The organism is Rhodobacter ferrooxidans (assembly GCF_000176015.1).
GTDB lineage: Bacteria > Pseudomonadota > Alphaproteobacteria > Rhodobacterales > Rhodobacteraceae > Pseudorhodobacter_B > Pseudorhodobacter_B ferrooxidans.
In genome coordinates, this window is sequence record NZ_ACYY01000013.1 from 1 (window position 1) to 55,127 (window position 55,127).

The 55,127-nt window shown below is 63.5% G+C and carries 52 protein-coding genes and 1 pseudogene (1 of these 53 running past the window's edge); 21 read left to right on the plus strand and 32 right to left on the minus strand.

The window, feature by feature from the left end; all coding sequences use genetic code 11:
* Positions 1-19 precede the first annotated feature (19 nt).
* A pseudogene (gene secB / locus RSW2DRAFT_RS10415) lies at positions 20-415 on the plus strand (protein-export chaperone SecB); the annotation flags it as partial.
* 1 nt (position 416) lies between these two features.
* On the opposite strand, the gene dnaQ reads toward secB, so the two are convergent.
* Genes dnaQ through RSW2DRAFT_RS10435 form a run of 4 tightly spaced genes read right to left on the minus strand, consistent with a single transcriptional unit; the run spans position 417 to position 3,130 of the window.
* On the minus strand, positions 417-1,112 hold the full coding sequence (dnaQ, locus tag RSW2DRAFT_RS10420) for a DNA polymerase III subunit epsilon (protein WP_008030743.1): 696 nt from the start codon (positions 1,110-1,112) through the stop codon (positions 417-419).
* The gene (coaE, locus tag RSW2DRAFT_RS10425) at positions 1,105-1,698 is read right to left on the minus strand and encodes a dephospho-CoA kinase (protein ID WP_008030744.1); all 594 of its coding nucleotides are present in this window, start codon (positions 1,696-1,698) and stop codon (positions 1,105-1,107) included. Before coaE ends, dnaQ begins: the two co-directional genes overlap by 8 nt.
* Positions 1,695-2,534: a shikimate dehydrogenase gene (locus tag RSW2DRAFT_RS10430; RefSeq protein ID WP_008030746.1), complete on the minus strand. Its 840-nt coding sequence runs from the start codon at positions 2,532-2,534 to the stop codon at positions 1,695-1,697. Before RSW2DRAFT_RS10430 ends, coaE begins: the two co-directional genes overlap by 4 nt.
* On the minus strand, positions 2,531-3,130 hold the full coding sequence (locus RSW2DRAFT_RS10435) for a Maf family protein (RefSeq protein WP_008030747.1): 600 nt from the start codon (positions 3,128-3,130) through the stop codon (positions 2,531-2,533). Before RSW2DRAFT_RS10435 ends, RSW2DRAFT_RS10430 begins: the two co-directional genes overlap by 4 nt.
* Before the next feature lie 415 nt (positions 3,131-3,545).
* Between RSW2DRAFT_RS10435 and hemJ the strand changes: the two genes are divergently transcribed.
* From hemJ to RSW2DRAFT_RS10470, 7 genes are all read left to right on the plus strand, one after another.
* The gene (gene hemJ / locus RSW2DRAFT_RS10440) at positions 3,546-3,995 is read left to right on the plus strand and encodes a protoporphyrinogen oxidase HemJ (protein WP_008030748.1); all 450 of its coding nucleotides are present in this window, start codon (positions 3,546-3,548) and stop codon (positions 3,993-3,995) included.
* 134 nt (positions 3,996-4,129) lie between these two features.
* Positions 4,130-5,401: a transcription termination factor Rho gene (gene rho, locus RSW2DRAFT_RS10445; RefSeq protein WP_008030749.1), complete on the plus strand. Its 1,272-nt coding sequence runs from the start codon at positions 4,130-4,132 to the stop codon at positions 5,399-5,401.
* A 30-nt stretch (positions 5,402-5,431) separates the two neighbouring features.
* Positions 5,432-6,718 (plus strand): tRNA uridine-5-carboxymethylaminomethyl(34) synthesis GTPase MnmE, encoded by a 1,287-nt coding sequence (mnmE, locus tag RSW2DRAFT_RS10450; protein ID WP_008030750.1) that lies wholly within the window; start codon positions 5,432-5,434, stop codon positions 6,716-6,718.
* Between the two features lie 12 nt (positions 6,719-6,730).
* A complete protein-coding gene (gene mnmG / locus RSW2DRAFT_RS10455; protein ID WP_008030751.1) occupies positions 6,731-8,596 on the plus strand; it encodes a tRNA uridine-5-carboxymethylaminomethyl(34) synthesis enzyme MnmG in 1,866 nt (621 codons plus the stop codon).
* Complete coding sequence (gene rsmG, locus RSW2DRAFT_RS10460) at positions 8,596-9,219, plus strand: 16S rRNA (guanine(527)-N(7))-methyltransferase RsmG (RefSeq protein ID WP_040672027.1); 624 nt, start codon at positions 8,596-8,598, stop codon at positions 9,217-9,219. The genes mnmG and rsmG overlap by 1 nt, the downstream gene beginning before the upstream one ends.
* Complete coding sequence (locus RSW2DRAFT_RS10465) at positions 9,212-10,039, plus strand: ParA family protein (RefSeq protein ID WP_008030753.1); 828 nt, start codon at positions 9,212-9,214, stop codon at positions 10,037-10,039. Before rsmG ends, RSW2DRAFT_RS10465 begins: the two co-directional genes overlap by 8 nt.
* On the plus strand, positions 10,039-10,956 hold the full coding sequence (locus RSW2DRAFT_RS10470) for a ParB/RepB/Spo0J family partition protein (RefSeq protein ID WP_008030754.1): 918 nt from the start codon (positions 10,039-10,041) through the stop codon (positions 10,954-10,956). The genes RSW2DRAFT_RS10465 and RSW2DRAFT_RS10470 overlap by 1 nt, the downstream gene beginning before the upstream one ends.
* Positions 10,957-10,965: 9 nt before the next feature.
* On the opposite strand, the gene hemW is transcribed toward RSW2DRAFT_RS10470, so the two are convergent.
* The 4 genes from hemW to rph are packed head-to-tail and all read right to left on the minus strand — an operon-like array spanning position 10,966 to position 13,820.
* The gene (gene hemW / locus RSW2DRAFT_RS10475) at positions 10,966-12,123 is read right to left on the minus strand and encodes a radical SAM family heme chaperone HemW (protein WP_008030755.1); all 1,158 of its coding nucleotides are present in this window, start codon (positions 12,121-12,123) and stop codon (positions 10,966-10,968) included.
* 2 nt (positions 12,124-12,125) lie between these two features.
* Entirely contained in the window at positions 12,126-12,500 is a 375-nt protein-coding gene (locus RSW2DRAFT_RS10480) for a RidA family protein (protein WP_040672030.1), read from the minus strand.
* Positions 12,497-13,105 (minus strand): RdgB/HAM1 family non-canonical purine NTP pyrophosphatase, encoded by a 609-nt coding sequence (rdgB, locus tag RSW2DRAFT_RS10485; protein WP_008030757.1) that lies wholly within the window; start codon positions 13,103-13,105, stop codon positions 12,497-12,499. Before rdgB ends, RSW2DRAFT_RS10480 begins: the two co-directional genes overlap by 4 nt.
* Position 13,106: 1 nt before the next feature.
* Positions 13,107-13,820: a ribonuclease PH gene (rph, locus tag RSW2DRAFT_RS10490; RefSeq protein WP_008030758.1), complete on the minus strand. Its 714-nt coding sequence runs from the start codon at positions 13,818-13,820 to the stop codon at positions 13,107-13,109.
* Positions 13,821-13,937: 117 nt separating this feature from the next.
* Between rph and hrcA the strand changes: the two genes are divergently transcribed.
* Both hrcA and RSW2DRAFT_RS10500 read left to right on the plus strand, forming a co-directional pair.
* The gene (gene hrcA / locus RSW2DRAFT_RS10495; RefSeq protein ID WP_008030759.1) at positions 13,938-15,008 is read left to right on the plus strand and encodes a heat-inducible transcriptional repressor HrcA; all 1,071 of its coding nucleotides are present in this window, start codon (positions 13,938-13,940) and stop codon (positions 15,006-15,008) included.
* 2 nt (positions 15,009-15,010) lie between these two features.
* Entirely contained in the window at positions 15,011-15,571 is a 561-nt protein-coding gene (locus tag RSW2DRAFT_RS10500) for a nucleotide exchange factor GrpE (RefSeq protein ID WP_008030760.1), read from the plus strand.
* Between the two features lie 65 nt (positions 15,572-15,636).
* Here the strand turns inward: RSW2DRAFT_RS10500 and mutS are convergent, their stop codons facing one another.
* On the minus strand, positions 15,637-18,276 hold the full coding sequence (gene mutS / locus RSW2DRAFT_RS10505; RefSeq protein ID WP_008030761.1) for a DNA mismatch repair protein MutS: 2,640 nt from the start codon (positions 18,274-18,276) through the stop codon (positions 15,637-15,639).
* Positions 18,277-18,402: 126 nt separating this feature from the next.
* On the opposite strand from mutS, the gene RSW2DRAFT_RS10510 reads away from it, so the two are divergent.
* Together RSW2DRAFT_RS10510 and RSW2DRAFT_RS10515 are read left to right on the plus strand one after the other, a co-directional pair.
* Positions 18,403-20,658, plus strand: coding sequence for an NADP-dependent malic enzyme (locus RSW2DRAFT_RS10510; RefSeq protein WP_008030765.1), 2,256 nt, complete (start codon positions 18,403-18,405; stop codon positions 20,656-20,658).
* A complete protein-coding gene (locus RSW2DRAFT_RS10515) occupies positions 20,658-21,518 on the plus strand; it encodes a ribokinase (protein WP_008030767.1) in 861 nt (286 codons plus the stop codon). The genes RSW2DRAFT_RS10510 and RSW2DRAFT_RS10515 overlap by 1 nt, the downstream gene beginning before the upstream one ends.
* A 6-nt stretch (positions 21,519-21,524) precedes the next feature.
* On the opposite strand, the gene RSW2DRAFT_RS10520 is transcribed toward RSW2DRAFT_RS10515, so the two are convergent.
* Entirely contained in the window at positions 21,525-22,862 is a 1,338-nt protein-coding gene (locus tag RSW2DRAFT_RS10520; RefSeq protein WP_008030769.1) for a cytochrome-c peroxidase, read from the minus strand.
* Positions 22,863-23,006: 144 nt separating this feature from the next.
* On the opposite strand from RSW2DRAFT_RS10520, the gene RSW2DRAFT_RS10525 reads away from it, so the two are divergent.
* Together RSW2DRAFT_RS10525 and RSW2DRAFT_RS10530 are read left to right on the plus strand one after the other, a co-directional pair.
* The gene (locus tag RSW2DRAFT_RS10525) at positions 23,007-24,830 is read left to right on the plus strand and encodes an autotransporter assembly complex protein TamA (protein ID WP_008030771.1); all 1,824 of its coding nucleotides are present in this window, start codon (positions 23,007-23,009) and stop codon (positions 24,828-24,830) included.
* The gene (locus tag RSW2DRAFT_RS10530) at positions 24,830-28,333 is read left to right on the plus strand and encodes a translocation/assembly module TamB domain-containing protein (RefSeq protein ID WP_008030773.1); all 3,504 of its coding nucleotides are present in this window, start codon (positions 24,830-24,832) and stop codon (positions 28,331-28,333) included. Before RSW2DRAFT_RS10525 ends, RSW2DRAFT_RS10530 begins: the two co-directional genes overlap by 1 nt.
* A gap of 3 nt (positions 28,334-28,336) precedes the next feature.
* On the opposite strand, the gene RSW2DRAFT_RS10535 is transcribed toward RSW2DRAFT_RS10530, so the two are convergent.
* From RSW2DRAFT_RS10535 to RSW2DRAFT_RS10570, 8 genes are all read right to left on the minus strand, one after another.
* Complete coding sequence (locus tag RSW2DRAFT_RS10535; protein WP_008030775.1) at positions 28,337-28,648, minus strand: hypothetical protein; 312 nt, start codon at positions 28,646-28,648, stop codon at positions 28,337-28,339.
* 205 nt (positions 28,649-28,853) lie between these two features.
* Positions 28,854-29,072, minus strand: a complete 219-nt coding sequence (locus RSW2DRAFT_RS10540; protein WP_008030777.1) for a hypothetical protein — start codon at positions 29,070-29,072, stop codon at positions 28,854-28,856.
* Positions 29,073-29,144: 72 nt separating this feature from the next.
* Positions 29,145-29,846, minus strand: coding sequence for a YjbF family lipoprotein (locus RSW2DRAFT_RS10545; RefSeq protein WP_008030778.1), 702 nt, complete (start codon positions 29,844-29,846; stop codon positions 29,145-29,147).
* A complete protein-coding gene (locus tag RSW2DRAFT_RS10550) occupies positions 29,825-31,954 on the minus strand; it encodes a YjbH domain-containing protein (RefSeq protein ID WP_008030779.1) in 2,130 nt (709 codons plus the stop codon). Before RSW2DRAFT_RS10550 ends, RSW2DRAFT_RS10545 begins: the two co-directional genes overlap by 22 nt.
* 148 nt (positions 31,955-32,102) lie before the next feature.
* Positions 32,103-32,546 carry a MarR family winged helix-turn-helix transcriptional regulator gene (locus tag RSW2DRAFT_RS10555; protein ID WP_008030780.1) on the minus strand — a complete coding sequence of 148 codons (444 nt, stop codon included), beginning with the start codon at positions 32,544-32,546 and terminating at the stop codon, positions 32,103-32,105.
* Positions 32,546-33,376 (minus strand): carbon-nitrogen hydrolase family protein, encoded by an 831-nt coding sequence (locus RSW2DRAFT_RS10560; RefSeq protein ID WP_008030781.1) that lies wholly within the window; start codon positions 33,374-33,376, stop codon positions 32,546-32,548. Before RSW2DRAFT_RS10560 ends, RSW2DRAFT_RS10555 begins: the two co-directional genes overlap by 1 nt.
* 3 nt (positions 33,377-33,379) lie before the next feature.
* The gene (gene grxC / locus RSW2DRAFT_RS10565) at positions 33,380-33,637 is read right to left on the minus strand and encodes a glutaredoxin 3 (protein ID WP_008030782.1); all 258 of its coding nucleotides are present in this window, start codon (positions 33,635-33,637) and stop codon (positions 33,380-33,382) included.
* Between the two features lie 35 nt (positions 33,638-33,672).
* A complete protein-coding gene (locus RSW2DRAFT_RS10570; RefSeq protein WP_008030783.1) occupies positions 33,673-34,395 on the minus strand; it encodes a ComF family protein in 723 nt (240 codons plus the stop codon).
* A 29-nt stretch (positions 34,396-34,424) separates the two neighbouring features.
* On the opposite strand from RSW2DRAFT_RS10570, the gene RSW2DRAFT_RS10575 reads away from it, so the two are divergent.
* Both RSW2DRAFT_RS10575 and hemH read left to right on the plus strand, forming a co-directional pair.
* Positions 34,425-35,243 (plus strand): methyltransferase domain-containing protein, encoded by an 819-nt coding sequence (locus RSW2DRAFT_RS10575; protein WP_008030784.1) that lies wholly within the window; start codon positions 34,425-34,427, stop codon positions 35,241-35,243.
* Between the two features lie 52 nt (positions 35,244-35,295).
* The gene (gene hemH / locus RSW2DRAFT_RS10580; RefSeq protein ID WP_008030785.1) at positions 35,296-36,396 is read left to right on the plus strand and encodes a ferrochelatase; all 1,101 of its coding nucleotides are present in this window, start codon (positions 35,296-35,298) and stop codon (positions 36,394-36,396) included.
* Positions 36,397-36,435: 39 nt separating this feature from the next.
* Here hemH and RSW2DRAFT_RS10585 read toward each other — a convergent pair whose 3' ends face one another.
* Positions 36,436-37,032 carry a L,D-transpeptidase gene (locus RSW2DRAFT_RS10585; RefSeq protein WP_008030787.1) on the minus strand — a complete coding sequence of 199 codons (597 nt, stop codon included), beginning with the start codon at positions 37,030-37,032 and terminating at the stop codon, positions 36,436-36,438.
* 162 nt (positions 37,033-37,194) lie between these two features.
* Between RSW2DRAFT_RS10585 and RSW2DRAFT_RS10590 the strand changes: the two genes are divergently transcribed.
* Positions 37,195-37,791, plus strand: coding sequence for a CAP domain-containing protein (locus tag RSW2DRAFT_RS10590; protein WP_008030789.1), 597 nt, complete (start codon positions 37,195-37,197; stop codon positions 37,789-37,791).
* A gap of 6 nt (positions 37,792-37,797) precedes the next feature.
* Here the strand turns inward: RSW2DRAFT_RS10590 and RSW2DRAFT_RS10595 are convergent, their stop codons facing one another.
* The 7 genes from RSW2DRAFT_RS10595 to hslO form a co-directional block, all read right to left on the minus strand.
* Positions 37,798-38,295: a L,D-transpeptidase family protein gene (locus RSW2DRAFT_RS10595; protein ID WP_008030791.1), complete on the minus strand. Its 498-nt coding sequence runs from the start codon at positions 38,293-38,295 to the stop codon at positions 37,798-37,800.
* A gap of 109 nt (positions 38,296-38,404) precedes the next feature.
* Positions 38,405-39,643, minus strand: coding sequence for a class I SAM-dependent RNA methyltransferase (locus tag RSW2DRAFT_RS10600; protein WP_008030794.1), 1,239 nt, complete (start codon positions 39,641-39,643; stop codon positions 38,405-38,407).
* Complete coding sequence (locus RSW2DRAFT_RS10605) at positions 39,640-41,490, minus strand: ABC transporter ATP-binding protein (RefSeq protein WP_008030795.1); 1,851 nt, start codon at positions 41,488-41,490, stop codon at positions 39,640-39,642. The genes RSW2DRAFT_RS10600 and RSW2DRAFT_RS10605 overlap by 4 nt, the downstream gene beginning before the upstream one ends.
* The gene (locus RSW2DRAFT_RS10610; protein ID WP_008030797.1) at positions 41,487-43,328 is read right to left on the minus strand and encodes an ABC transporter ATP-binding protein; all 1,842 of its coding nucleotides are present in this window, start codon (positions 43,326-43,328) and stop codon (positions 41,487-41,489) included. Before RSW2DRAFT_RS10610 ends, RSW2DRAFT_RS10605 begins: the two co-directional genes overlap by 4 nt.
* A 64-nt stretch (positions 43,329-43,392) precedes the next feature.
* Positions 43,393-44,535 carry a CCA tRNA nucleotidyltransferase gene (locus RSW2DRAFT_RS10615; RefSeq protein ID WP_008030800.1) on the minus strand — a complete coding sequence of 381 codons (1,143 nt, stop codon included), beginning with the start codon at positions 44,533-44,535 and terminating at the stop codon, positions 43,393-43,395.
* Entirely contained in the window at positions 44,532-45,122 is a 591-nt protein-coding gene (locus tag RSW2DRAFT_RS10620) for a CoA pyrophosphatase (RefSeq protein ID WP_008030802.1), read from the minus strand. Before RSW2DRAFT_RS10620 ends, RSW2DRAFT_RS10615 begins: the two co-directional genes overlap by 4 nt.
* The gene (gene hslO / locus RSW2DRAFT_RS10625; RefSeq protein ID WP_008030803.1) at positions 45,112-46,113 is read right to left on the minus strand and encodes an Hsp33 family molecular chaperone HslO; all 1,002 of its coding nucleotides are present in this window, start codon (positions 46,111-46,113) and stop codon (positions 45,112-45,114) included. Before hslO ends, RSW2DRAFT_RS10620 begins: the two co-directional genes overlap by 11 nt.
* A 75-nt stretch (positions 46,114-46,188) precedes the next feature.
* On the opposite strand from hslO, the gene RSW2DRAFT_RS10630 reads away from it, so the two are divergent.
* A complete protein-coding gene (locus RSW2DRAFT_RS10630) occupies positions 46,189-46,635 on the plus strand; it encodes an NUDIX hydrolase (protein ID WP_008030805.1) in 447 nt (148 codons plus the stop codon).
* Here the strand turns inward: RSW2DRAFT_RS10630 and RSW2DRAFT_RS10635 are convergent.
* On the minus strand, positions 46,623-47,855 hold the full coding sequence (locus RSW2DRAFT_RS10635; protein WP_040672042.1) for a PP2C family protein-serine/threonine phosphatase: 1,233 nt from the start codon (positions 47,853-47,855) through the stop codon (positions 46,623-46,625). The genes RSW2DRAFT_RS10630 and RSW2DRAFT_RS10635 overlap by 13 nt on opposite strands.
* A 205-nt stretch (positions 47,856-48,060) precedes the next feature.
* On the opposite strand from RSW2DRAFT_RS10635, the gene RSW2DRAFT_RS10640 reads away from it, so the two are divergent.
* Entirely contained in the window at positions 48,061-48,393 is a 333-nt protein-coding gene (locus tag RSW2DRAFT_RS10640) for an Hpt domain-containing protein (RefSeq protein WP_040672044.1), read from the plus strand.
* 58 nt (positions 48,394-48,451) lie between these two features.
* On the opposite strand, the gene ilvA is transcribed toward RSW2DRAFT_RS10640, so the two are convergent.
* Positions 48,452-49,699 (minus strand): threonine ammonia-lyase IlvA, encoded by a 1,248-nt coding sequence (gene ilvA, locus RSW2DRAFT_RS10645; RefSeq protein ID WP_008030810.1) that lies wholly within the window; start codon positions 49,697-49,699, stop codon positions 48,452-48,454.
* A gap of 109 nt (positions 49,700-49,808) precedes the next feature.
* Here ilvA and RSW2DRAFT_RS10650 point away from each other — a divergent pair, with 109 nt between their 5' ends.
* Positions 49,809-51,038 carry an argininosuccinate synthase gene (locus RSW2DRAFT_RS10650; protein WP_008030812.1) on the plus strand — a complete coding sequence of 410 codons (1,230 nt, stop codon included), beginning with the start codon at positions 49,809-49,811 and terminating at the stop codon, positions 51,036-51,038.
* A 60-nt stretch (positions 51,039-51,098) separates the two neighbouring features.
* Here the strand turns inward: RSW2DRAFT_RS10650 and RSW2DRAFT_RS10655 are convergent, their stop codons facing one another.
* From RSW2DRAFT_RS10655 to RSW2DRAFT_RS10670, 4 genes are all read right to left on the minus strand, one after another.
* Positions 51,099-51,647, minus strand: a complete 549-nt coding sequence (locus tag RSW2DRAFT_RS10655) for a cytochrome b/b6 domain-containing protein (protein ID WP_008030814.1) — start codon at positions 51,645-51,647, stop codon at positions 51,099-51,101.
* Between the two features lie 21 nt (positions 51,648-51,668).
* Positions 51,669-51,926: a PepSY domain-containing protein gene (locus RSW2DRAFT_RS10660; RefSeq protein WP_008030816.1), complete on the minus strand. Its 258-nt coding sequence runs from the start codon at positions 51,924-51,926 to the stop codon at positions 51,669-51,671.
* 197 nt (positions 51,927-52,123) lie between these two features.
* Entirely contained in the window at positions 52,124-52,846 is a 723-nt protein-coding gene (locus tag RSW2DRAFT_RS10665) for a sulfotransferase-like domain-containing protein (RefSeq protein ID WP_156790698.1), read from the minus strand.
* Entirely contained in the window at positions 52,843-53,742 is a 900-nt protein-coding gene (locus tag RSW2DRAFT_RS10670) for a D-amino acid aminotransferase (RefSeq protein ID WP_008030820.1), read from the minus strand. Before RSW2DRAFT_RS10670 ends, RSW2DRAFT_RS10665 begins: the two co-directional genes overlap by 4 nt.
* A gap of 112 nt (positions 53,743-53,854) precedes the next feature.
* Here RSW2DRAFT_RS10670 and RSW2DRAFT_RS10675 point away from each other — a divergent pair, with 112 nt between their 5' ends.
* Positions 53,855-55,127 carry the 5' portion of a sensor histidine kinase gene (locus RSW2DRAFT_RS10675; RefSeq protein WP_008030822.1) on the plus strand. It continues 59 nt past the right edge of the window, so 1,273 of the gene's 1,332 nt are visible here — the first part of the coding sequence; its start codon is at positions 53,855-53,857; its stop codon lies beyond the right edge, outside the window.

A 55,127-nucleotide genomic window follows, 5' to 3' on the forward strand; every position in this document is an offset into this window, starting at 1 on the left:
CGTTTAGAAAACATGGTCGGCCCGACGAAGGGTTGACCGGGGCGAAGTGCAGCCCGACATTCAGGTGGCGGTCAGTCTGGATGCGCGCAAACGCCCGGCGGATCATCAGTATGAGGTGATCAACAAGTTCAAGGTCACCTCGAAGAACAAGGTCAACGGCGACACGCTGTTCCTGATGGAGCTGGAATACGGCGGCATCTTCCATGTCGAAGGCGTGGCCGACGAGCAGATGCATCCCTTCCTGCTGATCGAGTGCCCGCGGCTGCTGTTCCCGTTCATCCGCCGCATCATCTCGGATGTGACGCGCGATGGCGGCTTCCCGCCGCTGAACGTCGATACCGTCGATTTCCTGGCGCTGTATCGGCAGGAACTGGCGCGGCGCGCTGCCGAGACGCAACCGGCGCAGGTTTCGTAAGCTAACGCCGTTTCAGCCAGATCGCATCGTCGCCCAGCCTGGCCACAAAGGCCGTATGGGCGGCGGCTTCTTCCTGGGTCAGGCCGGGCGGCAATGGCACCGAGCGCGGACGCGGACGCCAATCGAAGGTTTCCAGCGTGTCACCTGATTTCGTGCTTTGGTGTTGCGCCAGCACCAGATCGGGTTGCCGACCACCGATAAGCTCCAGATAGACCTCGGCCAGAATTTCACTGTCCAGCAGCGCGCCGTGCTTTTCGCGGCCAGAATTGTCCACGCCAAAGCGGCGGCACAGCGCGTCCAGCGAGGCGGGCGAGCCGGGAAATTTCTTGCGCGCCATCAGCACCGTATCCAGCGCCCGCTCGAACGGCAGCAGCGGCAGGTTGGCGGCGGCCAGTTCGGCGTTCAGGAATTTCATGTCGAAACTGGCGTTGTGGATCACCAGTGTCGCGTCACCGATGAACTCCAGAAATTCGCGGGCCACAGCGCGGAACAGCGGCTTGCCGCGCAGGAAATCGTCGCCCAGGCCATGCACGTCGAACGCCTCTTTCGGCATGGACCGCTCGGGGTTCAGATATTTGTGAAAGGTGCGGCCGGTGGGCAGGTGGTTGAACAGTTCCAGCGCGCCGATCTCGACGATGCGGTGGCCTTCGGAAGGCTCAAATCCGGTGGTTTCGGTGTCCAGAACGATCTCACGCATGATGGCCCTCGCGGATATAGTCGATCAGGGCCACCACCGATTGGCGCGCGGCCTGCTGGCCCAGAGTTTCGATGATGTGGGTGGCAAGGCCGCGTTTCTGCGCGTCGGGCATCTGTCGGGCCAGAATGGTGGCGAGTTGCGCTTCGGTCATGCCGGGGCGGGCCAGAACGCGGGCGCGTTGCAGGGCGGCGGGGGCGGTGACCAGCAGGGTCGCGTCCATCGCGGCCTCGGCGCCGGTTTCGAACAGCAGCGGGATATCCAGCAGCACGATGTCGCCTTGGGCATTGGCAAGGAAGGTCGCGCGGTCGGCGGCGACCAGCGGGTGAACGAGGGATTCGATCTGCGCCAGTGCCGTGGCATCGCGGGCGATCCAGGCTTTCAGTGCGGCGCGGTTGATGCTGTTGCCCTGCAATGCCTCGGGGCACAGCGCGGCCAGTGGCAGAACCGCGGCCCCGCCCGGCGCATAAAGCCGGTGCACCGCGGCATCGGCATCCCAGACCGGAATACCGGCATCGGCGAACATCGCCGCGGTGGTGGATTTGCCCATGCCGATGGAGCCGGTCAGGCCAAGCCGGAACGCGGTCATGACGCCAGCACGGCCTGACGGGTGGCATCGTCCACTTCGGGGCGCTTGCCGAACCAGCGTTCAAAGCCGGGGGCGGCCTGATGCAGCAACATGCCAAGACCATCGACCACGGTGCAGCCGTTCTCTTCGGCCTCGATCAGGAAGGTGGTTTGCAGCGGGGTATAGACCAGATCGGTGACGGTGGCGCGCGGGCTGAGTGCCTCCAGCGGCACCCGGAAATCGGGCTTGCCGACCATGCCCAGCGAGGTGGTGTTGACCACGGTCATCGCGCCGTCCAGCATGTTGCCGGCCTTGACCCATTCGCTGACCACCACCTTGGCGCCGAAATCCGACCGCATGGCATCGGCGCGCGGCCGGGTGCGGTTGGCCAGCCGGATCTCGGGCACGCCGACCTCGATCAGCGCCGCCACCACGGCGCGGGCGGCCCCACCGGCACCGAACACCACCGCAGGCCCGGCATGCGGGTTCCAGTTCGGCGCGTTCTGCCGCAGGTTGGCGATGAAGCCCGAGCCATCGGTATTGTCGGCATGAACCTTGCCATCCTTGCGGAAAATCAAGGTGTTGGCCGCCCCGATCAGCGCCGCGCGGTCGGAAATGATATCCGCCAGCCCCAGAATGGTTTCCTTGTGCGGGATGGTGACGTTCAGCCCGACAAAGCCCAGCCGCGGCAGCACGGCCAGCATCTCTTTCAGGTCGGCGCGGGCGATATCCAGCGGCACATAATGGCCTTTGATACCATAGCGCCGCAACCAGTAATTGTGCAGCGCGGGCGAGCGGCTGTGCGCCACCGGCGAGCCGATCACACCAGCCAGAGGAACGCGCGGAAGATCGGTCATGTGGCGATGAACCCTCTTGTGCCAAGGTAGCCCAGCAAAGGCAGCAGCGGCAGCCCCAGAACGGTAAAGTAGTCGCCTTCGACCGCGTTGAACAAGCGGATACCCTCGGCCTCCAGCAGATAGCCGCCGACCGAATGGCGGATGCTGTCCCAATTGCGGGCAAGGTAGTCGTCCAGCCAGGTATCCGAGAAATCGCGCATGGTCAGCCGCGCCTCGCCCAGATGCCGCCAGATCGGTTTGCCAGCTTCGAACATGACGATGGCAGACAGCAGGTGATGGGTCTGACCACGCAGGGTGCGCAGTTGGTTGCGGGCAATCTCGGGGGTTTCGGCTTTTCCCCAGGCTTTGCCCTGATAGGCCAGCACCTGATCGCAGCCCAGCACCAGCGCGCTTGGCAGGTTGGTGGCAACCTTGCGGGCCTTCATTTCGGCCAGGGTGTCGGCGATGTCGCGGGGGGTGGCACCTTCGGCTTCCAGCGACGCGCGGAGGGATTCCTCGTCGATCCGCGGGGTTTGCGCGGTGACGGAAAGGCCCGCCGCGCGCAAAAGTTGCAGGCGGGTGGCGGAGCCGGAGGCGAGGATCAGCGGGGTTTGCATGTGGGTCAGGCTGTGGACAGTCTGGTTTTGTTCATGGCGACGGTTTTCCCTGAAATCGGGCGTTTTCCCGGTGTTGCGGCTGCGGGGCCGGGTTGTCAAGCGTGCCGCCGGATTTGTCCACCCGTGGACAAGGATCGCGGTTGGGTGGGGGCGGATCGGTCGCGCACAGGTCTGGGGATCGGCGGGGAAAGGGGATGGGGATGTATATTTCCGGTCAACTCCCCGCAGATGATTGGAAATCTTGTTAAGCACTCGTCGTTGCCCCGACTTGCCCCACACTTGCCCACAGGTCGGCGCTTGGGGGTAACTGCGGGGGCGGTTGCGGCAATTCCGTTGCCCACAGGGCCTACATCATCATTCCTTTTATCTTTTCTTCTTATTAAGAGAAGGGGGCGCAAGAAGGAGCGGTTTGGCGATGATGGATTTTCTGGCAGAGAGCTACCTTTGGATCAAAGCTTTCCACGTGATCTCGGTTCTGGCGTGGATGGCGGGGTTGTTCTACCTGCCAAGGCTTTATGTCTATCACGTCGAACAGGTGAAGGCAGGGTCGGAGACCGATGTGCTGTTCCAGACGATGGAACGGCGACTGCTGAAGGCCATCATGAACCCGGCGATGATCTCGACCTGGGTGTTCGGCATCCTGCTGGTGGGAATTCCGGGGATCGTGGACTGGACGGCGCCCTGGTCTTGGGCAAAGACCGTGGCGGTGATCTGCATGACGCTGTTTCACATGTGGCTGGCGGCACGGCGCAAGGATTTTGTGGCGGGCACCAATACGGTCAGCGGCCGCGGCTACCGCATGATGAACGAACTGCCGACGCTTCTGATGCTGGTAATCGTGATCTCGGTCATTGTGAAATACTGACTCCGGCCAGACAGATTGACTTTTGTCAGACTGCGGCGTAAAGGGCGCGGGCGGGGCCGTCCGGTCCATGCGCTTCCCTTGCCATATTGTGCGGCGCGGCCCCTGGGGCTGCTTGCCCTGGATGATCAATTCCCATGAACCTGAACCGCCTGAACCTTGCCGAACTGAAAGCCAAGACCCCCGCCGATCTGTTGGCGATGGCCGAAGAGTGGGAGATCGAAAACGCGCCGTCGATGCGCAAGGGCGAGATGATGTTCTCGATCCTGAAGGAACATGCCGAGGAAGGCTGGGAGATCGGCGGCGATGGCGTGCTGGAAGTGTTGCAGGACGGCTTCGGCTTTCTGCGCAGCCCCTCGGCCAACTATCTGCCGGGACCGGATGACATCTACGTATCGCCCGAAATTCTGCGGCAGTTTTCCTTGCGCACCGGCGACACCATCGAAGGCGTCATGCAGGCCCCGCGCGAGAACGAGCGCTATTTCTGCCTGACCAAAGCGACGCGGATCAACTTTGACGACCCGGAAAAGGCCCGGCACAAGGTGCATTTCGACAACCTGACGCCGCTTTACCCGGATGAACGCTTCAAGATGGAAGTCGATGATCCGACGCTGAAGGACCGTTCCGGCCGGGTGATCGACCTGGTGGCGCCGATCGGCAAGGGTCAGCGCGGGTTGATCGTGGCGCCGCCGCGGACGGGTAAGACCGTGCTGCTACAGAACATCGCCCATTCGATCGCCACCAACCACCCGGATTGCTATCTGATCGTGCTGCTGATCGACGAACGGCCCGAGGAAGTGACCGACATGCAGCGGTCGGTGAAGGGTGAAGTGGTGTCCTCGACCTTTGACGAGCCGGCAACTCGGCACGTTGCTGTGGCGGAGATGGTGATCGAGAAAGCCAAGCGGTTGGTGGAACACAAGCGAGATGTTGTGATTTTGCTGGATTCGATCACAAGACTTGGACGGGCGTTCAACACGGTGGTGCCATCGTCGGGCAAGGTGCTGACCGGCGGTGTGGATGCCAATGCCCTGCAACGGCCGAAGCGGTTCTTCGGGGCGGCGCGGAATATCGAAGAGGGTGGCAGCCTGACCATCATTGCGACGGCGCTGATCGACACGGGCAGCCGGATGGACGAGGTGATTTTCGAAGAGTTCAAGGGCACCGGCAACTCCGAGATCGTGCTGGACCGCAAGGTGGCCGACAAGCGCGTGTTCCCGGCGATGGACATCCTGAAATCCGGCACCCGCAAGGAAGACCTGCTGGTCGAGAAGGCGGATCTGCAGAAGACCTACGTGCTGCGTCGGATTCTGAACCCGATGGGCACCACGGATGCGATCGAATTCCTGTTGGCAAAGATGAAGCAGACTAAATCGAATGCGGAATTCTTTGATTCGATGAACACCTGAAGTCACTCGACCTCAAGGGGTTAGCGCCTGATGGATACAATTTACGCTTTGGCAAGCGCCCGCGGAAAGGCGGGCGTGGCGGTGGTGCGTTTGTCTGGGCCGCAAGCTTTTGCGGCAGTTCAGGCGCTGGCCGGGCCATTGCCGGACCTGCGGCGCGTGGGCTTGCGGCGTTTGGTCTGGCAGGGTGTGGAGCTTGATCAGGCGCTGGTTCTGCTGTTTGGCGACGGCGCAAGCTTTACCGGCGAGGCGGTGGCGGAACTGCATTTGCATGGCAGCACGGCGGTTGTGTCAGCAGTGTTGCGCGCACTTTCCGAACAGAACGGCTTGCGGCTGGCGATGCCGGGGGAGTTTACGCGGCGGGCGCTGGAAAACGGCTGTCTGGACCTGGCGCAGATTGAAGGCTTGGCCGATCTGATTGATGCCGAGACAGAATCGCAGCGACGGCAGGCGTTGCGGGTTTTATCGGGTGCGGTGGGAAAAATTGCGCAAGGTTGGCGCCACGATCTGATCCGGGCGGCGGCACTGCTTGAAGCCACCATTGATTTCGCCGACGAAGATGTGCCGCTGGATGTGACCCCGGAAGTGTGCGTGTTGCTGGATGGTTTGTTGGCGGCATTGCGGCGCGAAATTGATGGGTCGCGTATTGCCGAGCGTATCCGGGATGGATTCGAGGTGGCGATCCTAGGGGCGCCAAATGTGGGAAAATCCACCCTTTTGAATACTTTGGCCGGGCGTGAGGCAGCGATCACCTCGGAAATTGCCGGAACCACTCGGGACGTGATCGAAGTACGGATGGACCTTGGTGGTCTGCCGGTCACGCTGCTTGATACCGCCGGTTTGCGCGAAACCTTGGACCAGGTGGAGGGGATCGGGATTCAGCGGGCGTTGGCGCGGGCCGCCGACGCGGATCTGCGCGTCTTTTTGCTGGAAGACGGGATCGACCTGCCGGGAATCGTGCCAGGGCCGGATGATATTCTGGTGGGCGGCAAGGCAGACATTCGTGGCGGCGATGGCCTGCGCGTTTCGGGGAAAACCGGCGAGGGAATAGCGGATCTCGTGGCGGAAATCACTCGGCGGTTGGTGCAACGTAGCGGTCTGGCGGGAACGATCACGCGGGAACGGCATCGGATTGCGATTGAGGGCGCGATCAGGGCTATGGAATCAGCGCGGGCTGAGGTAGGGAGTGCATTGCCGCGGGTGGAATTGGCAGCCGAAGCGTTGCATCAGGCGATTCGGGCAATGGACTCTTTGGTCGGCCGGGTGGACGTGGAAAACCTGCTGGACGAAATCTTCGCCAGCTTCTGCATCGGTAAATGAGGTTTGTTTCACGTGAAACATTTTGATGTCGTTGTCATCGGTGGCGGGCATGCAGGCTGCGAGGCGGCCGCGGCTGCGGCACGGTTGGGGGCCACGACGGCACTGGTCACGCTCAAAGCGGCCGGAATAGGCGTGATGTCGTGCAATCCGGCGATTGGTGGGCTTGGAAAGGGCCATCTGGTCCGCGAGATTGATGCGATGGACGGCCTTATGGGCCGGGTTGCTGATCACGCGGGGATTCAGTATCGGCTGCTGAACCGACGCAAGGGGCCGGCGGTTCAGGGACCAAGAGCGCAAGCGGATCGCAAGCTTTACCGGCTGGCGATGCAGCACGAACTGAGGGTGCTGCGTGGGTTGACGATCATCGAGGGCGAGGTCGTTGATCTCAAAGAACGGGCAGGCGCTGTGAGTGGTGTGGTGCTGGCCTGCGGTTCCGAGTTGACGGCAGGTTCTGTGGTGTTGACAGCGGGCACCTTTCTGAACGGCTTGATTCATATTGGTGACCAACGGCAGTCCGGGGGCCGCATTGGTGATGCGCCGTCGCTGCGGTTGGCGGAACGCCTTTCGGGGCTCGGGTTGAAAAAAGGGCGGCTGAAAACTGGCACACCGCCGCGGCTTGACGGCAATACCATCGACTGGGCGGTGCTGGAATCGCAGGCTGGAGATGATGAGCCGGTGGTATTTTCGTTCTTGCACCGCAAGCCATTTGTACGGCAGGTAGCCTGCGGAATTACCCATACCAACGAACAAACACATGATATTGTTCGAAAAAATCTAGACCGCTCGGCAATGTATGGCGGGCATATCGAAGGCGTCGGTCCGCGCTATTGCCCGTCGATCGAAGACAAGGTCGTGCGGTTCGCAGACAAGGCCAGCCATCAGGTGTTTCTGGAGCCGGAGGGGTTGGACGATACCACGGTTTACCCCAACGGTATCTCCAGCTCGTTGCCCGCGGAAGTTCAGATGGACTATGTGCGGTCGATTGTCGGGTTGGAGCGTGTGCAAATTCTGCAGCCTGGTTATGCCATCGAGTATGACTACTTTGACCCCCGCAGCCTGATGCCGACGCTGCGTTTGAAGGCGATGGCCGGGCTGTATCTGGCGGGCCAAATAAATGGCACCACCGGTTATGAAGAGGCGGCGGCACAAGGTTTGGCTGCGGGGTTGAACGCTGCGCTCGCTGCGTTTGGGCGAGACCCGCATTTGTTCAGCCGGTCACAAAGCTACATCGGCGTGATGATTGACGATCTGCTAAACCATGGCGTTACGGAACCCTATCGGATGTTCACCTCGCGCGCGGAATTCCGGCTGACGCTGCGCGCAGACAATGCCGATCAGCGCCTTACTCCAGTCGGTATGGCTTTGGGTTGCGTTGGGCAGCACAGGCAGCGCGTGTTTGCCGCCAAGATGCAGGAGTTAGCGAAAGGCACCGCGGCTCTGCAAAGCCTTCTGCTGCCGCCTAAGGCCATCGAATCGTTGGGCGTCAAGATCAGCCAGGATGGAAACCGCAGGTCTGCCCTGGAGGTTCTGGCGTTTCCAGACTCTTCGGTTGAAGGTATTGCCAGCGTCTGCCCGGAGTTTGCGGCAATTGAACAAGAGAACCGGCAGCAGATCTGGCGGGATGCGCTTTATGCGCAATATAGTCAGCGGCAGTCAGTCGCCGCCGAGGCGTTGCGCCGCGATGAAAGCGTCACGATTCCGGCTGATTTCGACTATGGTGCACTTTCCGGGCTGTCATCGGAGCTGACGAGCAAGCTGAAAGCGGTACAACCGGTAAGCTTGCTGCAGGCCAGCCGAATGGAGGGCATGACGCCCGCAGCCTTGACTTTGATACTTGCCAGGCTTCGGCGCAGTAAACGGAATCGGGTCGCCGGGTGATGGATGCAGCGTCAGAATCCCTCGCGGGACTCGTTGTTTCACGTGAAACAATACAGCGCCTCGAATTGTTTGTTGCAATTCTGCAGAAGTGGAATCCGGCAATCAATCTTGTGTCAAAGGCGTCTGCTCACGATGCGTGGATACGGCATGTGCTTGATTCAGCGCAGATATATTCGGCGGCACCGGCGAATGTTCAACATTGGGTTGACCTGGGAAGCGGCGGTGGGTTTCCGGGTTTGGTGCTTGCTTGCATCGCCGCCGAACTGCAACCACAAGCACGCTTCACTCTGATCGAGGCAGATCAGCGCAAGGCGACCTTTCTGCGTCAGGCGGCACAAGAGTTGAACCTGAAGGTGCAAGTTCTGGCCCAGCGCATCGAATCGACGCCACCGCAGGCCGCCGATGTCGTCTCGGCGCGTGCGCTGGCACCTCTGGACCAGCTTTTGAGCTATGCGGCTTGGCATCTGGCGCCGTCCGGCGTTGGGCTGTTTCCGAAGGGTACCAACTTCGCGGCTGAGGTTGTCGATGCAAGGAAGAAGTGGGATTTCGACATTGTGGTGATCCCAAGCAAGACTGAACCGGCGGCTGCGGTTCTGAAAGTTAAGGATCTGAAACATGTCTGACCCGTCACGCCCAAAGCTGCCGAGGATCATTGCTGTCGCGAACCAGAAGGGCGGCGTCGGCAAGACGACCACTGCGATCAATCTGGCGGCGGGACTGGCCGAACTGGGGGCGAAAGTCCTGCTGGTGGACCTTGATCCGCAGGGCAACGCCTCAACCGGCGTCGGCATCGACGCAGGACACCGGAGGCTGACCACCTACGACCTGATGCTGGACGATGCCCCTCTGGCTGAGGTAATTCAGCAAACGAAAATCGACCGCCTGTCGATCAGCCCGGCCAACACCGACTTGTCCTCTGCCGACATGGAGCTGGTATCGAACGAAAAGCGCAGCTTCCTTTTGCACGATGCGCTTCGCCAGACAGCGATGGACGCGCTGGGTTTCAACTTCATCGTGATCGACTGCCCCCCATCGCTCAACCTGTTGACCATAAACGCTCTTGTTGCTTGCCATTCCGTTTTGGTGCCGCTCCAGGCGGAATTTTTCGCTCTGGAAGGCCTGTCGCAACTGATGCTGACGGTCCGCGAGGTGCGACAAACGGCCAATGCTGATCTGCGGATCGAGGGGGTTCTGCTGACCATGGCAGACAGTCGGAACAACCTTTCGCAGCAGGTCGAAGCCGACGCGCGTCAGAACCTCGGTGATCTGGTTTTCAAGACCGTCATTCCCCGGAATGTACGGCTAAGTGAGGCGCCGTCCTTTGCCCTGCCAGTGTTGGCCTATGATACGGCGTCGCGGGGAAGCCTTGCCTATCGCGCGCTTTCACTGGAAATTGCGGCCCGACACGGCATTGGCGCTGCCAAAACGGAGGTTTCAGCCTGATGGAAAAGAAATCCGAACGCCGTGGTCTGGGGCGTGGCCTTTCGGCGCTTATGGCCGACATCAACATCACCGCAGAGGCGCGGAATGTGAATGAACCGGGCGCTCAGGGACGAACAGGAAATATACTTGTTCCGGTAGAGAAGCTGATTCCCAACCCAAACCAACCGCGGCGCACCTTTTCACCCGAGGCGTTGAGCGATCTTTCCGAGTCGATTCGTCAAAAAGGCGTGCTGCAACCGCTGATCGTGCGGCCAATACCCGGATCGGATGGCTACGAAATCGTCGCCGGCGAGCGGCGCTGGCGTGCGGCGCAATTGGCGCAACTGCACGAACTGCCCGTCATCATTCGCGATTTCGACGATGTCGAGGTTCTGGAAGTTGCTATCATCGAAAACATCCAGCGCGCTGACCTGAACGCGATCGAGGAGGCCGTCGGGTTCCGGCAGTTGATGGATGGCTTTGGGCACACCCAGGAAAAACTGGCTCAGGCACTGTCGAAAAGCCGAAGCCATATCGCCAACCTGTTGCGTTTGTTGAATCTTCCCGATGATGTGCAGGCTTTGGTGCGGGATGGCGCGCTTTCGGCAGGGCATGCGCGGGCACTTGTGACGACGCCAAACGCGTCAGAGCTTGCGCGACAGGTCGTTGCGCGCGGCCTTTCCGTTCGCGAGACTGAGCGGCTGGCAAAGGCACCTGCTGCGACAAAGCCCGCAGGACACCGGCCGAAGCGCTTCGAAAAGGATGCCGATACCCGTGCGCTCGAGGCCGACCTGGCCGCCAATCTGGGGATGTCGGTCAGGATCGACCACGAGCCGGGCGGCGAGGCGGGCACTTTGACCGTGCGCTATAACACGCTCGACGATCTGGATGCGCTGTGTCGGGTGCTTTCGGTGATGCCGCGGGATGGGTCGATCTGAATTGTCGTGTCAAGCGGCTGACAACTCGGCAATCAGAGTGTTCAGCACCATCCGTCCCGCGTCTGTGGCGCGGATTTGATTGGTCGCCACGGAAATCATGCCGATTTCCACCAAGTCCGCCAGCTTCTGGGGTGAAATCCGATCTCCGGCAAAGCTGGAATACCGCGGCAACGACATGCCCTCACGTAGCCGCAGTGACATCATCAGGTATTCTGCAGCACGATCTGCCGGGCGCAAGATTTCCCGCAGTGCTTCACCATTTCCCTCGGATTCAACCTTGGAAAGCCATGCACCGGGTGCGCGCAAGCCTTCGGTCGCCCATCGGTCATCATTCTGACTAAGGCGGCCATGAGCGCCGGGCCCGATGCCGACATAGTCACCTGCGCGCCAATAAATCAGGTTGTGTCGCGATTCCGAGCCGGTTTTGGCGTGGTTAGAGACCTCGTAAGCATCCATTCCCGCTGCACCGCAGATTTCCTGCGTGGCAGCGTAAAAATCTGCTGATAACTCTTCACCAGGCAACCCGCGCAATTTCCCATGCGCCAGCCGATCGCCAAAAGCCGTGCCATCCTCCACCGTCAGTTGGTAAAGCGAAATGTGGTCTGCCGCCATCGTCAGCGCGTCGCTGAGTTCCTTTTGCCAGTTTTTCAAAGTCTGGTTCTGGCGCGCATAAATCAGGTCAAAGCTCACACGATCAAAGGTAGTCCGCGCCACATCAAAAGCCGCGCGGGCTTCCGCCACGCTGTGGGCGCGGCCAAGAGCGCGCAAATCACCATCAGCAAGTGCTTGAATTCCCATTGAAACCCGGTTGACACCCGCATCGCGGTAGCCGCGAAATCGACCGGCCTCTACCGAACCCGGGTTAGCCTCCAGGGTGATTTCGCAATCATTCGCCAGTGTCCAGGTTGCCCGAACCCGAGCCAGAATTGCCGACACGAGCTCCGGCCGCATCAGGGACGGCGTGCCCCCGCCAAAGTAAACGGAATTCAGCAACCGCCCCTGGGTCTCGGCGCCGACGCGACTGATCTCGGACAAATAGGCGCGCTGCCAACGGTCTTGGTCGATCCGCGTCGAGACATGGCTGTTAAAATCGCAGTAAGGACATTTCGACTGGCAGAACGGCCAATGCAGGTAAAGCCCAAAGCCACCGTTGCGCCAGTCTTCCATGGTCAGCCCTTGAAAGCCGTAACTTCGATCTCGATCAGCATTTCGGGCCGTATCAGACCCGCAATCACCATGGTCGCGGCTGGGCGAATCTCGCCAAGGGCGCGGCCAAGTTCAGGGATCAGCGATTCGACAAAGGCTGCGTCCACCACGGTGTATTGCACCCGCACAATGTCGGCCATGGTAAAGCCTGCCTGCTGTAACACCTTGTCGATGGTGCCGAAACAGGCGCGGGCCTGCGCTGCGACGCCCTCGGCCATCGTCATCGTGGCATAGTCATAGCCAGTGACGCCGGAAACGAAGCACCAACCACCCTTCACAACCGCTCGGCTGTAGCCCATCGTCGCCTCGAACGGTGACCCGGAGGAGATTTGTTTCACGTGAAACACCCCGCAACCAGCTTGCGGAAGGCATCGGCGCGGTGGCTGATCTGGTTCTTCTGCCAGCGATCCATCTCGCCAAAGGTCAGATCGAAGCCATCCGGCTGAAAGATCGGATCATAGCCGTGGCCCTGATCGCCGCGCATCGGCCAGACCACCTGCCCGGGCATTACGCCTTCAAACACCTCGTCATGCCCATCCGGCCAGGCAAGAACCAGCGTGCAGCGAAACTGCGCCCGCCGTGGAAACGGGGCATTGACCGCCTCCAGCCTGTCCCAGGTCTTCGCCATCGCCATGCCGAAATCACGCCCGGTCGGGGTTTCAGCCCAATCGGCGGTGTAAACTCCCGGCGCACCATCCAGCGCGTCGATGGAAATTCCCGAGTCATCCGCCAGCGCCGGCAACCCCGTGGCCTGGGTCGCAAAATGCGCCTTGATGCGGGCGTTCCCTACGAAAGTGCTTTCAGTTTCAATGGGTTCCGCCAACCCCATCTCGCCCGCCGAGGTTACATCAATCCCGAACGGCTCCAGAAGCTTGGCGATTTCTTCCAGCTTGCCGCGGTTATGCGTCGCCACCAACAGCCGGTCGCCGGAAAATTTGCGCATCTCAGCCCAGCGCCGCCTTTTGTGCCGCCACCAGATCGGCAGCCCCTGCTTCGGCCAGATCCAGCAGCTCGCCCATCTCGGCGCGCGAGAATGTGGCGCCCTCCGCCGACATCTGCACCTCTATCAGCCGTCCGCGACCAGTAAGGATGAAGTTTCCATCGGTGCCCGCCGCCGAATCCTCGGCATAGTCCAGGTCCAGCACCGGTTGCCCGGCATAGATGCCGCAAGACACCGCGGCCACATGGTCGATCATCGGGTCAGACACGATCACCCCGGCTTTCAGCAATTTGTTCATCGCCAGCCGCAGCGCCACCCAACCACCGGTGATCGAGGCACAGCGGGTGCCGCCATCGGCCTGCAAAACGTCGCAATCGATCACGATCTGCCGTTCGCCCAGTGCCGAACGATCCACCCCAGCACGCAACGCTCGGCCGATAAGCCGTTGAATTTCCTGCGTCCGGCCGGTCTGCTTGCCCGCCGCTGCCTCGCGCCGGTTGCGGCTGTTGGTGGCGCGCGGCAGCATGCCGTATTCCGCCGTCACCCAGCCCAGCCCGGTATTCTTCAGAAACGGCGGCGCCTTGTCCTCGATGGTGGCCGAGCACAGAACATGGGTTTCCCCCATCTTGATCAGGCAAGAGCCTTCGGCGTGCTTCATCACCCCGGTTTCGATCACGATCGGGCGCATTTCACCAAGTTTACGGCCAGAGGGGCGCATGTTGTCATCCTTTGTAAGGTTGACGCCAGATACTCGCCCCCGCCCGCCCGATGCAAGCCTCATTGACGTTTCGCCCCGCAGTCCCTTAATGTCTGCTGCCCCCTAGGTCAGGTGAAAATGTCAGACGGCGCCCGGATTCTTTCGGAAATGAACGACCGCTCGCGCGAAGTGTTTCGCCGCGTTGTCGAAGGCTATCTGGCTTCGGGCGACCCGGTCGGCTCGCGCACGCTGACCCGCAGCCTGACCGAAAAGATCAGCGCCGCCACCATTCGCAACGTCATGCAGGACCTGGAGTATCTGGGCCTGCTGGACAGCCCGCATATCTCGGCGGGGCGGATTCCGACGCAGCTTGGCCTGCGGATGTTCGTCGATGGCTTGCTGGAGGTCGGCACCGTTGCCGCCGAAGACCGCGAAAAGATCGAAGCGACCATGGGCAGCAATGAAAGCGACGTGCCGACGCTGCTGGACCGGATCGGCGCCACTCTGTCGGGCATCACCCACGGTGCCAGTCTGGTGCTGACCCCCAAGCACGAGGCGCCGATCAAGCATATCGAGTTCGTCAGCCTCGGCCCCGACCGCGCGCTGGTTGTGCTGGTGTTTGCCGATGGTCATGTGGAAAACCGGGTGTTCACGCCGCCGCCAGGGCAAACGCCGTCGTCGATGCGCGAGGCGGCGAATTTCCTGAACGCGCTGGCCGAGGGCAAAACCCTGACCGATCTTCGCAAGACCGTGGTGCATGACATGGCCCGCCGGCGGCAGGAGATTGATTCGCTGGCCCGGGCGCTCGTGGAAAGCGGGTTGGCGGTGTGGGAGAATGCGGGCGAGCAAAGCGAACGGCTGATCGTGCGTGGCCGGGCCAATCTGCTGGAAGGCGGCGCCGAGGCGCAGGATTTCGACCGGATTCGCAGCCTGTTTGATGATCTGGAGCGCACCCGTGACATTGCCGAGTTCCTGGAACTGGCGGAAACCGGCGAAGGTGTGCGCATTTTTATTGGCTCGGAGAACAAGCTTTTCTCACTTTCGGGTTCCTCTCTGGTGGTCTCTCCCTATATGAACGCTGATCGAAAGATCATCGGCGCTGTCGGCGTGATCGGACCGACCCGGCTGAACTACGGCCGCATCGTGCCGATCGTCGATTACACGGCGCAGTTGGTGGGCCGCATGATCTCCGAACGCGGCAAGGGGTGAAGATGGACGACACAAGGAAAGACGACATGGCGGACGACCAGGCGGTTGCGGAAGACCTCGAGCCCGAGGAGATCGAGGATTACATCGGCGCTGACGAGCTGGATGCGTTGCGCGCCGAACGCGACGAGCTGCGCGACCGGTTCATGCGTGCCCTGGCCGATGCCGAAAACGCCCGCAAGCGCGGTGAACGCGACCGGCGCGAGGCCGAGCAGTATGGCGGCACCCGTCTGGCCCGCGACATGCTGCCGGTCTACGACAACTTGCGCCGCGCGCTGGATGTGATCAGCGAAGAGCAGCGCGAAGGCTCGGCGGCGCTGGTCGAAGGGATCGAGCTGACCCTGCGGGAAATGCAGAACGTGCTGACCAAGCATGGCGTGACGGTGATTGCACCGGCGATTGGCGATGTGTTCGATCCGCAGCGGCACCAGGCGATGTTCGAGGCGCCGGTGGCGGGCACCAAGGCAGGCCAGATCATTCAGGTGATGACCGAAGGCTTCCTGTTGCACGACCGACTGCTGCGCCCGGCGCAGGTCGGGGTTTCGTCGAACACCAGCGGCGAATAGTTGACGCGCCGGGGGGTTTCACACCCCCCGGACCCCCCGTGGGATATTTTCGCAGAGAAGATGTCTTAATCTTTTCCGAGTTCCTTCAACTCATAGAGCAGGGCAAGCGCCTGAATCGGCGTGAGCTCATCGGGGTGGACGGATTTAAGCCGATCTTCGATTGCGGTGGATTTCGGAGCGAGTTTCGGTGCCTGTGCCGGGACAGCGCGAAACAGCGGCAGGTCATCGATCAGACTTTTCTGCCTGGTGCCGCCTTCGCGTTCGCCGGCCTCCAGCGCCTCCAGCACCACCTTGGCGCGCTCGATCACCGCAGACGGCAGGCCGGCAAGGCGGGCGACCTGCACGCCATAGGAGCGGTCAGCCGCGCCTTTCTTGACTTCGTGAAGGAAGATCACGTCGCCTTCCCATTCCTTCACGGTCACCGTGGCGTTCTCCACCCCCGCCAGCTTGCCGGAAAGCGCAGTCATTTCATGGTAGTGCGTGGCGAACAGCGCGCGGCAGCGGTTCACGTCGTGCAGATGTTCAAGCGTTGCCCAGGCAATGGACAGCCCGTCATAAGTGGCGGTGCCGCGACCGATTTCATCGAGGATCACCAGCGCCCGGTCATCGGCCTGATTGAGGATCGCTGCGGTTTCGACCATTTCCACCATGAAGGTAGACCGCCCGCGCGCAAGGTCATCCGAGGCGCCAACCCGGCTGAACAACTGGCTGACCAGCCCGATATGGGCGCTGGCGGCAGGCACATAGCTTCCGGCCTGCGCCAGCAGCGCGATCAGCGCGTTCTGCCGCAGGAAGGTGGATTTGCCGGCCATGTTAGGGCCGGTCAACAGCCAGATCGCCGGGGTCGATTCCGCCGTCAGGGCGCAATCATTGGCAACAAAGGTCGTTCCTTGCCGTCGCAAGGCGCGCTCGACCACCGGGTGCCGACCGGCGGTGATCTGGAAGGCGTGCGAGGCATCGACCCTCGGTTCACACCAGTTTTCGGCGGCGGCAAGGTCGGCCAGAGCCGTGGCAAGGTCAATCTCGGCCAGCGCGCGGGCGGCGGCGAAGATCGGCGCGGATTGGGCGAGAATGGCAGCCAAAAGGCCCGCATAGTGCCGCTTTTCAATCTCCAGCGCGTGGTTGGCGGCGTTCAGGATGCGGGTTTCCAGATCGGACAGCGGCAGGGTGGTGAAGCGCACCTGACCGGCGGTGGTTTGCCGGTGGATGAAGGTTTCCGACAGCGGCGGCGCCAACATGCGTTCGGCATGGGTCGTGGTGGTTTCGATGAAATAGCCCAGCACGTTGTTGTGCTTGATCTTCAGGCTGTTGATGCCGGTTTGCGCGATGTAGTCGGCCTGCAACCGGGCAATAACGCCGCGCCCCTCGTCGCGCAACTGCCGGGTTTCGTCGAGTTCGGCGTCAAATTCGCTGGCGATGAAACCACCATCACGGGCCAATAACGGCGGTTCGGCGACCAAGGCGCGGTCCAAGAGGTCAATCAGCGCATCATGGCCGGTCAGGGCCAATGCTGCCTCGGCCAGCAGCGGCGGCGCGTCAGGCAACATCCGCCGGGCGATGGCGCGGGCCTGGGTCAGACCGGCGCGGATGGCGGTCAGGTCGCGTGGGCCGCCACGGTCCAGCGCCAGCCGGGAAAGCGCGCGGTCTATGTCGGGAACCCGGCGCAGATGATCGCGCAGATCTTCGCGAAAGCGGCTCTGTTCCAGCAGAAACCGCAAGGCGGCCAGTCGTTCGTCGATCACAGCAAGGTCGCAAGATGGGCTGGAAAGCCGCCGCTCCAGCAGCCGCGCCCCCGCCGAAGTGGCGGTGCGATCTACCGCCGCCAGCAGGGAGCCTTCGCGGCCACCCGACAGCGCCGCAGTAATCTCCAGGTTGCGGCGAGTGGCGGCGTCAATCTGCATGGCGCCGCCTGCGGCCTCGCGTTGCGGCGGGCGCAGCAGGGGCAGTTTGCCGCGCTGGGTCAGGTTCAGGTAATCGACCAGCCCGCCCATCGCCGACAGTTCGGCGCGGTCGAAACTGCCGAAACCCTGCAATGTGCCGACCCCGAACAGCGTGCAAAGCCGTTGTTCCGCAGCAGTGCTGTCGAAACTGGCGCGGGCCAGCGGCGTCAGCGCGGCGCCGGAATCCGTCACCAACACGGCCAATTCGGCCTCTTTTCCTTCCTGCACCAGCAGCTCGCTGGGCGCCAGCCGCGCCAATTCTGGCAGCAGTCGCACCAAAGGGCAGGGCATCACATGAAACGCACCCGTGGAAATATCGGCCCAGGCCAGCGCCGACTCGCCGCGCACCTCTGCCCAGGCGGCAAGGTAGTTGTGGCGGCGCGCCTCCAGCAGGCTGTCTTCGGTCAGGGTGCCGGGGGTGACCAGCCGCACCACCTCGCGCCGCACCACGGATTTGTAACCGCGCTTCTTGGCTTCGGCCGGGTCTTCCATCTGTTCGGCAATCGCCACGCGAAAGCCCTTGCGGATCAGCGTCAGCAGATAGCCTTCCGCCGCATGCACCGGCACGCCGCACATCGAGATATCCTGCCCCAGATGCTTGCCGCGTTTGGTCAGCGCGATATCCAGCGCCTCGGCGGCAGCCACGGCATCGTCGAAGAACATCTCGAAGAAATCGCCCATGCGGTAGAACAGGATCGCATCCGGGTGCTGCGCCTTGATCGCAAGATACTGCGCCATCATCGGCGTGACGGGATCATCGGTCAAAGGCGGCCCTCCTGTTGGCCCGACCCTACAAAACCGCACCATCCGGGAAAAGCGGCAAGTGCAAGCCTGTTGGCACAGCCGCACCAGAGGGTTATGAGACAGAAAACCCACAGGGATGGCGCGCTGATGACCAAGATGACGATTACCCCGGAGGAGGCGCTTGCCTACCACCTGGAACCGAAGCCCGGCAAATACGAGGTGGTGCCGACCACGCCGATGGCGACGCAGCGCGACCTGAGTCTGGCCTACAGCCCCGGTGTGGCCGTGCCGGTGCAGGCGATCGCCGATCAGCCGGAAACCATCTACGACTATACCATCAAGGGCAACATGGTCGCCGTCATCTCGAATGGCACGGCGATTCTGGGGATGGGCAATCTGGGGGCTGCCGCCGCGAAGCCGGTGATGGAGGGCAAGGCGGTGCTGTTCAAGCGCTTTGCCGACGTCAACGCCATCGACATCGAGCTGGACACCGAAGACCCCGAAGAGATCATCAACGCCGTGCGGCTGATGGGCACCGCGTTCGGCGGCATCAACCTTGAGGATATCAAGGCGCCGGAATGTTTCATCATCGAGCAGCGGCTGAAGGAAATCATGGACATCCCGGTGTTCCATGACGACCAGCACGGCACCGCGGTGATCTGCGCCGCCGGTCTGATCAACGCGCTGGAGATCAGCGGCAAGAAGATCGGCGATTGCCGGATCGTGCTGAACGGGGCCGGGGCGGCGGGGATCGCCTGTCTGGAGCTGATCAAGCGGCTGGGCGCACAGCATGACAACTGCATCATGTGCGACACCAAGGGTGTGATCTATCAGGGCCGCACCGAGGGCATGAACCAGTGGAAATCGGCGCATGCCGCCAACACGCCGCTGCGCACGCTGGAAGAGGCGATGGCGGGGGCGGATGTGTTCCTGGGCGTCTCGGCCAAGGGGGCGCTGACGCAGGACATGGTGAAATCGATGGCCGACAATCCGGTCATCTTTGCCATGGCCAACCCCGACCCGGAAATCACCCCCGAGGATGCCCATGCGGTGCGCCCCGATGCCATCGTCGCCACCGGCCGGTCGGATTATCCCAATCAGGTCAATAACGTGCTGGGATTCCCCTACCTGTTCCGCGGGGCTTTGGACATCCATGCCCGCGCCATCAATGACGAGATGAAGATCGCCTGCGCCATGGCTCTTGCCAAACTGGCGCGCGAGGATGTGCCGGACGAGGTGGCGATGGCCTATGGCCGCAAGCTGTCGTTTGGCCGCGACTACATCATCCCGACGCCGTTCGACCCGCGGCTGATCTATGTGATTCCCCCGGCGGTGGCGCGGGCCGGCATGGATACCGGCGTGGCGCGGCGCCCCATTATCGACCTGAAGGCTTATGAGCTGAGCCTGAAATCGCGGATGGACCCGACCGCCTCGATCCTGCAAGGCATCCATACCCGCGCCAAGGCCGCGCAGGCCCGGATGATCTTTGCCGAGGGCGATGACCCCCGCGTGCTGCGTGCCGCCGTCGCCTATCAGCGCGCCGGTCTGGGCCGGGCCATGGTGGTCGGCCGCGAATCCGACGTGCGGGAAAAGCTGGAAGCGGTGGGTCTGGGCGATGCGGTGCGCGAGCTGGAGGTGGTCAATGCCGCCAATACCCGCCACCTCGAAGCCTACCAGGATTTTCTTTACAAGCGCCTGCAGCGCAGCGGTTTCGACAAGCTGGATATCCACCGCCAGGCGGCGCGCGACCGGCATGTGTTCTCGGCGCTGATGCTGGCGCATGGCCATGGTGACGGCCTGGTGACCGGCGCCACCCGCAAATCGGCGCATGTGCTGCAACTTCTGAACCAGGTGTTCGATGCCAAGGCCGAAGATGGGGCCGTGGGGGTGACGGTGCTGCTGCACAAGGGCCGGATCGTGTTGCTGGCCGATACGCTGGTGCATGAATGGCCCGACGAGAACGACCTGGCGGTGATTGCCATCAAGGCCGCCGGGGTGGCGCGCAACCTGGGGCTGGACCCGCGGGTGGCTTTCGTGTCGTTCTCGACCTTCGGCTATCCGGTGTCGGAGCGTGCCACCAAGATGGGCCGCGCCACCAAGGTGCTGGACAACATGAAGGTCGATTTCGAGTATGAAGGCGAAATGACCGTCGATGTGGCGCTGAACCGCGAGTCGATGGCGCAATATCCGTTCTGCCGCCTGACCGGGCCTGCCAATGTGCTGGTGGTTCCGGCGCGACACTCGGCCTCGATCTCGGTCAAGCTGTTGCAGGAAATGGCCGGGGCGACGGTGATCGGGCCGATTCTGACCGGGGTGAAAAAGCCGATCCAGATCTGTTCGACCAATTCGACGGTGAACGACATTCTGAACATGGCGGTGATGGCTGCCTGCAAGGTGGGGTGATGACGGTCTATAACCTCGGCTCGATCAACGCCGACCACGTCTATGCGGTGCCGCATCTGCCCGCGCCGGGTGAGACGTTGGCGGCAACCGGCTACAGCATCGGCTTGGGCGGCAAGGGTGCCAACCAGTCAGTTGCGGCGGCGAAGGCCGGGGCGCGGGTGCTGCATATCGGCGCGGTCGGGCCGGAAGGGCTGTGGGCGCGCGAGGCTTTGGCGGGGTATGGCGTCGATGTTTCGCACGTTGCGCGCGGGACCGAGGCCACCGGCCATGCCATCATCAACGTCGATCCGGCGGCGGAAAATGCCATCGTGCTGTATTCCGGTGCCAACCAGACGCTTGGCGCGGCGGCAATCGGTGCCGCACTGGCCGGGGCCGGGCCGGGCGACACGCTGATGTTGCAGAACGAAACCTCGGTGCAGGTGATTGCGGCGCAGATGGCGGCGGCCAAGGGGATGCGGGTGATCTATTCCGCGGCACCCTTCGATCTGGGCGCGGTGAAGGCGGTGTTGCCGCATGTCGGCCTGCTGGTGATGAATGAAATCGAGGCCGGGATGATGCGCGACGGCCTTGGCGGCTTGCCGGCGGTCGATGTGATCGTGACCAAGGGCGCGCGCGGTGCGGAATGGATTTCCGTCGGAGCAGAGCCGCTTTTCGTGCCGTCGTTCAAGGTTCTGCCGGTCGATACCACCGGTGCAGGCGATTGTTTCATCGGCACACTTGCGGCGGCGCTGGATGCGGGGCTTGATAGGGCGGGCGGCATGCGACGGGCTGCTGCGGCTGCTGCGATACAAGTCACCCGCAAGGGTGCGGCGCAGGCCATGCCCTCGGCCAGCGAAGTGGACGCATTTCTGCAAGGTTAGAGCCGTTCAGCGGTCCAGCGGCAACCCGCTGGGCACCGCATCCGGCACGCCGAACCGCCCCTTCAGCGCCACCGGGTCTTCCAGCGTTTTCAGAAACGCCACCAGTGCCGCGATCTGTTCGGCTTGCAGAAGCACCGGCTGCGTGGTTACCGCGGCGGCAATGGCATCGCGTTCGTCTGGCGTATCCATGATCAGCCAATCGGGCTTGTTCGGCTGGAACGCAGGCAAAACCGTATCGTCCTCATAGGACGCCAGCCCGGTTTTCGGATCGGCGTGATAGGCCAGAAAGCTTTCCAGCGTCTTGTGCGCCCCGGCGTGGCCATAAGGTGCGGTGGCCGTCACATTGCGCAGGCTGGGGGTGCGGAAGGCATAGGCATCGGCGGGGTTGTTGGTCACCCGCATCCGGCCGACATCACGCGAATGGCTCTCGAACCGTTCGGCCTTGCCGGGGCCAAGCTGCGGCTCGCCCATGGCGTGAAAGCTCTGGTCAGTCTGGAATTTGCCGCTGTGACAGGCGCTGCACCCCGCCGAGCCGTAGAACAGTGCCAGCCCCAGTTGTTCCTGCGGCTTCAGGGTGCCGGTGCCGCGCAGCCAGGCGTCGAAGGGCGCGGTATCGGACCGCCATTCCACCTCGATGAAGGCGGCGATGGCGTTGGAGATATCGGTAAAGCCGATCGGGCGACCGGCAGCAATCTCGGGGTAGGCGGCGGCAAACATCTCGGCATAGGCCGGAATCGCCGCCACCCGCAGCGCCAGCAGGTTCCACGCGCCCTTCGGCCCGGTAATCAGGCCTTCGCGCACCGCGGTGGAGACCTCGTTTTCCTCGTAATGCCCGGCCATTTCGTCATTCGACAGCACCGGAAACATGGTCTGCGCCGACAGGATCGAGGCGAAGCCTTGCACCATCTCGTCTTCCAGCGGTGTGCGAAAGCCCGAGGCGCGGGTCGGGTCGGCCTGAATCCGGCCATCGTGGAACAGCGTGGTGAATTCGCGCGCCCCCAGATTGAACAGCGCCGGGGCGTTGCGCGGAATCCGCTGTTCCGGCAAGTTTTTGGCCATCGGCTTGCGGTCGGGGCCGAGGCCCGTGCCACCCTCGCCCAGGCCCAGCGACACGCCGTCCGAGGTGCCGAAGCGCGGGTGATGGCAGGTAACGCAGGCGATGTTGCGGTTGCCCGACAGAATCGGATCCCAGAACAGCAGTTGCCCCAGTTTCGCCTCGGCTTCGGCAACCAGGGCGTAGTCGGCGTCGGTGATCGGGGCGGGCAGCGCCCGGCTTTGCGCCAGCGCGGCGGTCGGCAGGGCCAAAGCGGCGGCAAGGGCAGCGTGAGCAAGCAGATTGGGCATGACGTTCCTCCGCTTCGCAGAAAACCACGGTTTGCCGCAGTGGAAAAGGCGGTTTCACGCCCGGAGGCTGATCCAGGTGCGCGGCGCATTGCCGAGGGTGTGGCAAGCTGCGATAGTCTTTGCATGCGGATCAGGGGGAAACAGGTGGCCGGTCTGCGGGCAAAACCAAGGGTCGGCAGGTTCGGCGCGGCCATTGCCGGGCTGATGCTTGCGGCAGCACCGGCGCAGGCGCTTGATACGCTTGTGTTTTCCGTGCCAGAGGTTGAAACCGGGCTGCAAGCCAGCCTGCGCGCGGCCTCGCTTTTGCTGACGGCAAAGCGCGATGGCACCACCGATCCGCAGGATGTTTTTGCCGCGGCCCAGGCCGAATATGGCCGTCTGGTCGGCGCACTTTACGCCCGCGGCCATTATTCGCCGGTGATCCACATCCTGATCGACGGGCGCGAGGCGGCCAGCATCGCCCCGCTGGACGCGCCCGCCCGGATTTCGCGCATCGAGGTGCGGGTGCAGCCCGGGCCGCTGTTTACCTTTGGCTCCGCGCATGTGGCGCCCTTGGCGGCGGGCACCGTGCTGCCGCAAGGCTTTGCGACCGGCGCGCGGGCCGACAGCGGGCTGGTGCAAGAGGCAGTCGTGGCCGGGGTGGAAGGCTGGCGCGCCATCGGTCACGCCAAAGCTGCGGCCGCCGGGCAGAACATCGTGGCCGACCATGCGCGGCACCGGTTGGATGCCGAGGTGCAGCTTGCTCCCGGTCCGGTGCTGCGCTTTGGCCAGCTTGCCATCACCGGTCAGCAGCGGATGCGCGAGGCCCGGATTCGCGAGATTGCCGGGTTGCCGACCGGCGATGTTTTCAGCCCGAAGGCCCTTGCTCGCAGCGCCGAGCGGTTGCGGCGCACCGGGGTGTTCCGGTCCGTCTCACTGACCGAGGATGAAGCGATCACCGCACCCGATCTTCTGGGTATTTCGGCCGTCGTGGTCGAAGAAAAGCTGCGCCGCTACAGCTTTGGTGCCGAATTGGCCAGCCTTGAGGGTGCCACGCTCAGCGGCACCTGGCTGCACCGCAACCTGTTTGGCGGTGCCGAGCGGCTGACCGTTAGCGGCGAGGTGGCCAATCTGGGGGCGCAGACCAGCGGTGTCGATTACAAGCTGGGCGTGACGCTGGATCGGCCTGCCACCTTCACCCCCGACACCACGCTGAGTTTTCATGCCGAAGTGGCACATCTGGACCAGCAGGACTATCTGGAAAACTCTGGCGGGCTGGGCTTTGGTTTTGGCCATATCTTTACCGAACACCTGACCGGGCGCGCCGGGCTGGATTACACTTGGTCCGAGGTGACCGACCTGTCGGGCCGCGCGGTCTATCAGCATCTGGCGCTGCCGGTAGGCCTGACCTGGGACAACCGTGATGTTAAGCTGGATGCCAGCAAGGGCTACTATCTGGAGGCCGAGGCCAAGCCGTTCCTCGGTTTTGGCACCACCGATTCCGGGCTGCGGCTGAAGGGTGACGCGCGGGCCTATCGCGGCTTTGGCGATCAGGGGAGGTTCGTTCTGGCGGGGCGGGTGCAGGCGGGGGTGGTGCTGGGGCCAAGCCTGATCGGCACGCCGCGCGACTATCTTTTCTATTCCGGCGGCGGCGGCACGGTGCGCGGCCAGCCCTATCAATCGCTGGGGGTCAGCGTCTTGCGGGCCTTTGGCGATCAGTTCAAGACCGGCGGCATGGCCTTCCTTGCGGCCTCGGTCGAGATGCGCGCCAAGGTGACAGACAAGATCGGCGTGGTCGGGTTCGTGGATGCGGGGCATGTCGGGGCGATGGAGTTCTTTGATACGCTGGGCGGCTGGCACGCCGGCGCCGGGCTGGGGTTGCGCTATGACACCGGCTTTGGCCCGGTGCGGCTGGATGTGGCGATGCCGGTGGGCGGCGATACTGGCGCGGGCGTGCAGGTCTATCTTGGCCTGGGGCAGGCGTTCTGATGCGGCGGCTGGCAATCCTTGCACTGGTGGTGCTGCCCCACACGGCTGCGGCGCAGACCGATGACCGCAGCTATCTGACGGCGTTTCTGGAGGATAATTTCTCGGATATCGGCCGCACAGTGACGATTTCCGGCTTTCAGGGCGCGCTTTCGTCACGGGCGACCATGACGCAGATGACGATTGCCGACAGCGAGGGCATCTGGCTGACGCTGAACGATGTGGCGCTGGAATGGAACCGCGCGGCGCTGCTGAAGGGCCGGGTTTCGGTGAACGCACTGACCGCCGCCGAGATCATCGTGGCCCGCGCGCCGGTTGCGGAAACCGACGGGCTTAGCGCCGAGGCGCAGGGGTTTTCGCTGCCGGACCTGCCGGTGTCGGTAGAGATCGGCCGTATTGCCGCAACGCGGATCGAACTTGCGCCGGAGGTTCTGGGGCAGGCGGTCGAGGGGTCGCTGGAAGCTTCGATGTCGCTGATCGCTGGCGAGGGCGAGGCCAACCTGCGGCTGGAGCGCAGCGATGACGGGCCGCAGGGGCTGGTGACGCTGACCGCCAGCTATGGCAATGCCTCGGGCATCCTGGCGCTGAATTTGCAGGCGAAAGAGGGTGCGGGCGGGGTGGCGGCGACGTTGCTGGGGCTGCCGGGGGTGCCTTCGGCGGAACTGACGATCAAGGGCACAGGGCCGGTTTCCGACTATGCCGCCGATGTGCGGCTGGTGACCGATGAAGTGGAGCGGCTGGCGGGCGGCGTGACGCTGACGGCCAACGACATCGGCGGCCACGGCTTCAACGCCGATCTGACCGGCGATCTTGCACCGCTGTTCCTGCCGCAATACGCCGATTTCCTGGGCACCAGCGTGCAGTTGCAGGCGGATGGCCAGCGCGACGCGGGCGGGCGGCTGGACCTGCGCAATCTGTCGCTGCGCGGTGGTTCTGTGGCGCTGCAAGGCGCGCTGGTGCTGGCCGCCGATGGCTTGCCGGAACGGTTCGATCTGACCGGCAGCTTGCGGCAGGCCGATGGCACGCCGGTGTTGCTGCCGTTTGGCGCCGACCAGCCGACATCGGTGCAGGCGGCAGACCTGGCGCTGCGGTTCGACGCGGCCAAGGGCGACGACTGGCAGGGTTCGGCGGTTCTGACCGGCCTGCGGCGCGCCGATTTCGCGGCGGAAAGCCTGAAGCTGGATGGCACGGGCCAGATCACCCGGCAGGCGGGCAACGCGATTGCTGCCGATTTCCGGTTTGACGCCAAGGGCTTGGCCCCGCGCGATCCGGGGCTGGCGCAGGCTTTGGGCGAAGCTTTGACCGGCACCGCTAGGCTGAACTGGCGCGAGGGCGCTGGCGTCGTTACGGTATCTGACCTGACGTTGCAGGGTGCCGATTTTGGCGTGCAGGCCAGTGGCAGCATCAACGGGCTGGCCAGCGGCTTTGCCCTGAAAGGCCGGGCGCAAGCGCGGCTGGACGATCTGTCCCGCGCCTCGGGCTTGGCCGGGCGGGCGTTGTCGGGCAGTGGTGTGGCCACGGTTACCGGCAGCGGCAGTCTGCTGTCGGGTGGTTTCGATCTGCAGGCCGAGATTACGGGCACCGATCTGCGCTTTGGTCAGGCGGAGCTGGATAACCTGCTGCGCGGGCAATCTCGCATCGAACTTTCGGCACTGCGCGACGAGACCGGCACGCAAGTGCGGCGGCTGGAGATTGCGGCGCGCAGCCTGACGGCGGTGCTGGCCGGGCGGGTGGCCACGGCGGGCAGCGATCTGACCGCCGATCTGGATTTCACCGACCTGTCGGTGCTGGGCGGCGGCTATCGCGGCGCGCTGACCGGCAAGGCGCATCTGACCGGCACGCCGCAGACCGGTGCCGTGACGCTGGAGGCGGTGGCGACCGGGCTGGCGGTGGGGCACGCCGAGGCGGACAGCCTGCTGCGCGGCAAGACCGATCTTTCGCTGGCGTTTGATTTGCGCGACGGCAAGGTGACGGTCAACCGCGCCAGCCTGCGCAACCCGCAACTGAGCGCCGAGGCGAGCGGTTCGCAATCGAAGGTGGACCTGACTGCCCTGCTGGCCAATCTGGGCCTGCTGTTGCCCGAGTTTCCCGGGTCGGTCACGGTTTCCGGCACGGTAGAGCCGGATGCGGCGGGCAGCGTCCTGAACCTGAAGGCCAATGGTCCGGGGCAGATTGCCGCCACGGTCAGCGGGCGGCTGGGCAGCGGTTTCGATACCGCCGATCTGAAGATCAGCGGCACCGGGCAGGCGGGGCTGGCCAATGTTTTCCTCGGCTCGCGCGTGGTTTCGGGGCCGCTGCAATTCGATCTGGCGCTGAGGGGGCCGTTCAAGCTGGCCTCATTGTCGGGCAAGCTGTCGCTGTCCGGCGGGCGGCTGACCGACCCTGACCTGCCGTTTGCCTTGCAGGCGGTGATGGCAAGCGCCGATCTGGCGGGTGGCCGGGCGCAGGTGGCGGCGCAGGCGGCGGTTTCCAGTGGCGGGCGGATTGAGGTGCAGGGCGGCATCGGGCTGACGGCGCCCTTCCCGGGCGATCTGGCGGTGCAGGTGCAGAACGCGGTGCTGAAGGACCCAGCGCTGTATCAGACCCGCGCCAATGGCACGCTGACCATCCGCGGGCCGCTGAACGGTGGGGCGGTGATTGCAGGCACCTTGCGGCTGGCGGAAACCGAGCTGCAAATCCCGTCGACCGGGATGGGCAGTCTGGGCAGCCTGCCCGACCTGCGCCACGTCAACGAACCGGCTGATGTGCGGGCCACAAGGGTGCGGGCAGGGCTGCTGGGGGCCGGTGGTGCAGCGGTGGTGCAGCGGCGGGCCTATCCGCTGGACCTGCTGATCTCGGCGCCGAACCGGGTGTTCATCCGCGGTCGTGGGCTGGATGCCGAACTGGGGGGCGAATTGCGGCTGGGCGGCACCACCGCCAATGTGCAGCCCAACGGCGCTTTCAACCTGATTCGCGGGCGGCTGGATATCCTGGGCAAGCGGCTCGATCTGTCGGAAGCCTCGCTGCGGCTGGAAGGCGAGTTTGTGCCGTTCGTGCGGATTCTGGCGTCGAATGAAAGCGATGGCATCACCAGTTCGGTGCTGATCGAGGGCAAGGCCACAGAGCCTGCGGTGACCTTTGTTTCAAACCCCGAACTGCCGCAGGAAGAGGTGCTGGCGCGGCTGCTGTTCGGGCGCAGCCTGTTGGCGCTGTCGCCGTTGCAGGCGGCGCAATTGGCCAATGCGGTGGCGACGCTGGCGGGCAAGGGCGGCGAGGGGCTGGTGGGCAAGCTGCGGCAGGGCTTTGGGCTGGATGATCTTGATCTGGTCACTGATGATCAGGGCGGAGCGGCGGTGAAGGCCGGGAAATACCTGGGCAAGAACCTTTATACCGAGATCGTGGTGGGGCAGCAGGGCCAAAGCCAGATCAACCTGAACCTGGACGTGACGCCCAACATCACGCTGCGCGGCAGCTCTGACGGCAGCGGCAACACCAGCTTGGGCGTGTTTCTGGAAAAGGACTACTAAGGCCTAATGCAACCGCTCGGGCCGCGCCGGAATCGGCCAGTCGATGATCCCCGCCCACAGATGCGGCAGATCTCGGGCGGCGCGGGCCGAAAGATCGGGATCATCCGCGTATAGCCGAGCCTGCATCTGGGCAAACATATCGCGGCTGCCCCACAGGCGGATCTGGGTACCGGCCTGCAACAAGGATTTATAGTCGCCCGAGCGCGCCAGCTCCTGATCAGAGGGAAGCTCTGGCCGTTGTGCCAGACTGCGGTAGGCGCGACGCGCCTGATCTACAGCCGAGACCAGACGATAAACGCGATCGGCATCATTCATTCTGCCAAACTCCCTAGGGATACAATGTTCCTAGCTGTCCCTGTTACATTGATCAACAAGAACGGCTTGCCCAGGGAAACATAGAAGCTCACGAAAGTGGCGATTTTCGGGCGCCGGGCATCAGTTGCGCAAAATGAAAAGGGCTCGCAAATGCGAGCCCTGATCCACAGATTCTCCAGGGCAGGTTAGCCTACCCCAAGAAAAATCAGTTGGTGGTGTTGTCGTTGTTGTTGTTGTTCGTCGCAACCAGGGCAACGATAACAGCCAGACCCAGCAGCGGCAGCAGCATGCCGCTGGACGAAGCCGGCGCAGCAGCGACAACCGGCGGGGCTTCGTCAACGATCATGACCGGGCCGCCAGCGGTGGCAACGGTAACGGACGAAACAAGAGCGGCTGCTGCCACGAATGCGGTGATTTTTTTCATTTTACTCTCCGAGATGAGGAAGGAAGTCTTAAGGCGTGGATACCATAGGTACACTTCCGATGAAAGACCCAACTAAGAGGTCTTGTCAATCACGCGCTGGAAGATCACATAGCCCCAGTTCTGAAACAGTAACTGCTTGGATTTCCTAAGAAAAACACCGTTTTCGAACCAGTATTCGTTGGTAAAATCACCATGAATTCCAGTGCACTGCTCACGCACATGGTTGGTGATGTGTTGCTCTTGCACAACAGTTATTGTCTCGGAGCCGACAACACCCAACGAACACCGGTAAATATAGCGCTGCAACTGGTCGGCACCATCCAGATACTCATAGGCGCGTTCGTAATTGCCTGCGCCGCTGGCCAAAAGGCCAATGGACGGCGCGCTGGCTTGCATGATGTCGGGGCCAAAGCCGCGGGTGGCAACCATCACTCCCTGACGGAAGGAAATGGTTTTGTCATCACCCGTGGCCCAGGTTTCCACATCGCCATTCCGACCATAAGGAACCAGGAAGGTGGTTGCCTTCAAAGCCGGAATTTCGGCCATGATCATTGGTGTGGAAAACGCCGACAGCGCCTGACGCGTGACAGGTGGTGCCGCGGTCGGTTGCCCGGCGGAATTGCCCTGCGAGACAAATTGTCTGACGGCATTCAAGGCAACCTTGGTCCCGGTAACCTCCTTGTTTCCGGACCCACATGCCGCAAGACCAAGCGCCAGCGCCGTGACGATAACAACAGACCGCCATGCACCGGTCATTTCCAGAACCTTGCCCATTGCGAATCAAGTCCGGAGGCGTGGTAGTCGCGAAGGCTTTCGTAGAACGTGCCCGCCCCTTCCAGACGTGTTCCGCCATCGCGGCTTAGCGGCCGGATCGTAGAACCAAATATCTTGCGCGACGGCTGACCGATGGCCCAGGTCAGCGGTATCCGCAGCCGGATGCCCTTGTCGAACGACCCCTCGCCGAACTCCTCATAGGTTGCGTCGGTCATTGTGACGAAGGCACCAACGCGCCAGCCGTTGGCAAATTCGCGGTCAAGCGAAAGTGTGGCACCGGTGTCCCCGGCAAGATAGCGACCAACATCAAGCTGCGCCCGATAGTCGCTGTTCAGCTCGTAATAGGCGGACACATGGCCGGTGACGATCTCGTAATCCTGAAAGGCGAAGGGCTTGTCGAAATCGCGTTGACGCGCGTAATCGACCTCTGCGCCCAATGCCAGCCGGCTGTTGACAGGCATCCACAGCAATTCCGCCGACGCCCCGCCAAACATCCGCTCCAGATAGCCGACGGTCACGCGCCCATAGAGATCATTGCCCAGATGACTGGACCACGACAGCTTCAGGTGTTCCAGCTTCACGTTATCCACCCGGTTGAACAGGCCGGCGTCCGAACGGACATGCGGCAACAGTGAATCGGATGGGTCGCCCGTGCGATTAAGGTTGTCGGCAAGTGACTTGGTTAGAGACCCCGACAACACCAGCCCCGGCACGATTTCGTAATCGCCCTGAAGTCTTATCCCCAGTTCGGTGCGAACCGGCGCGCTGGGATCGAAAAGACTCACGGCGACAAAGGGCGCAAGACTCCAGTTCAGCCGCGGGTAGGTATCGGGGTCAAAGGTAAGCTCCGGGCCCGCGCCGCTGGCGTTGCTGATAACCGCCCGGTCTCTGATCGCCTGATCCGCACCCGGCGTGAATTCAAGCGCCTCGATATCTGACCGGCGCAAAGTGACCTTGGAGGCCGCAACGCCATTCACCATCGGCACGATTTCGAAGGTTTCCACCGAGGCCGGCATGGTGTTGGTCATGGCGCGGGCGACACGGCCGATGGCCTGCGCTTCGGCGTCATACCGGTTGTTGCGGATACGCACCTGCGCGGTCGAACCGGTATAACCGATCGCTTCGACCACGATGCCGTCTTTTGCCAACCATTTGTTGATGTTGGTCATCAGAACCGGGGCGGCTCCGTCTTGCGTTACCCATTCCGGCGACCAGGCATCGGGGTCGGCAGCACGGCTCGGCCGCGGCTTGACCGGATCGGGCGCCGAATCAGCAATTCCGCCCATCGGGCGTTGCTTGGGGTTCATCAGGAAATGAACGGCAAGCCCGACCTCGCTGCCATACATGTAGTAGGCACCAACGCGCATGCTGTCGTAGGGCTGATATTCGACACCAAAGTTGAAGGGCGTCTTGCGCTCGAAGGTCTGGCGCTGCGTCGATTCCAGATCATAGGCATCAGACGAATATTCCGCCTTGAAGGTCAGCTTGTCGTTGGCCTGCCACTCGACGCCGCCAAAAGCTGCCACTGGCCCCTTGAACCACTGGCCGACATTCGGCTTGCCACCCAGACCGAAATCCACCGCCGGACGTGACCCGAACGGCGTACCAATCGCGTTGTAGCTTCCCAGCCGGCCCCAGCCCAGACCGGCCGTCACTTTCAGACCGGTGGACAGATGCTTGGTTGCGGCGATGTATTCGCCCGACATCAGGCCGGTTCCGATGAAATCCTGAAAGCCGACCGTCACCGCGGGCAGATACCGGCCCTCGTCCAGTGCCCGATAGCGCAAATCAAAGCTGCGGTCGTAATAGACGCTCAAGCTTGACGGCAGAATCCGGTTCCAGTCGTCAATGCCGGTATAGCGGAAGCTGGCCGACATCCGCGGTGACAGCTGAAACGACAGTGTCGTGCGCCTGACCGGCCCGAATTTGGAGGATGAAGCGGTAAAAAATCCGTCCGGCTGGCTTTCACCCGACGGCATGTCGATCAACCCGGTGGCACCCGACAGATTCAACGACGGTGTCGTCTGGCCAAAAGCCATGGCGGCCGAAAGCAGCGCCAGCACCGAAGTCGCGGGAATCAAGGTGCCCCGTGGCAGAGGAGAACGCATCATTTTGCCTCGTAATTTTCAAGGCAGTCTAAGGGAAGGACCAACCGACAACAATCGGTTTCCGCAAAAGACCAGGTCAGGTTGCCGCTTGCACGCGATGTGTCGCCGTCTTGCCGCAATCAGCGGCGCGGTGTTTGACCGCAGTCTGTCAATTCTCGCCTTCCAGCCGGGTGCGCATTTCGCGCAGGATCGGCAGAACCAGGCGCACCCGCTCGGCGCCAAGGGCCTGCACCACCTCGCCGATCAGCGGGGCAATGGCTTGCACCGCCAGATCGCGGGCGGCACGGCCCGAGGGGCTGATGCCGATGAATTTGCGCCGCGCGTCATCCCAGTCGGGGCGGATATGGATGTGGCCGGCCCATTCCAGCTTGGTCAGGGTGTTGGTCATGGCGCCGCGGGTCACGTGGAACGATCGCGCCAATTGCGCCGGGGTGCGTTCCTCGCTGATGCCCGCCAGATGATTCAGCACCGAGAAATGCGAAAGCTCCATGCCCTTGGGCAGCACCTTCGACACCCGGTTGCGCGCCAGTTGATCGGCCATGAACAGCTCGCCAAACAGCGCCACCGCAATGTCTTCGGTCTTTTCGCTCATCACGGCCCCTCGAAGGCGCGGTCGTGGCGCAGCGACGGGATGCGGGCGCGGGCTTTTGCCACCTCGGCCAGGTCGATCTCGGCAAAGGTCACGCCGGGTTCGGTGCCGCCATCGGCCAGCACCTCGCCCCAGGGGGCAATGGCAAGGCTGTGGCCATGGGTGCGGCGGGATTTGCCGCTGGCCTCGGGGTGCCGGCCGGTTTGCGCCGGGGCCAGCACGAAACAGCCGGTCTCGATGGCGCGGGCGCGCAGCAGGGTTTCCCAATGCGCGGCGCCGGTCAGGTGGTTGAAGGCGGCAGGCACCGTCAGAATCTGCGCGCCTGCTTGCGCCAGGTGGCGGAAAAGCTGTGGAAAACGAACGTCATAGCAGACCGTCATGCCGATGCTGCCCAGTGGCGTTTGCGCCACCACCGCGCGGTCGCCGGGGCGATAGGCCGAGGATTCGCGAAACACCTCGGTTTCCGTCACATTGACATCGAACATGTGGATCTTGTCATAGCGCGCCACAATCGCGCCGTCCGGGCCGACAAGGAACGACCGGTTGGCAAAGCGGCCATCGGCATCATTGGTTTTCAGACCCAGCGAGCCGACCAGCAGCCAGATGCCGGCATCTTTCGCCGCGGCGCGCAGGGAGGCCAGCGTCTGGTCGCTGTTTTCATGGTGGAATTGCCGGGCCTGCAAGGCGCGGTCGGACGACAGGCCGTTGGTGGCTTCGGGCGTCAGCACGAAATCGGCGCCGCCCGCCACCGCCGCGCGCAGATGTTCCAGCGTCGCCGCCAGATTCGCAGCCGGGTCTTCGCCCACATTCAGTTGCAGCAGCGCCGCGCGCATCGCCTAGCCTGCCAGCATCGGGTCAAGCCGACCTTCATCGTCCAGATCGTGAATGTCGTCGCTGCCGCCAACATGCACGCCGCCGATGAAAATCTGCGGCACCGTCCGGCTGCCATGCGCGCGCGCAATCATCGCTTCGCGCAGCGCATAATCCCGGCTGACGTCGATTTCCTTGAAAGCCACACCCTTGCTCGCCAGCAGCCGCTTGGCGGCATGGCAATAGGGGCAGGTGGGTGTGGTATAGATTTCGACGGTTTTCATGCGATGATCCTTGCAGTCGCTTTGACTATAAGGATTTAGGCGTCCTTCGCAACGCGTGCCAGCGCCAGAACCGAAACCTCTGTGGCACCTGCGGCAAGGCAAGCCTCGGTGCAGGCAGCCAGTGTGGCCCCCGAGGTCATCACGTCATCCACCAGCAGCACGCGGCGCCCCGCTATCTGCCAGTCGCGCGCCGGATTGACCCGGAACGCCCCCACCAGATTGGCAAAACGGCCATCGCGGTCGCGCCCCTCCTGGCTGTCGGTGTTGCGGCGGCGGATCAGCAGGTCGGGGCAATGCGCAAGGTCGGCGGCTTTGGCCAATGCCCCCGACAGCAGCGCCGCCTGATTGTAGCGCCGCTTCAACAGTCGCAGCCAGTGCAGCGGCACCGGCGCCACCAGCATGTCGGGGTGCAAGAGCGGCGCCGCCGCCTGCCGCATCCAGCCCGCCGCGGGTTTGGCCAGGTCAAGCCGGTCGCCATGCTTCAGCGCCAGCACCAGACGGCGGCCATTGCCCTTGTAAAGCAGCGCCGCGCGGCCCTGCACCCAAGGCCGGGCAATGGTCAGGCAATCGTCGCAATGCACTGCGTTCCCAGGGTCTTCGCCCGGCAGCGGCGTGCCGCATTTGTCGCAGACAAGGCCGGTGATGAAGGGCGTCTCGCGCCAGCATTTGCTGCACAGGCCGAAATCGGTGGTCACCAACGCGTCGCAAGACAGGCATTGCGGCGGATAGACCAGGTGCAGGGCCGCTTGCAATCTCATCGCCGTCTCCTTACCTCGGCGGCATGCAGATGCCGCCCGTCCTGACCGACCGCCTTGCCCTGACCCGCAACCGCGCCCGCGCCTTGCGCGATCCGGCGCTGTTCCTGCACGAGATGGTCGCCGCTGAAGTGCAGCAGAGACTCAGCGAGGTTAACAGAAGGTTTACGTCGCCCGCCGTGGTGACGGCTTTCCCGGAAATCTGGCAAGATGTGCTGCCCGGCGCACAGATCGTGGCCGATGACGAGCTTCTGGCCCTGCAACCCGGCGCGCATGATCTGGTGGTGCATGGGCTGGCGCTGCACTGGGCCAATGATCCGGTGGGGCAACTGGTGCAATGCCGCCGCGCCTTGCAGCCGGACGGGCTGTTTCTGGGGCTGCTGTTCGGTGGCCAGACCCTGGCCGAATTGCGCGCCTGTCTGGCCGAGGCCGAAGTGGCGCAGACCGGCGGGCTGTCGCCACGGGTGCTGCCGATGGCCGAAATCCGCGATCTGGGGGCGTTGCTGCAACGGGCCGGGTTCGCGCTGCCGGTGGCGGATGGCTTTGCCCAGACCGTGCGCTACCGCGACGCCTTTCACCTGATGGCCGACCTGCGGGCGATGGGCGAGGCCAATGCCCTGGCCGCCCGCCCCCGCGCCTTAACCCGTCGCAGTCTGCTGACCGATGCCGCCGCCCGCTATGCCAGCAATTTCGCCGATGCGGAGGGCCGGATTGCCGCCACCTTCGAGATCATCTGCCTGACCGGCTGGGCGCCACATGAAAGCCAGCAACAGCCGCTGAAGCCCGGATCGGCGGTGCAACGGCTGGCGGATGCGCTGGCTGCACCGCCCGTGACGCAGCAAGACGGTTGACCCCACGCACAGGGCGGTTATTTCCGCTATTGTAACAAGTCAGGAACGATTGATGCGGGATACCTCGCCCGGCGTTGCCCCAGCCCACCCCGATGGTCCGGTTTTGCCGGGCACCGGGCGGCTGCGCCATGCGCCGGCCGATCACCCGCCGGTGCGCCGGGCCAAGATCGGCGTGCTGCTGGCCAACCTCGGCACGCCTGACAATTACGATTACTGGTCGATGCGCCGGTATCTGAGCGAGTTTCTGTCCGACAAGCGGGTGATCGACTACCCGTCGTGGAAATGGCAACCGCTGTTGCAACTGATCATCCTGTCGAAGCGTCCCTTCACCAGCGGCGACAACTACCGGCTGATCTGGAACCACGAGACCAACGAAAGCCCGTTGATGACCATCACCAAAGACCAGACCCGGCGCATTGCGCAGGCGATGGCCGCCCTGCATGGTGATTCGGTGCTGGTGGATTTCTGCATGCGCTATGGCAACCCTTCGACCGAATCGAAGGTGCAGGCGATGGTGGCGGCGGGATGCGAGAAGATCCTGTTCATGCCGCTTTACCCGCATTACGCCGGGGCGACCTCGGCCACCGCCAATGATGCGTTCTTTGCGGCGTTGATGAAGGAAAAGCGCCAGCCTGCCGCCCGCACCGTGCCGGAATATTTCGACCATCCGCTGTATATCGAGGCTTTGGCACAATCGGTCGAGCGGGCCTATGCGGGGCTGGATCAGCGGCCGGATGTGCTGGTGGCATCCTATCACGGCATGCCGCAACGCTATCTGATGGAAGGCGACCCCTACCATTGCCAATGCGCCAAGACCTCGCGACTGCTGCGTGAACGGCTGGGCTGGGCGCCGGGCAGTATCGACACCACGTTCCAGTCGGTGTTCGGCCCCGAGGAATGGCTGAAGCCCTATACTGTGAAGCATGTGGCCGAACTGGCCCGTCAGGGCAAGAAACGCATCGCCGTGATGGCGCCGGCGTTCTCTGCCGATTGCATCGAAACGCTGGAAGAGATCAACGGCGAGATTCGCGAGGCGTTCGAACACGCCGGCGGCGAGGTTTTCACCTATATCCCCTGCCTGAACGACGACGACGCCCATATCGACGCGCTGGTGGCGGTGATCGCGGACAATCTGGCCGGCTGGGTGCGCTGACCGGGGCAGCGCCTGCTGCTCCGGCCAGGCAGCTTTCAGTCAGAGCAACAGAACCTGGGTGCCGATCTGCGCCAGCGAGAACAGTTCGGCGATGTGTTCGTTGTAAAGCCCGATGCAGCCATTCGACGACCGCCGCCCGATCTTGCGGGTGTCATGGGTGCCGTGGATGCGATAGTAGGTCCAGGACAGGTACATGGCATGGGTGCCCAGCGGGTTGTCCGGGCCGGGGCCGATGAATTCCGGCCATTCCGGATTGCGTTCGCGCATCGCCGGGGTGGGCCGCCAGGACGGACCAACCACCTTTTCGACGATTTCGGTGCGGCCCCGCCGGGTCAGATCGTCGGTCAGCGGCACCGAAGTCGGGTAAAGCTTGTAGATCGTCTGGTCTTCCGACCAGAAATGCAGCGCGCGCGAGGTGATATCGACCAGAATCGCCCCCTTGCGGGTGTTGTCGAAATGCTCGCGCCAGTCCAGCATCCGGAAACTGGAGATATTGGCCCGCACCGTGCTGGAGGGCTCCATCTCGGTCGAGCCTTCCTGCTGCGCGAAGGCTGGCAGCGCCGCCGCACCAAAAGCCGCAGCCGCGGCACCCAGTATCGCGCGTCGGTCGGGCCGGAACGTGTTATCGGCACTCATCCGCTGAACTCCTTGCAGTGTGTGATGGCGGCTGTCTACAGCCTTGCTTGCCGGTCCGCAAATCAAACAGGCGTCATTGCGCGAACTCACGCAGACTTGCGTTTGAACCCGCGGCGGTAAGTCTGTAAAGACTACCTAAACGCGGCCATTGGTGGAATTGAAATGAAAAGACGGTCTGTTCTGATGTTTTGCGGCGCTCTGGCGGTTTCGGCATGCACCTCCTCGGCGCCCCAGCTTGGCAGGGATGGCCGCCCGCTGCCGCAAGTTTACAAAATCTCACCGGCAGTTGCAGCCAAGATCCCCTTCCACCTGCTTGATTCGGTGAACACCCTGCGGTCGGCCAAGGGGGCTGCGCCGTTGCAGTTCAACGCGCAACTGAACGCTGCCGCCGCCACCCATTCGCGCGACATGTCGGTGCAGAACCGGCCCTGGCATTTCGGATCGGACGGCTCGTCGCCCTTGGTGCGGGTGCAGCGGGTTGGCTACACCGGCACGCTGCTGGGCGAGCTGATCTCGGAAACCTACGAGACCGAGCTTGAAACGCTGGCAGTCTGGTCGGGGCAGCCGGACACCCGCGCCATCATCATGGACCCGGCGGCCCGCGAGATCGGTTTTGCCTGGTATCAGGAACCCAACGGCAAGATCTGGTGGACCATGGTCACTGGCACGCCTGGCGGTTTTCTGTCTCGCGCGACGACGCCCTATGGCGCCGCCAATCCGGCCTCGCCGATCGTGGGCGCGCTGATCCCCAACGGCTAGGGCTTTTCAGGGCAGGATGTAGATGATGGTGCCGACCCGCACCATCGAATAGATCACTTCCATCTCGCGGTCGGTGACGGCAATGCAGCCCGCCGTCCAGTCGCCCTTGTTGCGGCCTTTCCAGTTGGAATGGCCATGGATGAAGATATCGCCCCCGGTCGGCTTGCCCGCCTCGTCGGCAAAGGCGCGGTCGTTCTCATCGGGATAAGAGATCTTCAGCGACAAGTGATAGTCGCTGTCCGGGTTGCGGAAATTGATCTGATAGGCGCCTTCGGGCGTCTTGCCGTCACCTTCGAACTGCTTGTGACCGATCGGGGCAAAGCCAAGGGCGATGTCATACTGCTCCAGCACCTTGTCATTGTGCAGCAGATACATCTTGCGCGCGGCCTTGTGGACCTGGATCGACGTCACTTCCGGCCCGTTGTAGGTACGGAATTTGCCGCTGCCACAGGCGGCAAGGCCGAAGGCCAGCGCCAAAGCCAGAAGGATCGTCGTCAGCCGCATGGTCCCCGCCCGTTCGCCGTTTTTTCAGCGCATAGCCAAAAACCGGCGGACTGCCTAGGCCAAACTCGGTTCAATCGCGCACATCTGGGTGAAGAAACGCAAAATCAGGTCAGGCGCGAGGGGCGCGTGGCAGGCTGAACCGGGCGACCAGTTCGACATGCGCCGACCAACGGAACTGATCGACCGTCTGCACCCAGTCCAGATGATAGCCTGCCGCCAGCAGAACCCTGGTATCGCGGGCAAAAGTCACCGGGTTGCAGGACACGGCGGCAATCACCGGCACTTGCGCGCGGGCCAGCGTGGCGGTCTGCGCCTCGGCTCCGGCGCGCGGCGGGTCGATCACCACGGCGTCGATGCCCTTGAATTCGTCGGGCTCCAAGGGGCGGCGGAACAGATCGCGGGTGGTTGCCGTCACCCGCTTCAACCCCTCGGCCTGCCGCCAGCCCTTGTCGAGCGCCATCATCATCGCGGCTTCGGCTTCCACCGCCAGCACTTCGGCATTTTCGGCCAAGGGCAGGGCAAAAGTGCCGACACCGGCGAACAGATCAACGATATGGCGCGCCTCGCCCACCGCTTCGCGCACCGCCGCCAGCAAGGCCGCCTCGCCTTCCGCCGTGGCTTGCAGAAACGCGCCGGGGGGTGGGGAAACCAGCGCCCGGCCAAAGCGTTGCATCGGTGCGGTGCGCAACGCCACCACTTCATTGTCCCAGGTCAGCCGCGGCAGGCCATGGCTTTCCGCCACCCGCGCCAGATCAAGCCGCAGCGCCGAATCCAGCGGCTTGCCCCCCGTCACTGCCACATCCGGCCCCGAAAGGCTGCGCGTCACCGTCAGCGCCAACTCGCCCGAGCGCGAGCCGCCGGTGATCACCAAAGCCTCCAGCGCCGGAAAGGCGGCGATCAGATCGGGGTGCAGAAGCTGACAGTGCGGCACCGCCACCAGAACATCAGATGCACGGGCGTGAAAGCCCAGAAGCGCGCCGGATTTGGTGCGCCGACACGCCAGCGTAGCGCGCCTGCGGCTGCGGGGCGGTGAGGTCACGATTGGCCGCAGATCAGCCTCGATCCCCTGGCCGGCCAAGGCGCTGCGCACAACGCCCAGCTTCCATTCGGCCACGAAAGCATCCGAGGCGTGCTGCATCAGGCAACCGCCACAAGTGCGGGCATGGGCGCAGGGCGGCTTCACCCGGTTGGCCGAGGGCGTCAGAATCCGCGCCTCGGTCAGCCGGTCACCGACCAGAACGCCCTCGACCTCCTCACCCGGCAAAAGCTGTGCGGCATAAATCGGCCCGTTCGGCCCCTGCGCAATCGCGTCGCCCAGATGGCCCAACCGCTCGATAACCAGCTTCACTCTGCCGCCGTCCTTTCGTCTGCCCCGATGAAGCCCCCCGATTGCCGGTTCCAGTAGCGGGCGTAAAGCCCGTTCTGCGCCAGCAGCGCCGCATGGCTGCCCATTTCGACGATCCGGCCCTGATCCATCACCACAATCCGGTCCATCGCCGCGATGGTGGAAAGCCGGTGCGCAATCGCCAGCACGGTCTTGCCCTGCATCACCCGGCCAAGCGCGTGCTGGATGCTGGCCTCAACCTCGCTGTCCAGCGCCGAGGTTGCCTCGTCCAGCACCAGAATCGGCGCGTCTTTCAGGAAGGCGCGGGCCAAAGCGATGCGTTGCCGCTGCCCGCCGGAAAGCTTGACCCCGCGTTCGCCCAGAAAGGCGTCATAGCCCTTGCGGCCCATGTGATCGACCATCTGGGTGATGAACTCATGCGCCTCGGCGGCACGGGCGGCGGCGATCACTTCGGCCTCGGTCGCATCGGGGCGGCCATACAGGATGTTGTCGCGGGCCGAGCGGTTGAACATCGCGGTTTCCTGGGTGACCATGCCGATCTGCCGCCGCAGGCTTTCCTGCGTCACCGCGCGCACATCGACACCATCAATCAGAATCCGGCCATTTTCACAGTCATAGAGCCGCAAAAGCAGCGAAACCAGGCTGGATTTGCCTGCCCCCGAGGCGCCGACGATGCCCAGTTTCTCGCCCGCCCGCACCTCCAGCGAGATGCCTTCGACGCCGCCACGCTGGCGACCGTAAGCAAAGGACACCGCATCAAAGGTAATAGCCCCCTGCACCCGCGGCAGGGCAAGCGCATCCGGCGCATCGGCCAGCGCGTGCGGGCCCGACAGCGTGCGTATGCCGTCCTCGACCTCGCCCACCGCGCCATAGATCGACATCAGGGTAAAGCTGACCCAGCCCGACATCTGCGCGATCCGCAGCGCAATCGCCCCCGCCGCCGCAATTGCCCCGGCCGTGGCATTGCCCTGCTGCCAAAGCCACAGCGTGCCGCCGATCAGCAGCACCGGCAGCACCCCCGCCAGCGCCATCAGCGACAGCCGGAACCAGGTGGAAATCACCCCGAACTCGATCGAGCGCTCACGGAACACCGCCATCGAGGCCAGCGCCACCCGGTCTTCAAAGGCCGCATGGGCGAACAGTTTCACCGTCTTGATGTTGGTGATGGTATCGACCACCTGCCCCGACACCATCGCCCGTGCCGAGGCCCGCGCCGCCGAGTTCACCTTCACCCGCGGCAGAAAATAGCGGATCAGCAGGATATAGGCCACCAGCCAGACCGCCAGCGCCGCCGCCACCCGCGCGTCGATGGCCACCAGATAGATCACCGAGCCAATCACCGAGGCCAGCGCGAAAGCCGCGGTGTTGATAACTTCCGTCACCACATCGGTCACCGCCCGCGCCGCCTGCATCTGCTTTTGCGCGATCCGCCCGGCGAAATCATTGTCGAAAAACGTCACGGATTGGCCCAAAGTCCAACGGTGCAGCCGCGAGAGCACCAGCGGCATCACGTTCGGCCCGACGATGATCGAATTCGACGCGGCCGAGGCGCCAAAGGCCAGCGGTCGCAGAATCAGGTAAAACCCGACGAACACCGCCAGCAGCACCGCATGGTTGGAAAAGAACTGCGCCGGCCCCGCCTCCAGTGCCGCATCAATGACCCAACCCAGGATCAGCGCCGAAATCACCTCCATGGTGCCGGCGATGGCCGAGATCGCGCCCGCCAGCCACAGCGCCGGCCATGCCCCCTTCAGGCACCAGCGCAGAAACTGGCCCAACACCTGCGGCGGCGGTCCTTCGGCGGGGCGAAACGCCTCGATCCAGCCGCCAAGCCGTTCCAGCACGCTCATTCCGCCGCCTCCGAGCCGATGAAGCCGCCCGATTGCCGCGCCCAGAACCTTGCGTAAAGCCCGTCGCGGGCCAGCAGTTCGGCATGGCTGCCATCCTCGACCACCCGGCCATCGTCCAGCACCACGATGCGGTCCATCGCGGCAATCGTCGAAAGCCTGTGTGCAATCGCAATCACGGTCTTGCCTTTCATCACGCCATAAAGCGTGTCCTGAATCGCCGCCTCAACTTCGCTGTCCAGCGCCGAGGTTGCCTCATCAAGGATCAGGATCGGCGCATCTTTCAGGATCACCCGCGCCAGCCCGATCCGTTGCCGCTGCCCGCCCGAAAGCTTGACGCCCCGCTCGCCGACATGGGCATCATAGCCGCGCCGCCCCTCGGGGTCTTCCAAAGTCTGAATAAAATCATGCGCCTCGGCGCGCTGGGCCGCCAGCAGCATTTCGGCATCGGTGGCCTCGGGCCGCCCGTAAGTGATGTTGTCGCGCACCGACCGGTGCAAAAGGCTGCTGTCCTGCTGCACCATGCCGATCTGGCGGCGCAGGCTTTCCTGCGTCACGCCGGTGATGTCCTGATCGTCGATCAGGATGCGCCCGGCCTCGGCGTCGTAAAACCGCAGGATCAGCTTGACCAGCGTCGATTTTCCGGCGCCCGAACGGCCCACCAGCCCGATCCGTTCACCCGGCCGGATCGTCAGCGACACCGCCTGCAACCCCCCCGAGCCGCGACCGTAGTGGTGCGACACGCCGTCGATGGTGATCTCGCCCTTGGTGAAATTCAGCGGCTTGGCACCCGGCTGGTCCACCAGCGCAATCGGATGGGTGATCGTCTCCATCCCTTCGGCCACCACGCCCAAAGCCTGCACCAGCGCCGTGAAGGCCCACATGATCCAGTAGGTCATGTTGTTCAGTCGCAGCACCAAGGCGGTTGCCGCCGCCACCGTGCCAACGGTCGCTTGGCCCTGATACCAAAGCAGAATCGCCCAGCCGGTCACTGCCACGATCAGGAAACCGTTCAGCCCGGTCAGCGCCAGATCCATCTTGGTGACGATGCGCATTTCCCGGGCAAAGGTGCTGCGGGCATGCTCGATCGCCTCGGTGGCATAGGCCATTTCGGCGTCGTGATGCGCGAACAGTTTCACCGAATGGATGTTGGTATAGGCATCCACCACCCGCCCCGTCACCGCCGACCGCGCATCGCTGGAGGCTTTCGCGGCAGGCCCGACCCGCCGCACCGTCCAGCGCACCAGCGCGCCATAGAGCAGAAACCAGACAACCAGCGGTAGCAGCAGCCGCGGGTCGGCATTGGCCAGCATGATCCCGGCGCCAACCACGGTCACGCTGGCAAAAGCCATGGCATCAAAGGTCTGGAACACCGCATCGCCGGCGGCAGGCGGGGTCTGCATGATGCGGTTGGCAATCCGCCCGGCGAAATCGGATTCGAACCAGCCGACCGGCTGGCGCAGCACATGGTCATGCGCCCGAAACCGGATCATCGTGCCGAAATTCGGCAGGATGGTGTTGTGCAGCAAGGCCACATTGCCCACCAGCAGCAGTGGCCGCAGGATCAGCACCGCCAGCGCCACGCCGATGATTTCATTGCCATGGTCGGCCCAGACCTGCACCGGTGTGCCGGTTGCCAGAAAGTCCACCAGCCGCCCGACATACCAGATCAGGGCGACATCGGCGAAGGCAGACACCACCGATAGTGCGGCAGTGGCGGCGAACACCTTGCGGAACGGCTGCACATAGTCGCGCAGAAACGGCCACAGGCGGCGCGGCGGCGTGTCCGTGCGCGTGTAGGGCTGGTAGGGGTCGATGAGGTTTTCGAAGAACCGGAACACCGGGGCAACCTTTCGCAGACAGGTGCCGGATATAGCCTGAATTGCTGCGAAGGAAAACCGCTGCTCAGGCCAGAAGCTGCGCGCGGGTCAGGCTAAAGCCCGAATCGATCCAGGCCTGCTCCAGCACCCGCAGCCGATCACCCAGCGCGGGGCCATGAAGCGCAGGCATCAGATCCGCGGCCCGCAGCGGAAACTTGGCTGCGGCACCACGGATGGCATCGTCTTGCCAAGCGTTGGGCGGCGGTGTTTCGAATAGCGCCGCTCGGGCCAGAATGACGTCCTTCGCCAGGGCAACACCGAGGCGATAGCCAAGCTCTGACGCGGGCTTGAGAGTGGCGATTTCGTCTCTGATATGGCCAAAAGTGGTAGTTTCGGCACGCGAAAACCGCAGGTGGGCTGTCTGCGCCAGGCCGCCCAGAACCGCCAGACGGCGCAGCCAGTGCGGCGGGGTGTCGCCTTCCAGATGCACCAGCGGCGCCAGCGCGCGGTCGTCGGCACCGGGCAGAACCGCGTTCAGAACGCCAGACCGCGCCATGGCCGCAACTGCCGGGCCGGGGTTGTCGGCTGACAGCAGCTTGCGCATCTCGGCGGTGATGCGTTCGCACGAAAGCGTCTCTATTCCAGCGGAATTGGCAGCACAGGCAGCCAGACCCTCGGCGTCGATACCGCCGTTGGGGTCGCCGTAGATGGCGTGAAAGCGAAAGAACCGCAGGATGCGCAGGTAGTCTTCGGTAATCCGGGCGTTGGCGTCGCCGACGAATCGCACCTGACGGGCCATCAGGTCGGCAAGGCCGCCCATCGGGTCCACCACTTCGCCGTCTGGCGTGGCGTAAAGCGCGTTCATCGTCAGGTCGCGGCGGGTCGCATCGTCGGCGATATCGGTGGAAAACGCCACGGTGGCATGGCGGCCGTGGGTCTCGATGTCGCGGCGAAAGGTGGTGATCTCATGCGCGATGCCTGCCGCAATCACCGTCACCGTGCCATGGTCGATTCCGGTCGGCACCACCTTGAAACCGGCGTTTTCTGCAAGGTTGGTGACGGTTTCTGGCACGGCATCGGTGGCAATGTCGATATCCGCCACCGCCAATCCCAGCAGCGCGTTGCGCACGCACCCCCCCACGAACAACGCCCGAAACCCGGCACCGGTCAGGGCAGCGCAAACCGCCTGAGTGGGTGCCGCCTGCATCCAAGGGCCGGAAATCTTCATGCCGCCAGCCTTTCAGCCAGACCGCGCAGGATTCGCGCCGTGGCACCCCAGATGTAATAGGGGCCATAGGGCACGGCGTAATACTGCCGCCAGGTGCCACGCCACAGTCGCCGTTCCACCCGGTAGCGCGACAGATCGGCCAGATGCACCAGCGGCACGGCAAAGACTTCGTCAACCTCGCCCGCCTCGGGTATCGCGGAAAAATCGGCTCTGATATGGCCCAAAACGGGGGTCACGGTGAATCCGGTCACGGTTTCATGCGGCGGCAGGCGGCCAAAGATCTGCACCAGACCCGAGGCCAGCCCGACCTCCTCGCGCGCCTCGCGCAGGGCGGCGGCTTCGGGGCCAGAATCGCCGTCGTCGATCTTGCCGCCGGGAAAGGCGATCTGGCCGGGGTGGTGTTGCAGATGCGAGGCGCGTTTGGTCAGCAAGACCTGCGGCCCCTGTGGCCGGTCCCAGACCGCGACCAGCACCGCCGCCGGGCGCAAAGCCCGCCCCGCAGGCAGCACCACCTCCGGGTTCAGATCGAAATCCGAGGAGGCGCGCGCCGGAACATCCAGCGCCCGGCGCAGATCGTCAGGCGTCATCTCCTGCTTCCTTTACCGCCTCAAACCCCAGGGTCTTGGGGTCGAACTCGTAATGCGCGCCGCAGAACTGGCAATCGGCGGTCAGGATGCCTTCGGGCGTGGTCATGTGGCGCAGTTCCTTCTGCGAATAGATGCCCATCGAGTTGCGCACCTTTTCCGCCGAACAGGAACAGCCAAACCGCACCGGCTGCGCCTCGAACACCCGCGGGCCCTCGGCGTTGAACAGCCGCACCAGCAGGTCGGTCGGCTGCACGGTCGGCCCGATCAGCTCCAGCTCCTCGACGGTATCCAGCAGCAGGTTGATCCGGGTCCAGTTTTCGGCGGCATCGCCCTGCAACAGATCGCTGTGCGTCAGCAAGCCATCTTCGCCCGAACCGCCATCCACCGCCATGAAGGGCGAGGCTTTCGGCATGTGCTGGATCATCACGCCGCCGGCCCGCCAATGTGAGGCACCACCCGGCACCTGCGACAGCCCGTGGGTCAGCGCAAAGCGGGTCGGCAACTGCTCGGATTGCGCAAAATACGTCTCTGCACAGGCGGAAAGCGAGCCGCCGGCAATTGGCGTGATGCCCTGATACGGCGTCATTCCCGGCCCCTGATCAATCCGGATCGCAAAGGCGCCCTCGCCGATCTGGTCATAGGCCGAGGCCTGCGGGTCGAACCGTTCGGCATCGTAATTGGCATAGGCGCGGATGCGGGCGGGCTGACCATCGTCGGTCGGGCCATAGTAGTCGGTGGCGATCAGGTTAACCGCGCCGCGACCTTGCACTTGCAGCGACAGCCGCCAGCGCAGCTTGATGGTCTGGCCGATCAGCGCGGTCAGCAGCGCCGCCTCGGCCACCAGCGCACCGATCTGCGGCGGGTAATCGTGCTGGCGCAGCACCTGATCCAGCACGCCATCCAGCCGCGCCACCCGTCCGCGGATGTCGGCAAGGTCAAGCTGAAACGGCAGGACGGTATCGTCCCAGGCAATTTTTGATCCGAGAGTCATGGGGTTTCCTTGGCAAGCCAGCCTTGGCATACCGTGTGTATATAGGCAGGGCAACCAATCGACCAAGGGCAGAGCATGATCAGGCGTTTCGGAGAACCCGTCAATTCCACGCAGCGCTATACCCGCAGGCCGGGGGTTTATGCCATTCTGCGGCTTGGCGACGATATTCTGACCACGCATCAGGCCCAGCCGGTGCCGGAGTTTCAACTGCCCGGCGGCGGCATCGACCCCGGCGAGCATCCGATAGCGGCGCTGCACCGCGAGGTGATCGAGGAAACCGGCTGGCGGATCGCCATCACCCGCCGCCTGGGGGTGTTCCGCCGCTTTACCTTTATGCCGGAGTACGAGCTGTGGGCGGAAAAGGTCTGCACCATCTACCTGGCGCGGCCGATCCGGGCGCTAAGTGCGCCAACCGAGCCGGGACATACCGCGGTCTGGATGCCTGTGCGCGATGCACTGACGATGCTGGGCAATGACGGCGACCGGGCGATGCTGGCGCGGGCCTTGCGTCAGCCGCGGTAGTGGAACAGCACGCCCGAGACGTCATCGGGAAAATCGCTGCCACCGGCATGGGCGCTCAGCGTCCAGACCAAAGCCTCCAGCAGCGCCTGGCTTTCCATGCGGGCGCTTGCGGTCAGAAAGTTGGCCAGACCCTCTGGGCCCAGTTCGACACCATCAGGGTCGGGACACTCGGTCACGCCGTCTGACACCAGAAACAGCCGGTCGCCCGGGCCAAGCCAGGTTTCGACCCGATCAAACCGCGCGCCGGGAATAAGGCCGATCGGAAAACCGCCCTGACCAATGAACTCCACCCCGCCCGCCGCCCGCAGCACCACCGGGTGCGGATGCCCGGCTTGCACCAGCCAGACCCTTCCGGTTTCAACGTCAACCTCGGCATAAGCCATGGTGAAATACTGCTCGACCTGCATATCTTCCAGCATCATGCGGTTGAATCGTGCGGCCACCATTTCCGGTGGCCAGGCGTCGTGCAGGCCGTGTTTGCCGCCGGTCAGCGCGATGTTCTGATCGGGCGAGGCCCCCGACAGCAACCCCGCCAGCCGCGCCGTCATCATCGCCGAGGCGACGCCATGGCCAGAGACATCCACCGAATACAGGGCGATTCGCGTCGGGCTGATTTCGAAAAACCCGACCAGATCGCCGCCCACGTGCCCCGAGGGCCGCAGCAGGATCGAGGCGGTGGCGCGGCCGAAATCGCGGTGGCGTTCGCGCACCAGGGTCTGTTGCAGTTTGCGCGCCTCGATCAGGTCGCGGTCAAGCGAATCATAGACCTTCTGCAATTCGCCCAAGGTCGAAACCACAAGCTGGTTCTTCTTCACCAGTTCGCACTGCATCCGCAGGATGCGTTCGCCTGCCCGCAACCGGGCGCGCAGTTCATCGGCGCTGACCGGCTTGGTCAGGAAATCGTCGGCACCACCATCCAGCCCGTCTGCCACCTCGGTCTTTTCCGATTTCGAGGTGAGCAGGATAAAGTAGCCATACCCCTCGCGCGGCAAACCTCTGAAAGAGCGACAGAATTCTACCCCCGTCATGCCCGGCATCATCCAGTCGCTTAAAATGATGTCAAAGCTGGTCTCCTGGCAAAGCGCCAGGGCCTCTTCACCAGACCCTGCCTCGGTCACCCGGTAGCCCCAGCGCAGCAGCAGCATCGACAGGATCTTGCGCTGTGCCTTGCTGTCATCGACCACCAGCACATGCCGCGGCACCACCGGCGAGCGGCCCATCAGGGGGTCGAACAAGGGAAGGGTCTGTGCGGGCAAGGGACAACCTTTTTCATGCCGTTTCAGCAGGTATTGTCCGACAGCCCTTAAGAGACGGTGAAACCTAAAATTCGCGGCGAAGCGCCGGCGCGGGATTACCTTTTGTTAAGCGGGCTGGGTCAGGCTTTTGGCGTGTGGGATGAATGTGCCGAAGGGCGGGGGGTTTGCGATGATCGAATGGGGCCGCGTGGCGGATCTGCGATCGGAAATTGGCGATGAAGCCTTTGGCGAGGTGATCGACCTGTTTCTGGAGGAAACCGACGAGGTGATTGCCCGGCTGATCGAAAGGCCGGACCTGGCGCAGATCGAACGCGATCTGCATTTCCTGAAAGGAAGCGCGCTGAACCTCGGGTTTTGCGATCTGGCCGACCTGTGCCAGGATGGCGAGCGGCGGGCGGCGGCAGGCGATGCGGCTTTGGTCGATGTTGGCGCGGTGGTGCGGGTGTATTTCGAATCGAAAGCCGCGTTTCAGATGGGTCTGGCGCAGTCTTCGGCAGCGTAAAGCGTGGCAGGCAAAAGTGGCCACCGGTTTTGCCGCCTGCCGCGCGCAAATCAAAAGGCTAAATCAGAAACTCGGCCAGCGCTTCGTCGCCGGTGATGTCGCGGTAGGAAAACCCTGCCGCATCCATGCGCGCGAACAGTTGTACAAAGCTCTCCGCCTTTCGGGTCTCGATCCCGATCAGCACCGAACCGAAGTTGCGGGCCGATTTCTTCAGATACTCAAAGCGGGCGATGTCGTCATCCGGCCCAAGCATTGACAGAAATTCGCGCAAGGCGCCCGGGCGCTGCGGCATCCGCAGAATGAAATATTTCTTCAACCCGGCAAAGCGCTGGGCGCGTTCCTTCACCTCGGGCAGCCGCTCGAAATCGAAATTGCCGCCAGAGGTGACGCAAACCACGGTCTTGCCGCGAATTTCGTCGCCCAGCACCGGCAGCACATCGACCGACAGCGCCCCCGCCGGTTCCAGCACGATACCCTCGACGTTCAGCATCTCCAGCATGGTGCCGCAAATCCGGTCTTCCGGGGCCAGCAGCACCTGCGAGGGCGCCACCCAATTCAGCATGGCAAAGGTCGTGTCGCCCAGCCGCGCCACCGCCGCGCCATCGACGAAGCTATTCACCTTCGGCAAGGTCGCAGGCGCGCCCGCCTGCAACGCCGCGGTAAGGCTGGCACCGCCCAACGGCTCGACAAAGCGGAAATCGGTCGCGGGGGCCACCTCGCGCAGGTAAGCGGTAACGCCCGAGGCCAGACCGCCGCCGCCCACCGGCAAGATCACCAGATCGGGGGCTGACCCCAACTGCTCCAGCATCTCCACCGCGACCGAGGCCTGGCCCTCGATCACGTCGGCATCGTCGAATGGCGACAGGAAATGCGCGCCCTGTTCGCGGCAATAAACTTGAGACGCCGTCAAAGTCTGGTCGAAATAGTCGCCGGTCAGCACGATTTCGACCGCATCGCCGCCAAAGGTGCGGGTCTTGTCGATCTTCTGCTGCGGCGTGGTGACCGGCATGAAGATGGTGCCGCGCACCCCGAAATGGCGGCAGGCAAAGGCCACTCCCTGCGCATGATTGCCGGCACTGGCGCAGACGAAATGCCGTTGATCCGGGTTCAACGCACGCACCTTGCGCATGGCGTTGAAGGCACCCCGCAGTTTGTAGCTGCGCACCGGCGTCAAATCCTCGCGCTTCAGCCAGATCTCGGCGCCAAAACGCGCCGACAGGTGGTCATTGCGCTGCAACGGCGTTTCGGGAAACAGATCGCGCAGGGCAAGGGTGGCGGCGCGGGCGGCATCGGCAAAATGTGTCATGGCGGCACCCTAGCGCGGGCCTGCGCCGGTGGGAAGCGCCCGCGCCCCTTGTTCCGCGCGGCAAATGTCACTAGACCCTCGCCTGAGTTTTCGCAGATGGAGCCAGCCCATGTCCGCGCCCAAGAAAGTCGTCCTCGCCTATTCCGGCGGGCTTGATACCTCGATCATCCTGAAGTGGTTGCAGACCGAATATGGCTGCGAAGTGATGACCTTCACCGCCGATCTGGGCCAGGGCGAGGAACTGGAACCGGCGCGCGCCAAGGCGGTGCTGCTGGGCATCGACCCGAAAAACATCTACATCGAAGACGTGCGCGAGGAGTTCGTGCGCGATTTCGTGTTCCCGATGTTCCGCGCCAATGCGTTATATGAAGGGCTTTACCTCTTGGGCACCTCGATCGCCCGGCCGCTGATCGCCAAGCGGCTGGTCGAGATTGCCGCGCTGACCGGCGCCGATGCCGTGGCGCATGGGGCGACCGGCAAGGGCAACGATCAGGTGCGGTTCGAACTGACCGCCTATGCGCTGAACCCCCACATCCGGGTGATCGCGCCCTGGCGGGAGTGGGATCTGACCAGCCGCACCAAGCTGATCGAATTTGCCGAAAACAACCAGATTCCGATTGCCAAGGACAAGCGCGGCGAGGCGCCGTTCTCGGTGGATGCCAACCTGCTGCACACCTCGTCCGAGGGCAAGGCGCTGGAAAACCCGGCCAACGAGGCGCCGTCTTACGTTTACCAGCGCACGGTTGACCCCGAAGATGCGCCGAACACGCCAGAAATGGTGGAAATCACCTTTGAAAAGGGTGATGCCGTGGCGATCAACGGCGTGGCGATGTCGCCCGCCACAATCCTGACCAGGCTGAACGAATTGGGCGGCAAGCATGGCGTTGGCCGGCTTGATCTGGTGGAAAACCGCTTTGTCGGCATGAAATCGCGCGGCATCTACGAAACCCCCGGCGGCACCATTCTGCTGGAAGCGCATCGCGGCATCGAGCAGATCACGCTGGATTCAGGCGCTGGCCACCTGAAAGACAGCATCATGCCGCGCTATGCCGAACTGATCTACAACGGCTTCTGGTATTCGCCGGAACGCGAGATGTTGCAGGCGCTGATCGACAAAAGCCAGGAGCATGTGACCGGCACCGTGCGGGTCAAGCTTTACAAGGGGTCCGCCCGCACCGTGGCCCGCTGGTCGGAACACTCGCTTTACAGCGAAAAGCATGTGACCTTCGAGGAGGATGCCGGCGCTTACGACCAGAAAGACGCCGCCGGCTTCATCAAGCTGAACGCGCTGCGGCTGAAGCTGATTGCCACCCGCAACGAGCGGGTCAAGAAGCGCTGAAAAGCATAGGGCCGCAGACGGCATCCCGCCTGCGGCCTTGTTCTGACTGTCGGATTGCGATCAGAGGTCGCGTTCCTTTTCGCCCGTGATCATCGCCTTCACCAGATTTTCGCGGTGCCGCAGGCTGGTGAAGATCACGCCGCTCAGGTGGCCGGCAATCAACACCAACGCAAGATTGACCAGCGCCTTGTGGGTATCTTCCACCCATTCGGCACCGAAAAACGCATCCATCCCCATCATGTAGCCGGTGCCGCAAATGCCGCCCAACGTGGTCAGCAGCGCCAGGATCATCACTGCGCCCAGCGGGTTGTGGCCCAGATAGCGGGTCTCGCGGCCCAGAAAAACGTCTCGAACAAAGCGGAAAAGCTGGCCGAGGCTGGGCACGAAATCAGCAAAGCGCGCGTGCTTGCTGCCGATTAGCCCCCAGACCAGCCGGAAGCTGATCAGCCCGATCACCACATATCCAAGATTGCGGTGCAGGCTGCGCGGGTCGGTCAGGAACCAGGTTGCGGCGAACATCGTCACCAGCGACCAGTGAAAGAGGCGCACCCCGATATCCCACACCCGGACGCGGTTCGACGTAGCCACTCTGGTTGAAATCATCTGCATGATGCGCCTCTTTCCGTTGAATCAGGCTTCGATGCGCTCAAGCTCGGCACCGGTGTTCGGGTCGTAGAACACCTCGTAGTTCTTGCCGTCGATCGTGCCGTAAATCTCGTAGCAGGCACCATCGTTGATCTTGAACGATTTCACCGCGCCGCCAGCCTCTTCAAAGGCTTTCATGGATTCCCAGACCGGTTTGACTTCGGCGCCGGGGGTGCAGGACGGCTCGGCCAGAACCGGGGCGGCAAGGACGGCAAAAACAGAAGTGAGAAGCAGCTTCTTCATGGTGATCTCCTTATGCTGATCGGCACAGCGCCGATGACCCGTTCTGGCTAACCCGGGGGGCAGAAGGACGACCAGTAGCTTCGGACCAAAGAAATCCGGCGTCAGACCCAGGACCGCCAATCAACCGAAGATTGTGCAGACGATGGTCCGGCGAATTCGCCGCGATGGTCTAAGGGCGGTTGACGGCAAGGGCTTGCCTAAGCGCCTGTGCGATAGGCATAAAGTCGCTGATACAGAGGCAAGGCCGCCTCGGTAAGGTCGGCGTAACTGCCTGTCAGTGCTGGCAAACCTGTTTCCGCGCCGTCAAACCCAGTCGAGGCGTGCACCGCGCCATACCAATGCGGTGCCCAGACGCCGTCATAGTGTTTCGGTCCGGCAGGCCAGTGCAGCATGGATTCGACAAAGGGAATGGCAAGCGCCGCGCAAAGTATGGTCAGCGCCTGCCGTGGGTTGGCCCGGATGTCGGCGCTGTCGATCACCAGCGGCGCGCGGCCAAGCTGGTCGGCCACCTGATCGAACAGTTCGGCCTGCTGGACAAACCCGATATCGGCCAGTGTCGGGCTTTCGCGTTTCTTGGAATAGCTGGCCACCACCCGCGCCGGATGCCGGATCAGGAACACGTTCTCCAAACCGCGCAGAAAACCGCGGTCAAAGCCGGGGATCATGTGCAGGGTCATGTGTTTCTGGTAAAACAGGCTCTGACCTTGCGGAATCGGCCCCAGACAGGCGGCAGCAACCTTGGCGGAATCGGTCTCGCCCGCGGCAATCACCTCGGCAGCCATCGGATGCTGGATGCCCGTCGCCTTCAGATAAGCCGCATAAAACGGCTCGTCCCAGACCGCGCAATCGCCTCTCGCGGCAAAGGCATACATCATGGCGGTAGAAAGGTTGCGTGGCCCGGACCACATCGCGATCCTCATGCCGTCACCAGTGCCTTGTAAAGCTCGCGCAGCCGCTCGGTCATCGGCCCCATCTGGCCGGTGCCGATCACCCGCCCGTCGATCACGCCCACCGGCGTTTGCGCGCCGAAGGTGCCGGTCAGAAAGGCTTCGTCGGCGGAATACGTCTCTACAAGGCTGAAATTGCGCTGATGCACCGGGATGCCGTGCTGCTGGCAAAGTTGGATCACCTTGCCGCGGGTGATGCCATTCATGCAGTAGTCGCCCGTCGAGGTCCAAACCTCGCCCTTCCTGACAATGAAGAAGTTGCAGGCGTTGGTGGTGTTCACGAAGCCCTGCACATCCAGCATCAGCGCCTCGTCAGCCCCGGCCTTTTCGGCGGCGATGCAGGCCAGGATGCAGTTCAGTTTGGAATGGCTGTTCAGCTTTGGGTCTTGTGTCATCGGCATCCCCCGCATGTGCGGCACGGTCGCCAGCCGGATGGGGCGCGGGATCCTGGGGCGAGAATGTTCCATGATGATCACCATGGTCGGCCCCTGCCGCGACAGGCCCGGATGCTGGAACGGGCGGGTCTTCACTCCCCGCGTCACCATCAGCCGCGCATGGGCGTCGGTCTGCATGCCATTGGCCAATTGTGTCTCTAACACAGCCGATTTCACCTGTTCCGGCGTCAGGCGGATATCCAGGTCAATCGCCTTGGCGGCCTCGAACAGCCGTTCCAGATGTTCGTCGATGAAGGCCCAGGTGCCGTCGTACAGCCGAATCCCCTCCCACACGCCATCGCCCAGCAGAAAACCCGAGTCGTAAACCGACACCAGCGCCTGCGCTTTCGGCACGATGCGGCCATCGACATAGATCAGGATCGCCTCGTTGCGGGCATCTTCTTCGGCTTGGTGGGTGGTGACGTGATCGGTCATGGCGGCCTCCGGTTTCCGGCATCACGCTAGCCGCCCCACAAGCCCGCGCCAAGGGGCGGATCGGCGCTTTCCATGTGCAAACAGCGCCGCTATCGTTTGCCAAGGGGGGGCCATGGCCAAGCAGATCAATCCGCCAGTCACGCCGCGGCCATCGGAGGTTTCCGATGCGGTCTGGCTTGACGTGCTGACCGCGGTGGACCGCACCTATGCCGACCTGATCGACTATCAGGAACGGCTGGAGCGGCAGAATGCCGAGCTGGAGAATCTGCGGTCGTTTCTGGGCTCGATTCTGGCCTCGGTGTCGGATGTGTTGATCGTGGTGTCGCGGTCGGGGGCGGTCGAGGAAACCAGCGCCTCGGTTCCCGCCCGCATCGGGTTGATGCAGGGGGCGCTGAGCGCGCGCCCGGTGACCGACCTGTTCGCCGAGGCCGACCGTGCGGCGCTGGAGGCGGCGATGGCGCGGGCCACCAGCCTGCGGGCGCCGGTGATGATCGAGGCCGGGTTGCTGACCAAAGACGGGCCGACGCCGGTGGAACTGTCTCTATCACCGCGGTTTGACGATCGTGGCCGGGTGGCGGGGTTGGTCTTGACCGGGCGTCCGGTAGGCGAATTGCGGCAGGCCTATGCCGAATTGGCGCAAAGCCACGACGCACTGAAGGCGACGCAAGCGCAACTGGTGCGCAACGAAAAGTTGGCGTCCTTGGGCCGGTTGCTGGCCGGGGTGGCGCATGAACTGAACAACCCGATCAGCTTTGTCTATGCCAACGCCCATGCGCTGGAACGCTATGTTGGCAAGTTCGAGACGTATTTCGAACAGGTGCAGGCCGGGGCAAGCCGGGAATCGCTGGTGACGTTGCGCGAGGATTTGCGGCTGGACCGTGAAGTGCGCAACCTGCGCGACGCGGTGAATGGTGCCCGCGAAGGCGCCGAGCGGGTGCGCGACATCGTCGAAGACCTGCGGCGGCTGTCTTCGGATGGCTCGGGCGAGATGGTGGGGTTCGATCTGGCCGAAACCGCCTCGGTCGCGGCGAATTGGGTGATCCGGGGGTCGAAACAGCCGGTGACGGTGGGGTTTTCCGGCCTGCCGCGGCTGATGGTGCGCGGGCGGCCGGGGCATATCCAGCAGGTGGTGATGAACCTGGTGCAGAACGCGGTGGATGCGCTGGACGGGCAGCCCGCTGCACAAATCGAGATCAGCCATCGGATCGAGGCCGGGCGCGGGGTGTTGCGGCTGTGCGACAACGGGCCGGGCATCCCGGAATCGTTGCATCAGGCGGTGTTCGACCCTTTTTTCACCACCAAACCAGTGGGGCGCGGCACGGGTCTCGGCCTGTCGATCAGCCACAAGATCATCGAGGAACATGGCGGGCGGCTGCGGTTGGCTA

Bases quoted from the DNA above. Each gene is read 5' to 3' on its own strand.
- RSW2DRAFT_RS10670 (WP_008030820.1), bottom strand. From the start codon at position 53,742: ATGACCGATCACGTCACCACCCACCAAGCCGAAGAAGATGCCCGCAAC.
- RSW2DRAFT_RS10630 (WP_008030805.1), top strand. From the start codon at position 46,189: ATGATCAGGCGTTTCGGAGAACCCGTCAATTCCACGCAGCGCTATACC.
- RSW2DRAFT_RS10665 (WP_156790698.1), bottom strand. From the start codon at position 52,846: ATGAGGATCGCGATGTGGTCCGGGCCACGCAACCTTTCTACCGCCATG.
- hslO (WP_008030803.1), bottom strand. From the start codon at position 46,113: ATGACTCTCGGATCAAAAATTGCCTGGGACGATACCGTCCTGCCGTTT.
- hemJ (WP_008030748.1), top strand. From the start codon at position 3,546: ATGATGGATTTTCTGGCAGAGAGCTACCTTTGGATCAAAGCTTTCCAC.
- RSW2DRAFT_RS10520 (WP_008030769.1), bottom strand. From the start codon at position 22,862: ATGCCCAATCTGCTTGCTCACGCTGCCCTTGCCGCCGCTTTGGCCCTG.
- RSW2DRAFT_RS10650 (WP_008030812.1), top strand. From the start codon at position 49,809: ATGTCCGCGCCCAAGAAAGTCGTCCTCGCCTATTCCGGCGGGCTTGAT.
- rsmG (WP_040672027.1), top strand. From the start codon at position 8,596: ATGGATGCAGCGTCAGAATCCCTCGCGGGACTCGTTGTTTCACGTGAA.
- RSW2DRAFT_RS10510 (WP_008030765.1), top strand. From the start codon at position 18,403: ATGACCAAGATGACGATTACCCCGGAGGAGGCGCTTGCCTACCACCTG.
- mnmE (WP_008030750.1), top strand. From the start codon at position 5,432: ATGGATACAATTTACGCTTTGGCAAGCGCCCGCGGAAAGGCGGGCGTG.
- RSW2DRAFT_RS10500 (WP_008030760.1), top strand. From the start codon at position 15,011: ATGGACGACACAAGGAAAGACGACATGGCGGACGACCAGGCGGTTGCG.
- RSW2DRAFT_RS10585 (WP_008030787.1), bottom strand. From the start codon at position 37,032: ATGAGTGCCGATAACACGTTCCGGCCCGACCGACGCGCGATACTGGGT.
- grxC (WP_008030782.1), bottom strand. From the start codon at position 33,637: ATGAAAACCGTCGAAATCTATACCACACCCACCTGCCCCTATTGCCAT.
- RSW2DRAFT_RS10515 (WP_008030767.1), top strand. From the start codon at position 20,658: ATGACGGTCTATAACCTCGGCTCGATCAACGCCGACCACGTCTATGCG.
- RSW2DRAFT_RS10550 (WP_008030779.1), bottom strand. From the start codon at position 31,954: ATGCGTTCTCCTCTGCCACGGGGCACCTTGATTCCCGCGACTTCGGTG.
- coaE (WP_008030744.1), bottom strand. From the start codon at position 1,698: ATGACCGCGTTCCGGCTTGGCCTGACCGGCTCCATCGGCATGGGCAAA.
- RSW2DRAFT_RS10555 (WP_008030780.1), bottom strand. From the start codon at position 32,546: ATGAGCGAAAAGACCGAAGACATTGCGGTGGCGCTGTTTGGCGAGCTG.
- dnaQ (WP_008030743.1), bottom strand. From the start codon at position 1,112: ATGCGTGAGATCGTTCTGGACACCGAAACCACCGGATTTGAGCCTTCC.
- RSW2DRAFT_RS10545 (WP_008030778.1), bottom strand. From the start codon at position 29,846: ATGGGCAAGGTTCTGGAAATGACCGGTGCATGGCGGTCTGTTGTTATC.
- RSW2DRAFT_RS10535 (WP_008030775.1), bottom strand. From the start codon at position 28,648: ATGAATGATGCCGATCGCGTTTATCGTCTGGTCTCGGCTGTAGATCAG.
- RSW2DRAFT_RS10540 (WP_008030777.1), bottom strand. From the start codon at position 29,072: ATGAAAAAAATCACCGCATTCGTGGCAGCAGCCGCTCTTGTTTCGTCC.
- hemH (WP_008030785.1), top strand. From the start codon at position 35,296: ATGCGGGATACCTCGCCCGGCGTTGCCCCAGCCCACCCCGATGGTCCG.
- RSW2DRAFT_RS10430 (WP_008030746.1), bottom strand. From the start codon at position 2,534: ATGACCGATCTTCCGCGCGTTCCTCTGGCTGGTGTGATCGGCTCGCCG.
- rph (WP_008030758.1), bottom strand. From the start codon at position 13,820: ATGCGCCCCTCTGGCCGTAAACTTGGTGAAATGCGCCCGATCGTGATC.
- RSW2DRAFT_RS10620 (WP_008030802.1), bottom strand. From the start codon at position 45,122: ATGACGCCTGACGATCTGCGCCGGGCGCTGGATGTTCCGGCGCGCGCC.
- rdgB (WP_008030757.1), bottom strand. From the start codon at position 13,105: ATGCGCAAATTTTCCGGCGACCGGCTGTTGGTGGCGACGCATAACCGC.
- RSW2DRAFT_RS10660 (WP_008030816.1), bottom strand. From the start codon at position 51,926: ATGAAGAAGCTGCTTCTCACTTCTGTTTTTGCCGTCCTTGCCGCCCCG.
- RSW2DRAFT_RS10635 (WP_040672042.1), bottom strand. From the start codon at position 47,855: ATGGGCCGCTCGCCGGTGGTGCCGCGGCATGTGCTGGTGGTCGATGAC.
- rho (WP_008030749.1), top strand. From the start codon at position 4,130: ATGAACCTGAACCGCCTGAACCTTGCCGAACTGAAAGCCAAGACCCCC.
- RSW2DRAFT_RS10575 (WP_008030784.1), top strand. From the start codon at position 34,425: ATGCCGCCCGTCCTGACCGACCGCCTTGCCCTGACCCGCAACCGCGCC.
- ilvA (WP_008030810.1), bottom strand. From the start codon at position 49,699: ATGACACATTTTGCCGATGCCGCCCGCGCCGCCACCCTTGCCCTGCGC.
- RSW2DRAFT_RS10605 (WP_008030795.1), bottom strand. From the start codon at position 41,490: ATGAGCGTGCTGGAACGGCTTGGCGGCTGGATCGAGGCGTTTCGCCCC.
- RSW2DRAFT_RS10470 (WP_008030754.1), top strand. From the start codon at position 10,039: ATGGAAAAGAAATCCGAACGCCGTGGTCTGGGGCGTGGCCTTTCGGCG.
- hrcA (WP_008030759.1), top strand. From the start codon at position 13,938: ATGTCAGACGGCGCCCGGATTCTTTCGGAAATGAACGACCGCTCGCGC.
- RSW2DRAFT_RS10595 (WP_008030791.1), bottom strand. From the start codon at position 38,295: ATGCGGCTGACGACGATCCTTCTGGCTTTGGCGCTGGCCTTCGGCCTT.
- RSW2DRAFT_RS10435 (WP_008030747.1), bottom strand. From the start codon at position 3,130: ATGCAAACCCCGCTGATCCTCGCCTCCGGCTCCGCCACCCGCCTGCAA.
- RSW2DRAFT_RS10655 (WP_008030814.1), bottom strand. From the start codon at position 51,647: ATGCAGATGATTTCAACCAGAGTGGCTACGTCGAACCGCGTCCGGGTG.
- RSW2DRAFT_RS10640 (WP_040672044.1), top strand. From the start codon at position 48,061: ATGATCGAATGGGGCCGCGTGGCGGATCTGCGATCGGAAATTGGCGAT.
- RSW2DRAFT_RS10465 (WP_008030753.1), top strand. From the start codon at position 9,212: ATGTCTGACCCGTCACGCCCAAAGCTGCCGAGGATCATTGCTGTCGCG.
- hemW (WP_008030755.1), bottom strand. From the start codon at position 12,123: ATGGAAGACTGGCGCAACGGTGGCTTTGGGCTTTACCTGCATTGGCCG.
- RSW2DRAFT_RS10570 (WP_008030783.1), bottom strand. From the start codon at position 34,395: ATGAGATTGCAAGCGGCCCTGCACCTGGTCTATCCGCCGCAATGCCTG.
- RSW2DRAFT_RS10560 (WP_008030781.1), bottom strand. From the start codon at position 33,376: ATGCGCGCGGCGCTGCTGCAACTGAATGTGGGCGAAGACCCGGCTGCG.
- RSW2DRAFT_RS10615 (WP_008030800.1), bottom strand. From the start codon at position 44,535: ATGAAGATTTCCGGCCCTTGGATGCAGGCGGCACCCACTCAGGCGGTT.
- RSW2DRAFT_RS10530 (WP_008030773.1), top strand. From the start codon at position 24,830: ATGCGGCGGCTGGCAATCCTTGCACTGGTGGTGCTGCCCCACACGGCT.
- RSW2DRAFT_RS10590 (WP_008030789.1), top strand. From the start codon at position 37,195: ATGAAAAGACGGTCTGTTCTGATGTTTTGCGGCGCTCTGGCGGTTTCG.